The organism is Streptomyces sp. 15-116A, from assembly GCF_025290915.1.
Classification (GTDB): Bacteria; Actinomycetota; Actinomycetes; order Streptomycetales; family Streptomycetaceae; genus Streptomyces.
In genome coordinates this window covers 1-43,358 of the sequence record NZ_JAOCQE010000026.1, presented here as the reverse complement: position 1 = coordinate 43,358, position 43,358 = coordinate 1, and the positions used below count along the sequence as shown (strand labels likewise).

The following is a 43,358-nucleotide window of genomic DNA, read 5'->3' as shown; positions in this document are numbered from 1 at the left end:
TGGCGCTGAGCGCCTCGGCACGCGCGCGCGTGGAGGGCACCTCACGGGCACGCGCGCGCAGCGCCTCCTGCGCGGCGTGCCGGTCGCGGCCGGCGAACAGGGCCCGGGACAGGGCGAGGGCGGTGCGGCGCTCCTCGGGCGAGAGGTAGCGGTTGCGGCTGGACAGGGCCAGGCCGTCCTCCTCGCGCACGGTGGGGACGGCGACGATCTCCACGCCGAAGTTCAGATCGCGCACCATGCGGCGGATCAGGGCGAGCTGCTGAGCGTCCTTCTGGCCGAAGAACGCCGCATCTGGGCGGGTCAGATGGAGCAGTTTGGCGACGACGGTGAGCATCCCGTCGAAGTGCCCGGGACGGGCGGCGCCCTCCAGGCGCTCTCCCATGGCCCCGGCGCGCAGGGTGATCTGCGGCTTGCCGTCCGGGTACATCTCCTCGACGGACGGCGCGAAGACGATGTCCGCGCCCGCCTGCTCGGCGATCCTCAGGTCGGCGTCCAGGGTGCGCGGGTAGCGGTCCAGGTCCTCGCCGGCGCCGAACTGGAGCGGATTCACGAACACGGTGACCACCACGTAGCCCTCGCGGCCGACGTGCTCCCGCGCGGCGCGGATCAGTGTGGCATGGCCCTCGTGCAGCGCCCCCATGGTCATCACCACGGCGGTACGGCCGGGAACAGAGAAGTGGTCGAGGACGTAGTCGAGGTCCTCCACGGTGGGAACGAGTTCAAAGGCTCGGCTCATCGGTCTTCCCCGTTCTTGGGCGGCGCCGCTCCGTCCGCGAGTACCCCGAGGAGGTCCTCGGCGAGTTCGGGCTTGAGCAGGCCGTGGGCGAGGGCGCGGTCGGCGGTGGCGCGGGCCATCGCCAGGTAACCGGCGACGGTTCCCGGGGCGTGCCGGCGCAGCTCGCCGATGTGCGCGGCCACCGTGCCGGCGTCGCCGCGCGCGACGGGGCCGGTGAGCGCCGCGTCACCGGAACGCAGGGCGTTGTCCAGGGCGGCGCCGAGCAGCGGGCCCAGCATGCGGTCGGGGGCCCCGACACCGGCACTGCGCAGCAGCTCCATGGACTGGGCGACGAGGGTGACCAGGTGGTTGGCGCCGAGCGCGAGGGCCGCGTGATACAGCGGGCGGTTCTCCTCGGCGATCCACTCCGGTTCGCCGCCCATCTCGATGACGAGGGCCTCGGCGGCCAGCCGCAGCTCCTCGGGCGCGGTCACACCGAAGGAGCATCCGGCGAGCCGCTGCACGTCGACGGGGGTGCCGGTGAACGTCATCGCCGGGTGCAGGGCGAGCGGCAGCGCACCGGCCCTCAGGGCGGGGTCCAGCACCTTCGCGCCGTACCGCCCGGAGGTGTGCACCAGCAGCTGCCCCGGCCGCACGGCGCCGGTGCCGGCGAGCCCGGAGACCAGCTCGGGCAGCGCGTCGTCGGGGACCGTCAGCAGGACCAGTTCGGCCCGCTGCAGGACGTCGGCGGGCGGGACCACCGGCACGTCGGGGAGCATCTGCTCGGCGCGCCTGCGGGAGGTGTCGGACACGGCGGACACGGCCACCGGGCGGTGTCCGGCGAGCTGAAGGGACGCGGCCAGGGCGGGACCCACGCGTCCGGCGCCTACGACGCCGACGGTGAGCCGCGCGGGGCGGTCCCTGGGATCCGGCTGTGGGGTTGTGTTCACGCGACGGCGGCCTTCCCGTTCCAGTCCGCTCGGGGTACCGGACGATTTCTCGTCATGTTAACGCGATCGGTTACCGGGGTGTCCGGCTGTCCACAGGCTGTGGGTTTCCGTGCGGGTGCGGGGCACGGGTGCGTGCGGGAATGGTGGGGCACGCGCGCGTGCGCGGAATATGCGGGTGCTTACGTGGAGCGGTGCGCGGGATGATCGCGGGCATGAGCGATACGGCGGAACAGACGGAACCGGACCGGGACGAGGCGTCGCCGGAGGAGCCGCGGGCGCGGCTGCGGGAGCGGCTGCGGGAGCGGCGGCTCGCGGCCCACCGGGGTGCGCGGCGTGTCCTCTCCCGTCCGGGGTTCACCGCGTCTCTGCGGGAGCGGCTCGCCCTGCTGGACGACGTGGGCGACCTGTACGACCTCGACGAGCCGTCCGACCTCTACGGCAACGGCGTCGTGGAGGCTCTGGAGGAGAAGGTCGCCGGTCTGCTCGGGCTGGAGGCCGCCGCGTTCTTCCCGACCGGCACGATGGCCCAGCAGGTGGCTCTGCGCTGCTGGGCAGGCCGTACCGGCAGCCCGGTCGTCGCCCTGCACGCGCTCAGCCACCCCGAGATGCATGAGCGGCAGGCCTTCAGCCAGGTCAGCGGGCTGCGCCCGGTGCGGGTGACCGGTGCGCCCCGGCTGCCCACCGCCGAGGAGGTACGGGACCTGGACGAGCCGTTCGGCACGCTGATGCTGGAGTTGCCCCTGCGGGAGGCCGGTTTCGTGCTGCCCACCTGGGAGGAGCTGACGGAGGTCGTGGAGGCCGCGCGGGAGCGTGACGCGGTGGTCCACTTCGACGGGGCCCGCATCTGGGAGTCCACCGTCCACTTCGGCCGCCCGCTGGACGAGATCGCCGGCCTCGCGGACAGCGTGTACGTGTCGTTCTACAAGTCCCTGAAGGGGTACGGAGGCGCCGCGCTCGCCGGGCCGCGCACGCTCGTGGACGAGGCGAAGGCCTGGCGGCACCGGTACGGCGGCCTGGTGTTCCAGCAGTTCCCGACCGCCCTGTCGGCGCTGGCCGGGCTGGAGCGGGAGTTGCCCCGGCTCCCGGAGTACGTGCGCCACGCGCGCGTGGTGGCCGCCGCGCTGCGTGAGGGCTTCGCCTCGGCGGGGGTGCCGTGGGCGCGGGTGCAGCCCGAAGTGCCGCACACCCACGAGTTCCAGGTCTGGCTGGCCCACGACGCGGACGCCGCCACCGAGGCGGCCGTCCGTCAGGCCGAGGAGACGGGCGTACTCCTGTTCTCCCGCGCGTGGGAGGCCCCGGGCCCCGGCCTCGCCCTCACCGAGGTCTCGGTGGAGGCGGCGGGGCTGAAGTGGACGGCGAACGACGTACGGGAGGCGGTCGCCGGTTTCGCGGCCCGGCTCAACGAAGGCGGGGGCCGCCGGTAGGCCACGGGCGGGGGCCGATGTCCTGCGGGCGGGAGCCGGGGTCGCGCGGGCGGAAGCCGGGGTCGCGCGGGCGGGGGCTGGTGTTCCGCCGCCGCGGGTGGAGCCACCGGCCCAGGGCATGGCGTATCCGCCCTCGGGCCGGACGGCCGGCGAGCACCGCGCGGAAACGGCGGTGGTCGCAAAGGGCCCGCAGGACCCGGAGGTCGTGCGTGCCCGGCGCGGGCGGGACCGGCCGGCCGTGCTGCAGGGCGCAGTGGACGTCGAGGAGGTACTGCTCGGTCGGGCTCATGACGGATCGCCTTCTCGGGTCGGTGGATCACGTTCCCGGGGGCGGGGCCGGGTTGCCCAGCGTGCGCCCGGCCTCGCCAGGACGTCCTCTCGGTTGACGGGCTGCGTCAAACGGCGGCGGGGTTGTCAGTGGTGGGGTGCACCATGTGGGCATGGGCGTGTACATCGACATCGCGGGGCTGCGGCCGGAGAGGGTCGTCGCCGTGCCCTCCCCGCTGGCCGAGCTCGGCATGGCGCTGCACGCGCTGTCCGAGCCGGGGCACCATCCGGGCCTGCAGGGCTGGGTCACGGGCGTGACCGCGCGGCTCGACCCGCATCTGGCCGACCGGATGTGCGAGGCCGACTTCCTGTGGCGGACGACGTTCTCGGACCTGTTCCTGCCCTGTGCGGGCATCCCGGACGGCGCCGCGCTGCCGGGCGCCACGCTCGCCGAGGAACTGGACCTGCTGGACAAGCTGTCGGACGAACAGTTCGTGGACGCCGCCCTGGAGTTCACCTGCGCCCTGCCGTACAGCGTGCCGGGTCCCGGCCCGCTCGGGGACGCCGCCCTGCGCCGCCGCGCGCTGGAGCTGGCCGCCGCGCGGGGGCCGCAGCAGCTGCGGTTCAGTGAGCGGCTGCTGGCCGATCCGCCCCGGATCCGGGGCTGGTTCCGGCAGTTCCTCCAGGACTGCGACGAGGCGTTCTTCGCCGAGGCGTGGTCCCGGCTGCGCCACCAGCTCGCGGCCGACACCCGCCACAAGACGGACCTGCTCAGACGCAAGGGGCTCGCGGAGGCCCTGTCGGCGGTGTCCCCGGCGGTCACGCTCGACGAGAGGGCCCAGCGGATCACGGTCGACAAGCTGGGCGACGGCCGTACGGTCACCGGCGAGGGCGGTCTGCTGCTGGTCCCGACCAGCCTCGGCTGGCCGCACCTGATGGTCCTGCACCGCTACGCCTGGCAGCCGGTGCTGCACTATCCGGTCGGCTCCGCCGAACTGGCCACACCTCCCACGGTCGAGCAGCTGACCCTGCGGCTGACCGCGCTGTCCCACCCGGTCCGTATGCGCATCTGCCGCCATCTCGCCCGCAGCGCGTACACCACGAGCGAGCTGGCGCAGGTGCACGGCATGACGGCACCGGAGATATCCCGGCACCTGGGCGTGCTGAAGAAGGCGGGCCTGGTGACCACGCGCCGCCGCGGGCGGTACGTCCTGCACCAGCTGGACGTGACGGTCGTGGCGCGGCTCGGCAGCGACTTCCTGGAGGGCATCCTGCGCTGACACCGAGCGTCGGTGCGTGGCTGCGCCGGGGCGCGGCTCAGTCGAAGCGGATGTGCCGGAGCCCGACGCCCGCCTGCCGCAGCCTGGTGCGCAATGGTCCTTCGTGGTGGGGGCGCAGGGTCAGTCCGGCCAGGACGGCGATGCGGTCCGCCGTCTTCGGCACGGTCGTACGGTCCGTCCACAGGTGCTCGGCGAACTCCGGCCGGACGAGCCGCTCCAGGCAGTGGTCGAGCTGCTGGACGGCCCAGCTCTCCCGGCGCAGGCCCGCGTTCTTCCCGGCGACGAACCGCAGGACCTGCCCGAGGCCACGCTCGCGCAGCCGTCGCAGGACGGTCTCGCGCTCGGCGAGGAGGGTGAAGTGGCGGACGTCGTGGCCGAGTTCGCGCAGCCGGCCGACGGTCTCCGCGAAGTAGCCGGAGTCGGTGACGGTCATGGGCGCGATCACCACGCCGTCGTGCCGGGCGAGGGCGAGGTCGAGCACCTCGACGACGCCCTGCCGCCAGGACACCAAGTCCTGGAAATCACCCCGCAGTTCGGGCGGCAGCATCCGGCGCAGCCCGAATCCGGCGTGCTCCGGGTCGCAGACGACGCTGCCGGGCAGGCGGCGGTGTATCTCGTACGCGGTCTGTGTCTTGCCCCCGCCGAAGGGGCCATTGATCCACAGCAGCATGCGCGGCACCCTAGGCCCTGTCGTCAAATCCCCGTCTGCCTGGCGACGCCATGCACGCACTCTCGCCGCACCGGGCGCCGACCACGTACAACCGGTACGCCGGTCGACGCCCGGCACGCCGAGAGCACGCACCTGACGCCGCCAGGCCCGCCCTTCGGGCGGACGACGGGGATTTGACGACAGGGCCTAGCGACGCGAAGCGCCGGCGGGTGGCCGTTCAGCCGTGTCCGCCCGCCCGCACGAGGCCCGTCTCGTAGGCGAGGACCACCACCTGCACGCGGTCGCGCAGTCCCAGCTTGGTCAGGATGCGGCCCACATGAGTCTTCACGGTCGCCTCGGACAGCACCAGCCGGGCCGCGATCTCACCGTTGGACAGGCCCTGCGCGACGAGGATCATGACCTCGCGTTCCCGCTCGGTGAGCCGTCCCAGCTCCTTGTGCTCGGGCTGCTTGGCGCCGCCCGGCAGCATCGGCGCGAAGCGGTCCAGGAGCCGGCGGGTGGTGGACGGGGCCACCACGGCGTCGCCGCTGTGCACCGCGCGGATCGCGGCGAGCAGCTCGCCCGGCGGCACGTCCTTGAGCATGAAGCCGGACGCGCCCGCCTTCAGTCCGGAGAAGGCGTATTCGTCGAGGTCGAAGGTGGTGAGGATCAGCACCTTCGGCGGGTCGGTGTCCGCGCAGATCCGGCGGGTGGTCTCTACCCCGTCGAGCTTCGGCATACGGACGTCCATCAGCACGACGTCGACGGCGGTGGACCGCAGCACCTCGAGCGCCTCGACGCCGTCGCCCGCCTCCGCCACGACCTCCATGTCCGGCTGGGCGGCGAGCACCATCCGGAACCCGGTGCGCAGCAGCACCTGGTCGTCGACGAGCATCACACGGATCGTCATCGGGGCCTCTTCCGTCGTTGCGCGCGGCAACTGTTACAGGTGTCAACAAAGGGCATGGGCAGGCGTCAGTGCGCGGGTTTGAGGGGCAGCAGGGCGCTGATGCGGAATCCTCCGCCCGGGCGGGGACCCGCGTCCAGGGTGCCGCCGACCATGCCGACCCGCTCGCGCATGCCGATCAGGCCGTGGCCCTGGCCGTCGAAGCCGCCCTCCTCGTACAGCTCGTGCGGGGCGCCCTTGCCGTCGTCCTCGACGAGCAGTCCGAGCCCGTCGTCGAAGTAGACCAGCCGCACGCTGGCGCCCGCGTTGGGCCCGCCGTGCTTGCGGGTGTTGGTCAGCGCCTCCTGCACGATGCGGTACGCGGTGAGCTCGACGCCGCTGGGCAGGGGGCGCGGGGTGCCCTCGACCTTGAAGTCCACGGGCAGCCCCGACTCCCGGCACTGCTCGACGAGGTCCTCGATCTGCTGCACATCGGGCTGCGGGACGTACTCCCCGGCCTCCTGGTGCTCGCCGGTGCGCAGCACGCCGAGCAGGCGGCGCATCTCGGCCAGGGCCTGTCGGCCGGTGGAAGAGATGGTCTCCAGGGCCTTCTTGGCCTGGTCGGGGGCGGTGTCCAGGACGTACGCGGCACCGTCGGCCTGCACCACCATCACCGACACGTTGTGCGCGACGACGTCGTGCAGCTCGCGCGCGATACGGGCGCGTTCGGCGGCGACCGCGACCTTCGCCTGCGCCTCGCGCTCCTTCTCCAGCCGGGCCGCGCGCTCCTCCAGCTGGGCGAAGTAGGCGCGCCGGGTGCGGATGGAGTCGCCCAGCACCCAGGCGAGGGCGAACGGCACAGCCTGGAAGATCATTATGGCGATGTTGCCCGCCGTGCTCGTCTGCTCGTTGGGCCAGCGCAGCTGCGCCAGGGGCGCCGCGCACAGGCCCGCTGTGAGCGCGAAGCGGGAGGCCCAGCGGGCGCCGATCGCCGCGACCGTATAGACGATCACCAGCATGGCGAAGTTCGCGGGCAGCGTCGCCACGTCGGCGACCAGCTGCACCACGCCGACCGCCGCCGCGAGGATCAGCATGCGCTCCGGCATCCGGCGGCGCAGCGCGACGACCAGGGACAGCAGCAGCATCACCGGCACGGTGAGCGCCGGGAGATCGGTGCCCTGGTCGGCCTCCGTGGACGCTCCGCCCAGCACCGAGATCCCGAACAGGACCACGGCCCAGAAGCCGTCGACCCATGCCGGGTGCCTGCGGAGGAAGTCATAGAGGCGTTGCACGTAACCCAGCGTAGGGAAGCGAAATGCGTGCAGGGGTCAACCGGAGGGCCGATCCCCGGTCGGCACGTGTACTCCGCAAGGTGGAGGCCTGGCATATCCGTGCGCTTAATCTGGGCCGGTGACAGGAGAGACGGCGGACGGCGAGTGGCGCGGGTGGCGGGACGCGGCCCGGGACGCGCTGTACGGGCCCGTTGGCTTCTATCGCAGGCCCGAAGGACCGGCCGGGCACTTCCGTACGTCGGTGCACGCCTCGCCGCTGTTCGCCGGGGCCGTGGCGCGGCTGCTGTGCCGGGTCGACGAGGCGCTGGGCCGGCCCCCGGTGCTCGACTTCGTGGACATGGCGGCCGGGCGGGGCGAACTGATCACCGGGGTCCTCGCCGCGCTGCCCGCCGACGTGGCCGCACGCACGCGTGCGTACGCCGTCGAACTCGCCGACCGGCCCGGCGGGCTCGATCACCGGATCGAGTGGCGCGCGGAGCCGCCGGAGCGGATCACGGGGCTGCTGTTCGCCAACGAGTGGCTGGACAACGTGCCCGTGAACGTCGTGGAGGTGGACTCGGCGGGGGTGCCCCGGCTGGTGCTCGTGCGGGCGGACGGGGCGGAACGGCTCGGGGAGCCGGTCGCGGGCGCGGAGGCGGAGTGGCTGGCGCGGTGGTGGCCGCTGGCCTCCGAGGAGGGGCTGCGGGCGGAGATCGGGCTGGACCGGGACCGGGCGTGGGCGTCGGCTGTGCGGGCGGTGGAGCGGGGTCTGGCCGTCGCCGTGGACTACGGGCACACGGCGGACGCACGACCACCGTTCGGGACGCTCACGGGTTTCCGCGAGGGCCGCGAAACGCTGCCCGTGCCGGACGGTTCGTGCGACATCACCGCACATGTCGCACTGGACGCCTGCGCCAGGGCGGGCGCGCGTGCCGACGGGCGCCTGGCGGGGAACGACGCGCCTCCCGACGGGCCCCCGGCTGGGAGCGACGCGCCGCCCGACGGGCGCCAGGCAGAGCCCGGCGGATCTCTCGGCGTACGCCCGGCAGAACGCGACGCGCCTCCCGACGGGCGCGAGGCAGAGCCCGGCGCGCATTCCGGCGTACGCCCGGCAGAGACCAGCGCGCTTCCCGGCGTGCGCCTGGTGTCGCAACGGGACGCTCTGCGTGTTCTTGGTGTGACCGGCGCGCGCCCCCCGCTTGCGCTGGCGTCGGCGGATCCGGCCGCGTACGTTCGCGCGCTCGCGGGGGCCGGGGAGGCCGCTGAGCTCACCGCGGTGGGTGGGCTCGGGGACTTCGGGTGGGTCGTGCAGTCGCTCGGGGTTCCGGACGTTCTCGGGGAGTGAGCGGTCCCTACTTGTCGATGTCCCCCACCACGAAGAACATCGAGCCCAGGATCGCCACCATGTCCGCCACCAGCGTCCCCGGCAGCAGCTCGGTCAGTGCCTGGATGTTGTTGTACGACGCCGAGCGCAGCTTCAGCCGGTACGGGGTCTTCTCGCCCTTGCTGACCAGGTAGTAGCCGTTGATGCCGAGGGGGTTCTCGGTCCAGGCGTAGGTGTGGCCCTCGGGCGCCTTGAGGACCTTGGGCAGGCGCTGGTTGACCGGGCCGGGCGGCAGCTCGGCCAGCCGGTCCAGGCAGGCGTCGGCGAGGTCGAGGGCGTTGTGGGTCTGCTCAAGCAGGCACTCGAAGCGGGCGAGACAGTCACCCTCCTCGCGGGTCACCACCTTCAGGACGTCGCCCAGCTCGCCGTACGCCAGATACGGCTCGTCGCGCCGCAGGTCGAAGTCGACGCCGGAGGCCCGCGCGATGGGCCCGCTCACCCCGTACGCCCGCACCGTCTCGGGGGTGAGAACGCCCACCCCGCGCGTGCGCCCGCGGAAGATCTCGTTGCCGAGCACCAGGTCGTCGAAGCGGTCCATCCGGGAGCGCACATCGGCGACGGCTGCACGCGCGCGTGCAGTCCAGCCCGCCGGGAGGTCCTCCTTGAGGCCGCCCACGCGGTTGAACATGTAGTGCATGCGCCCGCCGGACACCTCCTCCATGACGTGCTGGAGCTCCTCGCGCTCCCGGAACGCGTAGAAGATCGGGGTGATGCCGCCGAGCTCCAGTGGATAGGAGCCGAGGAACATCAGGTGATTGAGCACCCGGTTCAGCTCGGCGAGCAGCGTGCGCAGCCACACCGCGCGCTCGGGCACCTCCATGCCGAGCATCCGCTCCACGCCGAGGACGACGCCGAGTTCGTTGGAGAACGCCGACAGCCAGTCGTGGCGGTTGGCCAGCATGATGATCTGGCGGTAGTCGCGCGCCTCGAACAGCTTCTCCGCGCCCCGGTGCATATAGCCGATCACCGGCTCCGCACGGGAGATGCGCTCGCCGTCCAGGACGAGCTTCAGGCGCAGCACGCCGTGCGTGGAGGGGTGCTGCGGGCCGATGTTGAGCACCATGTCGGTGCTCTCCGCCGCGCCGCCGATACCGACCATGGTCTCCGTCGTAGGAGTCATGCACACAGTCTCTCCTACGTACGCTGGCCTCATGGAAACGGGGAGCCAGGACGTCATGACCGAGGAAGAGCCGGAGCGCGAGCCCGAGTGGATCGCGTTGCCGCCCGGGCTGCTGAAGATGCGGCGGCTGTTGCTGGTGGTGTGGCTGGGGTTGCTGACGCTGGCCACCGGTCTGGTCCCGGGGCTGCTCGCCGGGCCCGGGTGGGCCGCCTTCGCGGTGCTGCCGCTGGCGCTGATGATCTGGGGCTGGTGGCTGCTGGAGCGCAACTGGCGCTCCTGGCGGTACGCCGAGCGCGCCGACGACCTGCTGATCAGCCGGGGGGTGCTGTGGCGTGAGCAGACGGTCGTGCCGTACGGGCGGATGCAGCTGGTGGAGGTGACGTCGGGGCCGGTCGAGCGGCACTTCGGGCTGTCCAGCGTGCAGTTGCACACCGCCGCCGCGGCGACCGACGCGACCATCCCGGGCCTCGATCCGGCCGAGGCGGAACGGCTGCGCGACCGGCTCACCGAGCTGGGCGAGGCCCGATCGGCGGGGCTGTGACGGCCCCGGACGACGTCCGCGAGGACGTGGGCGAGGGGCGCCGTCCCGTGATCGAGCGGCGTCTGCATCCGGTCACTCCGCTGCGGCGGGCGTGGGCGCCGGTGGCCGTGCTGATCGGCTGGGCGGTGCACGATCCCGACCAGGCGCAGCGGCAGCTGACGCGGTTGACGACGACCACGTTGCTGATCGCGCTGGCTGTGCTGATTCCGGCTGCCGCGCTGTACGGGTTTCTGAGCTGGTGGTTCACGCATTTCGCGGTGACCGAGAGCGAGTTGCGGGTGCGGACGGGGCTGGTGTTCCGGCGCACCGCGCACATCCGGCTTGAGCGGATCCAGGCGATCGATGTCACCCAGCCGTTGCTCGCGCGGGTCGCGGGGGTGGCGAAGCTGAAGCTGGATGTGATCGGGACCGACAAGAAGGACGAGCTGGCGTTTCTCGGGGCCGATGAGGCGCGGGCGTTGCGGGCGGAATTGCTGGCGCGGGCGGCCGGGTTCGCGCCGGAGACCGCGCACGAGGTGGGGGAGGCACCGTCGCGGGAGCTGCTGCGGGTGCCGCCGGGGGTGCTCGCGGTGTCGCTGGTGCTGACGGGGGCGACGTGGGGGTGGCTGGTCGTCGCGTCGGTGGCGGTTCCGCTGCTGTGGGTCGCCACGCACAGCCTGTGGACGGTGCTGGCGGCGGCCGTGCCGATGCTGGGGGCGGCGGGGGCGAGCAGTGTGGGGCGGTTCGTCACCGAGTACGACTGGACGGTCGGGGAGTCGCCGGACGGGCTGCGGATCGATCACGGGTTGCTGAACCGGGCGCACGAGACGGTGCCGCCGGGGCGGGTGCAGACGGTGCGGATCGTGGAGCCGTTGTTGTGGCGGCGTCGGGGGTGGGTGCGGGTCGAGCTGGATGTGGCCGGGTCGTCGAACTCGCTGCTGGTGCCGGTCGCTCCGCGGGAGATCGCCGAGGTGGTGGTGGGGCGGGTGCTGCCGGGGGTGCGGGTGCCTGCGGCGGCGGAGCTGTCGGGGGTGCCGCGGCGGGCGCGGTGGTGCGTGCCGGTGTGGTGGCGGGGGTATGGGCTGGCGGTCACCGATGCGGTGTTCGCGGCGCGGGCAGGGTTGCTGCGGCGGACTCTGGCGCTGGTGCCGCATGCGAAGGTGCAGAGCGTGCGGTTGTCTCAGGGGCCGTGGGAGCGGGCTCGGGGGGTTGCGGATGTGCATGTGGACAACGGCGCGAACAAGTCGGTGACGGCGCGGTTGCGGGACGCGGAGGAGGCGGCGCGGTTGCTGCGGGCGCAGGCGGAGAGGTCGCGTACAGGGCGGAGGGGGGCGCGGCCGGATCGGTGGATGACGTAGCGGGGCGCCGGCCGGTGGGGGTGCGCGTGGGGTGCGGTGCCTGCGGCGCGGCTGCGGCTCCGGTGGGGGTGCGCGTGGGGATGCCTGCGGCGCCACCGTCCGTCCGGTGGGGGCGGGTGTAGCGCCTACGGGTGGTGGGTGAGTCGGGGCCGGGTCGGTGGTGTCCGTCCTCGGTCTGGCGCGAAATAGGTCGACACAGAAAGCGGGTCGGCGCGGACGCGCCAGCCGCTGCGGGCAGACACCACCGCCCCGACCCCTCCCCGCCGCGTGCGCCTGCGGCACGCCCACGGTGCGTGGAACGTGGCCGCCGTGCGCGTCTACCTGCTGAGCTGCGGGCAGTCGTGCCGCTGGGGCGATGGGAGTCCCCCCGCTCGAGCGAAGCCGAGAGTGGGGGAGGGTGGGCGCAGCGGCACCCCGCCAGCGCGGGTAAGCGACACCCACCCCCGGCCAGCAGCAGCGCCGTTCAGGACACCGCGCTGCGCAGATCCTGTACGTCGATCTGTTCCGTCTCGTCGTGGGCCGTCAGGTCGATGACCTGGCTCACGGCGCGGGACTCCTCGTCGGCCGGCTTGAACTGGGCCTCCGCCTCCGCCTTGTGCAGGGCGAGGGCCTCCTGGCCCACGACGTCGGCGAGGTCCTCGTTCTGGACCGCCTCCAGGGCCGAGCGCTCCGCGCCCTTCTTCGTGCCGAAGAAGTCGAAGCCCCCCTCGGGCACCTGGCGGCGCACAGGGGCCGTCGGCGGGACGACCGCGACCGCGGTCGGCACGGTGTAGTGGCCGGAGGTCCGGCCGGCCTGCTGGGCCGGGACCGCCGCGTCGGCAGGGGTGGCGGTCGCGCGGTCATGGTCGGCGACCGCCTCGGGCTTCCCCTCCGCCTCGTCCTCCTGCGGCTCGCCCTTCTTCGTGGGCTCAGGGCCGTCGTCCTCGGGGCTGCCGTCGCCCTTGGCTTCCTCGTCGGCCTTCTCGAAGCGGGCCAGGGCCGCGCCCGCGCGGAGGAAGAGCTTGGATCCCTCCGGGGAGAAGACGGCCGGCGTCTCCTCGGTCTCCGCGGGCGTCTCGTCCTCCGGCTCCGGCGGTGCCGCTTCGGCGCTGGTGCCCGCCGGCAGGGCGCGTGCGGGGGCCGCGGCCTCTATCTCCAGCATCCGGCGCTGTTCCAGGACGCTCGCCCGGTCCGCCTCGGCCGTGGCATAGCGCCGCAGGAGGGCCGCGTGCTCGTTGCGCAGGCCCGCCAGCTCGGCCCGCTTGGCGCGCAGCCGCTGCTCCAGCTTCATGCGCAGCTCGCGCGACTCGTCGAGGTCGGCCTCCAGTTCGGCGACCCGCTCCTCGAAACGCCACTCGTCGCTCGCCCGCGCGCGCGTGAGGTCGGCGACGCGTTTGCCCGCCTGCGTGTCCCAGCGCCGCATGACGACCGCGCCGGTGACCGCCGTGGCGGCCGCGGCCGCGGACAGGAGGCGTAGCACCGTCGGTTGCGTGAACACCCAGGGCCCCAGGGCACAGACGAGGGACACGCCTGCGATCGCCGACGGGGGCAGCATCCTGTGCAGAGGCGGGGAATGGCGGTGACGTCCACGTGGCATGGCCAGAAACTTACCGCGCGTAGGCGAATGATGGACCCCCGCCCCGTAAAAACAAAGCCGTACCGGCGCTTTCACAGCGCATCAGGGAACACAGGGCGAGCGTGAATAGAGTTCAAGATCATTTCTGCTGGGTGAGGCGCTTGTCGAGCCACTCCAGAGTCGCCGGAATCTCTCGTCGCCAGGTGTTGAAGTTGTGGCCGCCGCTTTCCAGGATGATCGACGAGATGCGGGTACGGCCGGTGGCCTTGACCTGCTCGATGAAGGCGAGGGTGTCCTTGTAGTTGGTCTCGCCCTTCTTGCTGCTGCTGACGAGGAGTGAAGTCGCGGGCGCTTCCCTGTGCTTGAGGAACCAGCGCAGGTCGGCCTCGTTCTCGCGTTTCTCGTCGCCCTGGAAGAGATCGCCGGTGGTGGGGTCGATCGGCGCCTTGTAGTACGCGGAGAGTCCGGCTCCGGCGCCGAAGACGTCGGGGTGGTGCATCGCGAGCTTCAGGGCGCAGTAACCGCCCGTCGAGTTGCCGGCCACTCCCCAGGCTCCGCGTCCGCCGGCCACCCTGTAGTGGCCGCCGATCGCCTCGGGCAGATCCTCGGCGAAGAAGGTCTCGGTCTGCGGTCCGCGAGGGACGTCCACGCACTCGGTGTCCCTCGGGGGCGCCACCGTCGGGCGCAGCATCACCAGGATCATCGGCCGCATTCTGCCGTCCCGTGCTGATTCGAGGGCCGTACGCGGATAGCGCAGCTTGTCGACGAGCGCCCGCGCGGTGCCCGGATAACCGGTGAGGACGATCGACGCCGGGAAGTCGCGGGTGCGGTGCTCGGCCTGGAAGTACTCCGGCGGCAGGTACACGTAGGCGGGCGAGGCGATGCGGCTCGTACGGCCCATGATGCGCACCTCGTCGATGCGGCCCCCTTCTTCGGGGCGGGCGCCCGTCGCCCCGGGCACGCGGCCGGTGCCCACGACCCGGAGTCCGGGGCCGTCCGCGTGGTCGACGACGACTCCCTGGTCCTTCTCCCGGCCGAACAGGTCGGCCCAGCCCGCGTAGAAGCCGAACGCCTGGTTGGCCGCGAGGCCCACCGCGGTGAAGATCATGACCTGGGTGGCGAGCAGCAGGGCCACCCGGCCGCAGACCGCCCGCCAGCCGCGCCGGGCCAGCCGCGGCCACAGCCACACCGTGCCCGTGAACAGCAGGGCGGCGGCGAGGGCCGCCGACCACAGCAGCTTGTCGCTCGTGAGACCCATGGGTGGTACCTGCCTGCGCTTTCCGCCCTGCGCGCACCGCCCCTGCTCCGTCACAAGGGCGGCGCCGGGCTGTCGTTGGCCTGTCCGGCGGCTTTGGCGGGCGGAGTGAACCTCTCCCCCCGAGACACCGTCCTAGAGGGCGCAATGTCGCCGGATGCCCGATCGGCACCGGATCCAAGGTCTCTCGCAGAACTACAGGATTGCGATGTCTGTCAGGACAGATGAGGAAATGTCGGGCCGGGTTCCGCCGCCCACGGCCCGTACGCGGGAGCGCGCGCGGGACAGCGCCGCGCTGCGTCGCGTACGCCGGCTGCTGCGCGGGCCGCGCCCCGAGGCCGTCCCTCTTCTGGTCGGCCGGGCCTGCGCCCTGGTGGGCCTGCTGGACATCGCCGCCGGTGTGTTCCCGCGCTTCCGGCACAGCCGTATGCACGCCCTCGCGGAGGTACTGCCGGGCGCCCTGGGGTCGTTCGCGGCGGCGCTCTCGCTCAGCGCCGGTGTGCTGTTGCTGCTCCTCGCGCACGGGCTCAAGCGCGGCAAGCGGCGGGCCTGGCGGGCCGCGGTCGCCCTGCTCCCGGTGGGAGCGGTGGCCCAGTTCAGCTACCGGCACTCGCTGCTGGGCGTTCTGATCCCGCTCGTGCTGCTCGCCCTGCTGCTGCGCCACCGCGACCAGTTCGCCGCGCTGCCCGACCCGCGCAGCCGGTGGAAGGCCCTCGCCAACTTCGTGCTCATGGGCGCCGGTTCGCTGCTGCTGGGCCTGGTGATCGTCAACGCCCAGCCGGGGCGCCTGGTCGGCGATCCGAGCCTGGCCGACCGGCTCACCCACGTCCTGTACGGCCTGTTCGGCTTCGAAGGGCCGGTCGACTACCGGGGCGACACCTCCTGGACCGTCGCCTTCTGTCTCGGCGCCCTCGGCTGGCTGACCGCCGTCACCACCGTCTACCTGGCCTTCCGGCCCGAACACCCCGCCGCCCGGCTCACCGAGGACGACGAGACACGGCTGCGCGCGCTGCTCGCGGAGCACGGCGGGCGCGACTCCCTCGGCCACTTCGCGCTGCGCCGCGACAAGGCCGTGGTGTTCTCCCCCAGCGGCAAGGCCGCGGTGACCTACCGCGTGGTGTCCGGCGTGATGCTCGCCAGCGGTGACCCCATCGGCGACGTCGAGGCCTGGCCCGGGGCCATCGAGCGCTTCATGGACGAGGCCAGGGCGCACTCCTGGACGCCCGCCGTGATGGGCTGCTCGGAGACCGGCGGCCAGGTGTGGACCCGGGAGACCGGGCTCGACGCCCTCGAACTCGGCGACGAGGCGGTGGTGGACGTCAAGGATTTCTCCCTCGCCGGCCGCGCGATGCGCAACGTGCGCCAGATGGTCAAGCGCATCGAGCGCGCCGGTTACGAGACCCGGGTACGACGTGTCCGTGACCTCGGCGAGGCCGAGCTGGACCGCATCCGCCGCGCCGCCGACGACTGGCGGGGCACCGACACCGAGCGCGGCTTCTCCATGGCGCTGGGCCGCGTCGGGGATCCGGCCGACGGCGACTGTCTCGTGGCCACCGCGCACAAGGCCGAGGCGGAGCCGGGAGAGTACGGCGACCTGAAGGCGATCCTGCACTTCGTGCCGTGGGGCGGCGACGGCGTCTCCCTCGACCTGATGCGCCGGGACCGCTCGGCCGACCCGGGCATGAACGAGCTGCTCATCGTGGCCGCGCTGCAGGCCGCGCCCGCCCTGGGCATCGAGCGGGTCTCGCTCAACTTCGCCATGTTCCGCTCGGCCCTGGCGCGCGGCGAGAAGATCGGCGCGGGCCCGGTGCTGCGGGCGTGGCGGGGGCTGCTGCTGTTCCTGTCGCGCTGGTTCCAGATCGAGTCGCTGTACAAGTTCAACGCCAAGTTCCGCCCCCGCTGGGAGCCCCGCTTCGTCGTCTACCGCGCCTCGGCGGACCTGCCCCGCATCGGCTTCGCGGCCATGCAGGCGGAAGGTTTCCTCGATATGCCGCTGCCGCGTTTCCTCCGCCGCCGAGCCCCACGCCCCTGCGCCCACCGCACCATCCTGGACCACACACCCGCCTCGCCGGAGAGCACAGTCCACGCGGCCTGACCGTCCCGAAGACGCCCGAGCGAAGTCCCTCGCTTCCCCGTCCCGGGGCTTCCGAACGGGCTGCGGTGTGGTGGGGGGGGCGTGGTGGAGGCAGGGGCGCGGTCGGGAGCGGGGCCCGGTGGGAGGTCGATCGCACCCCGGGAGCGGGGAGGGGGCGAGGACTAGACGCGGTCCCGAGCGGGCGAGGGGGCGCGTTCCAAGGCCGGGCACCACGGTCCAAGCCGGGTGCAGCCGAGGGCTGGGCGCCCCGGGAGCCGGGCGCGATCGAGGGCCGGGCACGCCCCGCGGCCGCGGAGCCGTCAGCGCCGCCGCCCGGACAGGTCGCGGGCGCTGCGGGATGCGGGCAGGGGCCGGGCGGTCCAGGGCAGGGCACCCATCGCGGGCTGCCGCTCCCCCCGACCCGAGCCGACGCATCGTCCGGCAGTCCCCTGGGCCTACGCTGAACATATGAGCAATCGCAGCGGACGTCCTCACGTCGCGGGTCTTCCTCACTGGGAGCGGTGCGCGGTCATGGGGGTCGTGAACGTGACCCCCGACTCCTTCTCCGACGGCGGCCGCTGGTTCGACACGACGAACGCCGTCAAGCACGGCCTCGACCTGGTCGCGCAGGGCGCGGATCTCGTCGACGTCGGCGGTGAGTCCACCCGGCCCGGCGCCACCCGCGTCGACGAGGCCGAGGAGCTCAAGCGCGTCATCCCCGTGGTCCGCGGCCTCGCCTCCGAGGGCGTCACGATCTCCGTCGACACGATGCGCGCCTCCGTCGCCGAACAGGCCCTCGCGGCCGGCGCCGCCCTCGTCAACGACGTCAGCGGCGGCCTCGCCGACCCCGCCATGATCCGCGTCGTCGCCGACGCCGGCGCCCCCTTCGTCGTCATGCACTGGCGCGGCTTCCTCCAGGGCGGCAACGTCCAGGGGATCTACGAGGACGTCGTCGGCGAAGTCGTCGACGAACTCCACGCACGTGTGGAGGCCGTTCTGGAGGGCGGCATCGCACAGGACCGGCTGATCGTCGATCCCGGTCTCGGCTTCTCCAAGGACGCCGAGCACGACCTCGCCCTCCTCGCCCGCCTCGACCGCCTCCTGACCCTCGGCCACCCGCTGCTCGTCGCCGCCTCCCGCAAGCGCTTCCTCGGCCGCGTCCTGGCCGGACCGGACGGCGCACCGCCCCCCGCCCGCGAGCGCGACGCCGCCACCGCCGCCGTCTCCGCCCTCGCCGCCCAGGCCGGCGCCTGGGCCGTCCGCGTGCACGAGGTCCGCGCGACCGCCGACGCCGTACGCGTCGCACACGCCGTCGAAGAGGCCCGCACGGCGTCCCCGGCGCGCCCCACGCCCGGCGCGCACGGCGCAGAAGGAGCCCGGTGAGCGCGCCCCACACCGACGTCGAGCAGGTCGAGGCCGCCAACACCGCCTACTACGAGGCACTGGAACGCGGCGACTTCGAAGAGGTCGCCTCGCTCTGGCTCACCCCGGCCGACCTCGGCGTCGACGAGAGCTACCACGACCCCGCGGACACCGGCGTGGTCTCCTGCGTACACCCCGGCTGGCCGGTGCTCACCGGCCGCGGCGAGGTCCTCCGGTCGTACGCCGTGATCATGGCGAACACGGACTACATCCAGTTCTTCCTCACCGATGTGCATGTCTCCGTCACCGGCGACACCGCCCTGGTGACCTGCACGGAGAACATCCTCAGCGGCGGCCCCGCCCCCGAGGAGGGCGAGGAGCTCGGCCCGCTGGTCGGTCAGCTCGTCGTCGCCAGCAATGTGTTCCGCCGCACACCCGCGGGCTGGAAGCTCTGGTCCCACCACGCCTCCCCGGTGCTCGCCGAGACCGACGAGGACGACGAGGACCAGGACACGCCACCCGACGACGCGCCCGCCGACGACACCCCCGCGTGAGCCCTCCCCCGCCCGCGCGTGAGCCCTCCCCCGCCCGCGCGGACCAACAAGTGGTGGGAATCACCACCGCGCGGGTAGGGGCCGCTACCGACCCGTGAGCCCCTGGCCTCCCCAGGGAGAACGCAGGGTGAAACCTCCCGGCACCGGCCCCGGCCCGCACCCCCGGCGGCCCGGCGCTGTCGGTGCCCGCAGGTAGATTCGACTGCAGGCCGGTGTGCCGCCCGCACGCGGCACCGACCGGCCGGACCGACGACTGCAGGAGTGATTCGCGTGGATCGTGTCGCGCTGCGCGGCCTGAGGGCCCGCGGGCACCACGGTGTGTTCCCGAAGGAACGCGAGGAGGGCCAGACCTTCATCGTGGACCTGGTTCTCGGCCTGGACACCCGCCCGGCCGCCGCCGACGACGACCTGACGAAGACCGTGCACTACGGCATCGTGGCCGAGGAGGTCGTGGCCGTCGTCCAGGGCGAGCCCGTCAACCTCATCGAGACGCTCGCCGAGCGCATCGCCCAGGTCTGTCTGAAGCACGACGGGGTGCGGGAGGTCGAGGTGTGCGTCCACAAACCGGACGCCCCGATCACCGTGCCGTTCGACGACGTGACCGTCACCATCACCCGGAGCCGCGTATGACCAGGCCGTTCACCCAGGGCGCCACCGACCCGACCGTCCAGCCCGTGCCGGCCTCCGTGGTCGAGCAGGTCGACGCCGCCGACGCTACCCTGCAGAACCCCAAGCGCGCCGTGGTCTCCCTCGGCGCCAACCTGGGCAACCGCCTGGAGACGCTCCAGGGCGCCATCGACGCCCTGGAGGACACCCCGGGCATCCGCGTGAAGGCGGTGTCGCCCGTGTACGAGACGGAGCCGTGGGGCGTCGAGCCCGGCAGCCAGCCCTCGTACTTCAACGCGGTCGTCGTCCTGAAGACCACCCTGCCCCCGTCCTCCCTGCTGGAGCGGGCGCACGCGGTCGAGGAGGCCTTCCACCGGGTCCGTGACGAGCGCTGGGGCCCGCGCACCCTGGACGTGGACATCGTCACCTACGCAGACCGGCTCTCCGACGACCCGCAGCTCACCCTCCCCCACCCCCGCGCCCACGAACGCGCCTTCGTCCTCGCCCCCTGGCACGACGTCGACCCGGACGCCGAGCTCCCCGGCCGCGGCCCGGTCACACAGCTGCTGGACACGATCACCCGCCAGGGCGTCACACAGCGCGCCGACCTGGAACTCCGGCTGCCCGAATAGCCGTTAAGGTCGACACGACCTAGTGCCGGGGAAGGGACACCGTGAGAGAGCTGCGCATCAGGGTGCTGGCAGGCGTTTTCGTCGTCGCCGGGATCCTGTCCTGGGCCGGCGCCCGCCTGTGGAACTCCTTCGGGACCCTCCCGAGCGTGCCCGTGGCCGCGCCCATCGTCCTCGCCCTGATCGCCGTGGTCCTCGCGGCCACGGCGCTGTCCCTGCGCGCCCGCCTCAAGGCCCAGCGCGAGCGCCGCCCCGAGGCGAAGGGCGTCGACCCGCTGATGGCGGCGCGCGCGGTGGTGTTCGGCCAGGCCAGCGCCCTGGTCGCCGCCCTCGTCGCCGGCATGTACGGCGGTGTGGGCGTTTTCCTCCTGGAGTCCCTGGACATCCCCGCCCGCCGCGACCAGGCCATCTACGCCGGCTTCTCGGTCCTCGCCGGCCTCGGCGTCATAGCGGCCGCCCTCTTCCTGGAACGCGTCTGCAAACTCCCGGACGACGAGGACAACGACACCCCGGGAGCGGCCCCGGCGGCGTGACGGGCGCGCCCCGGCGTCAGTGAGCGGTGCAGAGCGACGTAGGGCTCAGTGCGCCATGATCAGGCTCATCGCCTCGTTGCGCGTGGCCGCGTCCCGCAGCTGGCCGCGCACCGCCGAGGTGATGGTCTTCGCACCGGGCTTGCGGATCCCCCGCATTGACATGCACATGTGCTCGCACTCCACGACCACGATCACTCCGCGCGGCTCCAGGATCTCCATCAGGGAGTCGGCGATCTGCGTGGTGAGCCGCTCCTGCACCTGCGGGCGCCGGGCGTAGACGTCCACGAGCCGCGCCAGCTTGGACAGCCCGGTGATCTTGCCGCTGGTCGAGGGGATGTAGCCGACGTGCGCCACGCCCCTGAACGGCACCAGATGGTGCTCACAGGTGCTGTACACCTCGATGTCCTTCACCAGCACCATCTCGTCGTGCCCGATGTCGAACGTCGTCGTCAGCACGTCCTCGGGCTTCTGCCACAGGCCGGCGAATATCTCCTTGTACGCCCGAGCCACCCGTGCCGGTGTCTCCTGAAGGCCCTCGCGGTCCGGGTCCTCGCCGACCGCGAGCAGGAGTTCGCGTACGGCGTTCTCGGCCCGCTTCTCGTCGAACTCGCCGAGCGGGGCCTGGCCGTCCAGCGTCACGGGGTCGGTCATGTGGTGCCTCGTTCCTGTGTGCCTGCGCGTGTGCCGGGCACGCGTCTCAACTGCGGGTACGCAAAATGCCGCGCCCCCCAGGCTAGAACCAGGGGGGCGCGGCATCCATTCCGGGCCGGAGGGGGCCTGTGGGGAGCCGGTCAGCTCTCCGGACGGTCCTCCGGGGTCCGCTCGGGCGCCGGGGCGGGTTCCGCTGCGGTGCTCTTCGCGGTGGTGATCGCCGGCGGCGTCGCGCCGTTCGCCCCGTTCGTCAGGGCCAGCTCCTTGGGGGAGAGGACCGGCGGGCGGGTGGACGGCGTACGGCGGGAGGAGCCGGTCCAGGCGGGCCTGGGCGGGCGCTTGACGATGGGGGCGAAGATCTCGGCGATCTCCTCCTTGCCCAGCGTCTCCTTCTCCAGGAGGGCGAGCACGAGGTTGTCGAGGACGTCGCGGTTCTCGACGAGGATCTCCCACGCCTCGTTGTGCGCGGTCTCGATGAGCTTCTTGACCTCTTCGTCGACCAGCGCGGCGACCTCTTCCGAGTAGTCGCGCTGGTGAGCCATCTCACGGCCGAGGAACGGCTCGGTGTTGTCGCCGCCGAACTTGATCGCGCCGAGACGCTCGGTCATGCCGTACTGGGTGACCATCGCGCGGGCCAGGTTGGTGGCCTTCTCGATGTCGTTGGCGGCACCCGTGGTCGGGTCGTGGAAGACCAGTTCCTCGGCCGCGCGGCCGCCCAGCATGTAGGCGAGCTGGTCGAGCATCTCGTTGCGCGTGGTCGAGTACTTGTCCTCGTCCGGCAGGACCATCGTGTAGCCGAGGGCACGGCCTCTGGAGAGGATCGTGATCTTGTGGACCGGGTCGGAGTTCGGGGAGGCCGCCGCGACCAGGGCGTGTCCGCCCTCGTGGTACGCGGTGATCTTCTTCTCCTTGTCCGACATGATCCGGGTCCGCTTCTGCGGGCCCGCGACCACGCGGTCGATCGCCTCGTCGAGCATCTTGTTGTCGATGAGCTTCTGGTCGCTGCGGGCGGTCAGAAGCGCGGCCTCGTTCAGCACGTTGGCCAGGTCCGCACCGGTCATGCCGGGGGTGCGGCGGGCGACGGCCGACAGGTCGACGTCCGGGGCGACCGGCTTGCCCTTCTGGTGGACCTTGAGGATCTCCAGACGGCCCTGCATGTCCGGGCGGTCGACGGCGATCTGCCGGTCGAAGCGGCCGGGGCGCAGGAGGGCCGGGTCGAGGATGTCGGGCCGGTTCGTCGCGGCGATGAGGATGACGCCGCCCTTGACGTCGAAGCCGTCCATCTCGACGAGCAGCTGGTTCAGCGTCTGCTCGCGCTCGTCGTGACCGCCGCCGAGGCCGGCGCCGCGGTGGCGGCCGACCGCGTCGATCTCGTCGACGAAGACGATCGCGGGGGCGTTGGCCTTGGCCTGCTCGAACAGGTCACGGACCCGGGAGGCACCGACACCGACGAACATCTCGACGAAGTCGGAACCGGAGATCGAGTAGAAGGGGACACCGGCCTCGCCCGCGACGGCACGCGCGAGCAGGGTCTTGCCGGTGCCGGGCGGGCCGTAGAGCAGCACGCCCTTGGGGATCTTGGCGCCGACGGCCTGGAACTTGGCCGGTTCCTGGAGGAACTCCTTGATCTCGTGGAGTTCCTCGACGGCCTCGTCCGAGCCCGCGACGTCGGCGAACGTCGTCTTCGGGGTGTCCTTGGTGATGAGCTTCGCCTTGGACTTCCCGAAGTTCATGACACGGGAGCCGCCGCCCTGCATCTGGTTCATCAGGAACAGGAAGACGACCACGATCAGGACGAAGGGGAGCAGCGAGAGCAGAATGCTCACGAACGGGTTCTGCTTGGACGGCGAGACCGTGTAGCCGTCCGCGATCTGATCGTTCTCGAACTTGTTCTGCAGCGTGCTGGCGATGGTGACGCCCTGGTCACCGATGTAGCTCGCCTGGATCTTCGAGCTGCCCTCGACCTTTTCGCCGTCCTTGAGCGAGACCTTGATGATCTGCTCGTCGCCGGTGGTCAGCTTGGCCGACTCGACCTTGTTCTCATTGATCGCCTGGACGACCTGGCCCGTGTCCACCGTCTTGTAGCCGCCGGACGAGCCGACGACCTGCATCAACACGACCACGGCAAGGACGGCCAGCACGATCCACATGACCGGCCCACGGAAGTATCGCTTCACGTCCATCCATACGGAGCGGTGCCGCCCCGTCCCTCCTGCCATAGTGAGTTTGATAAAGGCTGTTCTTCGGACGGTACCCCAGCATTGTCCCCCGAAGCTGCGCGGGACGACTGGCATTCGCGTCTACGCATGCTCCAACGGCGCGGAGCCCGCCGGGGTTCCCGATCACCGTCCGGCGAATGGGCCCTTCGGGCTCAGCCGCCGTAGACGTGGGGCGCGAGCGTACCGACGAACGGGAGGTTGCGGTACTTCTCGGCGTAGTCGAGGCCGTAGCCGACGACGAACTCGTTGGGGATGTCGAAGCCGACCCATTCCACGTCGATGGCGACCTTGGCGGCCTCGGGCTTGCGCAGCAGCGTGCACACCTTGAGGGAGGCGGGCTCGCGCGAGCCGAGGTTGGAGATCAGCCAGGACAGGGTCAGGCCGGAGTCGATGATGTCCTCGACGATGAGGACGTGCTTGCCCTTGATGTCGGTGTCGAGGTCCTTGAGGATCCGCACCACACCGGAGGACTGGGTGCCCGCCCCGTACGAGGATACGGCCATCCAGTCCATGGTGACGGGGGTGGACAGCGCCCGGGCGAGGTCGGCCATGACCATCACCGCGCCCTTGAGCACGCCGACGATCAGCAGGTCCTTGCCCGCGTACTCCGCGTCGATCTTCGCGGCCAGCTCGGCCAGCTTCGCGTCGATCTCTTCCTTGGTGATGAGCACCTTCTCGAGGTCGGCACCCATGTCTTTCGCGTCCACCCGCATCACTTTCGGTCGTCCCACCGGCTGTCCGGCCCCGCCCGCTCGGTCGCCGAGGGGGTACGGATTCAGCCTTGCCGAATCACCAGTCTGCCACCCTGCCGCCGGGCGACGACTTTGCCGGGGAGGTTGATGGCTCTCTGGCCGCGCCAGCCGGTGATCAGCCGGTCGACCTCCTCGATGTGCCGGGCGAACAGCGAACCGGCCGGTGCACCCGCCTCGATGGCGGCGCGGCGCAGGATGCGGCGGCGCACGGCGGGCGGCAGGGCGTAGAGCCCGGCGCACTCCAGGCCGCCGTCGGCGTCGCGGACGCCTGCCTCGGCGCGGGAGGCCCAGGCGTCGAGGGCGTCGGCGTCGTCGCGGGAGAGCTGGGCGGTGCGGGCGAGGGCCTCGACGACGCCCTTGCCGAGGGCCTTCTCCAGGGCGGGCAGGCCCTCGTGGCGCAGCCGGGAGCGGGTGTAGGCCGGGTCGGTGTTGTGAGGATCGTCCCAGACGGGCAGCGACTGGACCATGCAGGCCTTGCGGGCGGTCTGCCGGTCGAGGCCGAGGAAGGGACGCCGGTAACGGCCGCCGGCCCCCGAGACCGCGGCCATGCCGGACAGGGAGCGGATGCCGGAGCCGCGGGCGAGGCCCAGCAGGACGGTCTCGGCCTGGTCGTCGCGGGTGTGTCCGAGCAGGACGGCGGCGGCGCCGTGCCGTTCGGCGGCGGCGTCGAGGGCGGCGTAGCGGGCGTCGCGGGCCGCGGCCTCGGGGCCGCCTTCGCGGCCGACGGACACGGCGACGGACTCGGCGGGGTCGAGGCCGAGTTCTGTCAAGCGCAGGACGACTTCCGCGGCGCGCAGGTCGGAGCCGGCCTGGAGTCCGTGGTCGACGGTGATGCCGCCGGCGCGGACGCCGAGCCGGGGGGCTTCGAAGGCGAGGGCGGAGGCGAGGGCCATGGAGTCGGCGCCGCCGGAGCAGGCCACGAGCACGAGGGGGGAGGGGGGACGCTCGTGCGGGGTGGTCGCCGGGGCCCGGGACGGGGTCCGGCTGTGCTCGCTGAGGTGCTGTTCGTGGTGTTCGCTGAGCTGGTGTTCGTCGAGGATGTCGTGGAGGACGCGGCGGACCGCCAGGCGTATCGCCGCGACCGCAGGATGGGGACCCATGTCCGGTTCCCTTCATGAAGTTGTCGGGGGGTGAACCCGAGGTCTGGTCACGCAGAGTGTGTAGATGGTGACAGAACCGGGCCGTTCCCCGAGCATTGCACGCCTACCCATGGCTCACGGTCCCTCGGACGGGTGATTGGAGGGGACTCCGCGTGCCGTGGTGCGGAGCTTATGCCTCCGGTTTGCGGTGCACCCGTGTGATCCAGTCCGCCGGTTTGGAGATCTCCGACTTGGTGGGGAGGGTGTTGGGCGAGGTCCACACGCGGTTGAAGCCGTCCATGCCGACCTCGTCGACGACCGCGCGGACGAAGCGTTCGCCGTCGCGGTACTGGCGCAGCTTGGCGTCCAGGCCGAGCAGTTTGCGCAGGGCGAGGTCGAGGCGGGAGGCACCCTTGGCGCGGCGCTGCTGGAACTTCTCGCGGATCTCGGCGACGCTCGGCACGACGTCGGGGCCGACGCCGTCCATCACGAAGTCGGCGTGGCCCTCGAGCAGGGACATCACGGCGGTGAGGCGGCCGAGGATCTCGCGCTGGGCGGGGGTCTGGACGATCTCGACGAGGGAGCGTCCGCCGTCGTCCTCCTCGCCCTCGGGGCGGCCGCCGGCGAGGGACTGGGCGGCGTCGCGGATGCGCTCCAGGACGGTCATGGGGTCGACGTCGGTCTCCCCCAGGAACTGCTGGATCTCGCCCTCGAGGTGGTCGCGCAGCCAGGGCACGGCGGAGAACTGGGTGCGGTGGGTCTCCTCGTGCAGGCACACCCACAGCCGGAAGTCGTGCGGGTCGACGTCGAGTTCGCGCTCGACGTGGACGACGTTGGGGGCGACGAGCAGCAGCCGGCCGCCGCCGTTCGCTCCGGCGGGAAGGTCGCGGGTGGCGGGGGCGAAGGTCTCGTACTGGCCGAGGACGCGGGAGGCCAGGAAGGACAGCAGCATGCCCAGTTCCACGCCGGTGACCTTGCCGCCGACGGCGCCGAGGACGGCGTTGCCGGGGCCGCTGCCGCGCCGTTCCTGCATCTTGTCGAGGAGCGGTTTGAGGAGTTCGCGGAAGCCGGCGACGTTGGCGCGCACCCAGCCGGGCCGGTCGACGACCAGCACGGGGGTGTCGTGCGTCTCCTCCGTCCCCAGACGAGTGAAGCCCCGGACGTGACCCTCCGAGGCTTTCGCGTGCCGGCGCAGCTCCGCGACGACGGCCCTGGCCTCGTCACGGCTCACCTCTGGGCCCGGCCGCATGAGCCGCGTCGCGGTCGCGACCGCGAGATTCCAGTCGACCATCCCGGAAGAAGCAGCACCACCGATGCTCGTCATGCGTCAACCGTACGTGAGTGCCGCGATCGGGGGCAGGGCAGCGAGCGGCCGACGCCGCCCGCCGGGCCGTGTCGCCGGGGGCGCCGACACGCTGCGCCTCAGCACTCCCCCGCCCCCGCCGGCCTCAGCGGCAGCCGCATGTCGACAGGGCCGTCGCTGCCTTGTCGAGGGCGGTCTGGGCTGCGGTGGCGTTCGGGCCGGAGGCGAGGAAGGCGAAGGCCAGGAGGCGGCCGTCCTTGTCGACGACCGTGCCGGCGAGGGTGTTGACGCCGGTGAGGGTGCCGGTCTTGGCGCGGACGACGCCGGCCGCGCCGTCGGCGTAGCGGCCGCTCAGGGTGCCGGTGAACCCGGCGACGGGCAGGCCGGTGAGGGCGGGGCGCAGCTCGGGGTGGGCGGGGTCGGCGGCCCTGACGAGCAGGGCGGTGAGGAGGTCCGCGGTGAGCCGGTCGCGCCGGTCCAGGCCGCTGCCGTCACGGAAGACGGCGCCCTTGAGGGGGATCTTCAGCTTCTGCAGCTGGGCGCGCACGGCGGCGCCCGCGCCCGCGAAGTCGGCCCGCTTGCCCGTGGCGATGGCGGTGTGGCGGGCGAGAGCCTCGGCGAGGTCGTTGTCGCTGTTGGTCAGCATCCGCTCGACGAGGGCGGCGAGCGGGGGCGAGGAGACGGCGGCGAGGGTGGACGCGCGCGTGCTGGACTTCGACGGACCGGGAGGCGTGGTCTTGATGCCGTGCTTCTTCAGCAGGTCGCCGAACGTGCGGGTGGCGTCAGCGGCCGGGTCGGGCACGCGCGTGGCGGTGCCGCTGCTGGAGCCGTCGGTGCGGGCCTCGTCGGCCATCAGGGGGCTGATCTCGGCGATGTTGGGGTTCTCGCCGATCGGGTGCCGCTTGTCCCCGGCGTACAGGGTCGTGTCGTAGGAGAGCGTCACCTCGCGCAGGCCGCGCTTGGCGAGGGCGGCGGCGGTCCGCTCCGCGAGGTCGCGCAGGCTCGCCAGTCCGGGGGCGGGCTTCTCGCGGGCGGTGAGCGTGGGGTCGCCGCCGCCGACCAGGACGACCTCCTTGGTGTCGGGTTCGAAGACGGCGCGGGTGGTGAGCCGGTGGTCGGGTCCCATCGCCGACAGCGCGGCGACCGCGGTGGCGATCTTGATCGTGGAGGCGGGGGTGAGCGCGTCGCCGGAGCCGGTGCCGTAGAGGCGCCGGCCAGTGGCCACGTCGACGACCGCGGCGGAGCGGCGGCCGAGCGCCGGGTCCTTCAGCAGCGGGTCGAGGACGGCCGCGAGGGCCTTCCCGCCGGGCGCCGACTTCACGGTGGTCGCGGTGCCGCCGAGGCCGGTGAGCACGGAGGGGGCGCTGGGGGGCGTACGGGGGTCGCGGGGCGGCGTGCCCGCGTTGCCGCGTGTGCTGCCGTGATCTGTGCCACGCGCGGCTTCCAGGGCCACGGCCCGGTCCCGCTCGGCCGTACGCTGACCGGAGGAGTCCCAGGGCCCGGCGGCGGTCACCACACCGGCGGCCAGCGCCAGACCGGCGGTGGCGGCGGTCGCGGTGAACTGCCAGGTCTTCGGCCGGGAAACCCGCCTGACCAGCGGCGATCCGGGGCCGGCCGGCCGTCGCGCGAGGGTGCCCACGCGTGCGAGAGACGGTCGTACGGCGTCCGCGATCCGCACGACGTGCGGTCTCGCGGCCCGCCAAGGCCTCAGCTCTGGCACGACCACCAGCCCCTTTCGCGATCACACACCTGCGTGAGGGACACTTAACCACCAGAACTATGTGCTGATCATGGAGGAGCGTCCGGTGGAGTTCGACGTCACGATCGAGATCCCGAAGGGTTCGCGGAACAAGTACGAGGTGGACCACGAGACGGGTCGGATCCGCCTGGACCGTCGGCTCTTCACCTCGACCGCCTACCCGACCGACTACGGCTTCGTCGAGAACACCCTCGGTGAGGACGGCGACCCGCTGGACGCGCTGGTCATCCTGGACGAGCCGACGTTCCCGGGCTGCCTCATCAAGTGCCGCGCGATCGGCATGTTCCGTATGACGGACGAGGCCGGTGGCGACGACAAGCTGCTGTGCGTCCCGGCGACGGACCCGCGCGTGGAGCACCTGCGGGACATCCACCACGTGTCGGAGTTCGACCGTCTGGAGATCCAGCACTTCTTCGAGGTCTACAAGGACCTGGAGCCCGGCAAGTCGGTCGAGGGCGCCAACTGGGTGGGCCGTGTCGACGCCGAGGCCGAGATCGAGCGGTCCTACAAGCGTTTCAAGGAGCAGGGCGGCCACCACTGAGGTGTCCCCTCGGCGGCGTGAGCCGCGGAACGGGCCGTACGCGTGCGCGTGCGGCCCGTTCCGCTGTGCGTGCGCATACTGAGCTTGTACGGGGCAGGGGCCTGTACGGAGCAGGCAGACCGACCGGTGTCGTACAGGGAGCGCTACGCAGGTGACGGACGCGGAGGACCGCAAGCCGCAGTCGGACGAGGCGAGGAGTGCGTTCACGCCTCCGGCGGGCGTGCCGTCCCCTTGGGAGAGCGAATCCGAGATCACCTCGGAGTTCGCGATCCCCGAGGGGCTGGCCGTCCCCAGGACGGGGCCCGGCGGCGAGTCCGAGACCACCTCCGAGTTCGCGATCCCGGACGGGCTCGACGTGACCCCGGCGCCGCCCGCCGAGGCGGAGGGCTCCGCGTTCAGCACGCCCAGGACGTACAGCGCGAAGCAGCCGCCGCCCGCCTTCACCCCGGCCGGCGGCGTGCCGTTGGTCAGTCTGACCAAGGACGTGCCCTGGCAGGACCGGATGCGCACGATGCTGCGCATGCCGGTGGCCGAGCGTCCGGCGCCGGAGAAGGCCACGCCGAAGCCGGAGGAGGGCGGCCCGGCCGTCCCGCGCGTGCTCGACCTGACGCTGCGTATCGGGGAGCTGCTGCTCGCGGGCGGTGAGGGCGCGGAGGACGTGGAGGCGGCGATGTTCGCCGTGTGCCGCTCCTACGGCCTGGACCGCTGCGAACCGAACGTCACCTTCACCCTGCTGTCGATCTCGTACCAGCCGTCCCTGGTGGACGACCCGGTGACCGCCTCCCGTACGGTGCGCCGCCGGGGCACCGACTACACGCGTCTGGCGGCCGTGTACCGGCTGGTGGACGACCTGAGCGACGACGAGACGCACATCTCCCTGGAGGAGGCCTACCGGCGGCTCGCGGAGATCCGCCGCAACCGGCACCCGTATCCCGGCTGGGTGCTGACGGTGGCGAGCGGGCTGCTGGCGGGCGCGGCCTCGGTGCTGGTGGGCGGTGGGCCGCTGGTGTTCGTGGCCGCCGCGGTCGGCGCGATGCTCGGCGACCGGCTGGCGTGGCTGTGCGCGGGGCGGGGGCTGCCGGAGTTCTACCAGTTCACGGTGGCCGCGATGCCGCCGGCGGCGATCGGGGTGACGCTGACGCTGGCCCACGCGGACGTGACCGCCTCCGCGGTGATCACCGGTGGGCTGTTCGCGCTGCTGCCCGGGCGGGCGCTGGTGGCGGGCGTGCAGGACGGGCTGACCGGCTTCTACATCACCGCGTCGGCGCGGCTGCTGGAGGTCCTGTACTTCTTCGTGGGCATCGTGGCCGGGGTGCTGGTGGTGCTGTACTTCGGCGTGCAGCTGGGCGCCGAGCTCAACCCGGACGCGGCGCTGGCGATCTCCGAGCGTCCGGTGTGGCAGATCCTCGCGTCGATGCTGCTGTCGCTGACGTTCGCCGTGCTGTTGCAGCAGGAGCGGCACACCGTGCTGATGGTGACCCTCAACGGTGGGGTCGCGTGGGTGGTGTACGGCGCGATGCACTACGCCGGTGAAATCTCGCCGGTCGCCTCTACGGCGGCTGCTGCGGGGGTCGTCGGGCTGTTCGGGCAGTTGCTGTCGCGGTACCGGTTCGCGTCGGCGTTGCCGTACACGACGGCGGCGATCGGGCCCCTGCTGCCGGGTTCCGCGACGTACTTCGGACTGCTGGCGATCGCGCAGAACGAGGTCGATGCGGGGTTGGTGTTCCTCACGCAGGCGGTGGCTCTGGCGATGGCCATCGCGATCGGGGTGAATCTCGGGTCGGAGATCTCGCGGATGTTCTTGCGGATCGGCTCCGCCGAGAAGCGGCGGGCGGCCAAGCGGACGCGGGGATTCTGAGAAGGGTGCCTACGAGCTCGGGGGGCGCGGTTCGTTCGCGGGTGCGGGTGCGTCGTGGCTGGTCGCGCAGTTCCCCGCGCCCCTTGGGTTGGCTTCAGTAGCGCCGGTCGTAAGGCTGCTGCGGGTCGATGCGCCGCAGTTGGGTCGTCGGCTCGTCCATCACCGGGTACGGGGGCTGCTGCTGAGGTGCCGGAGGCTGGTTCGCCGCCGCTCGCTTCTTCTTGCCGCGCTCCCGGACGTACTCGATGATGATCGGGACCACGGACAGGAAGACGATCAGGACCAGAATCGCCTCGACGTTCGTCTTGATGAACTCGATCTGGCCGAGCCAGTAGCCGGCGCAGGTGACGCCCGAGCCCCAGGCGATGCCGCCGATCACGTTGTACGTGAAGAACGTGCGGTACTTCATGCGGCCGGCGCCGGCCACGATGGGGGCGAAGGTGCGCACGATGGGGACGAAGCGGGCCAGGACGATCGCCTTCGGGCCGTACTTCTCCATGAACTCGTGGGCCTTCTCCAGGTTCTCCTGCTTGAAGAGCCTGGAGTTGGGGCGGTTGAAGATTCTCGGGCCGAAGAACTTGCCGATCATGTAGCCGACCTGGTCGCCGACGACCGCGGCGATCACGATCAGCGTGCAGACCAGCCACAGCGGCTGGCTGATGTAGTTGCCCTCGGCCACGAAGAGGCCCGCCGTGAACAGCAGGGAGTCGCCGGGCAGAAAAGCGAAGAGTCCGGACTCGGCGAAGACGATCAGCAGGATGCCGGGGAGGCTGAACGTCTCGATCAGGTAGTCCGGGCTCAGCCACTCGGGGCCGAGCGCAAGGGTGGTCACGGGGCTGTGGCTCCTGCTGCTTGGGGGGATGGGCAAGGGCTGGCTGCCCAAATTATCAACGCAGCCGCCGCGGCCCAGGTTCCATGGGCGTACCCAGGATGCACTGTGCCCCGCCCTGGGCAAACCTGTGGACCATGGGCATCGAAGAATACGGCGGTGGACAGGGCCCCGAACCGGACGTCCTGGTGGTCACGACGAACGACGTCCCCGGCTACCGGGTGCAGGCAATCATCGGCGAGGTCTTCGGACTGACCGTGCGCTCGCGCCACGTCGGCAGCCAGATCGGCGCCGGGCTGAAGTCGCTGGTCGGCGGGGAGCTCAAGGGGCTCACCAAGACGCTGGTGGAGACCCGCAACCAGGCGATGGCGCGGCTCGTGGAGCAGGCACGCGCGCGGGGCGCGAACGGGGTGCTGGCGTTCCGCTTCGACGTGACGGACGCGGCGGACGTCGGCACCGAGGTGTGCGCGTACGGAACGGCGGTGGTCCTGGCCCGGGAGTGACCCCGGGCCAGGAATCACGCGGTGTGCCGGACGGCGTTGGCGAGGATCGCGTCCCGCATGTAGGCGGCGAGACCGGGCTTCGCCTGGTCGATGTTGCGCGTGAAGCGTTCGTCGTTGACGTACATCTCGCCCAGGCAGGTGTGCATCTCGTAACCGCAGTCGTAGTGGTTGCGGGAGATGCCCTGCCGGTGATCCTCGGCGACGTCCATGGCCGCCTCGGACTCGGCGGGCTCACCGGCCTCCATCAGGGCGACGAAGCGCCGGGTGAGCTCGTCGGCCTCGCGCTGGATGCGCTGCCAGTCCTCCTTGGTGTAGGAGGCGGCCCGCTGCTGCGACTGACGGTAGGCGTCGGTGTCGCCCCAGCGCTGCTGGACCTCCTCCTCGTACTGGTCGGGGTCGAAGTCACCGAAGACCTCGAACTTCTCCTCGGGCGTGAGGTTGATGCCCATCGTGCGTGCCTCCATGGCGTGCTCCACGGCCGCCGCCATCTTCTGCAGCTTCTCGATCCGGGCGGTCAGCAGCTCGTGCTGGCGGCGCAGATGCGCGCGCGGGTCCGCGGCCGGGTCGTCGAGCAGGGCGGCGACCTCCTCGAGCGGGAAGCCGAGCTCCCGGTAGAACAGGATCTGCTGCAGCCGGTCGAGGTCGGCGTCGCTGTAGCGCCGGTGCCCCGCGTTGCTGCGCTCGCTCGGGACGAGCAGGCCGATGTCGTCGTAGTGGTGCAGGGTGCGCACCGTGACTCCGGCGAAGCCGGCCACCTGTCCGACGGAGTAGCTCACTTCCGCTCCCTTCTCGGTACGCACGTCACGATGAGTCCTCACGTGACGTGAGGTGCAAGCCCGTTTTCCCCGCGGTGGTCGCGCGGGCCGATGTCGCGCCGGGTATGTCCGCTTGATCCGCTTATCGTGTGCGAGTGGTCCAGCACAGCGAGCAGGCGGCGCCCTCCGCCACCCCGGCGACCCCGGCGCGCTCGCTGCTGCCCACCATCGTCCCGGCTCTGCTCGTCGGCATCCTCGCGAGCCTGCTCCTGGTGGGGGTCGAGGTCGCGGCCGAGGAACTGGAGCACGTGCTGTGGCAGGGCCTGCCGGACGCGCTGGGGGTCGGCCGGTACTCCGTGCTGTGGATGTTCGTGGTACTGGTGGCCACCGGGATCGCGGTCGGTCTGGTGGTGTGGCTGACGCCGGGGCACGCCGGTCCGGACCCGGCGACGACGGGGCTCGACGCGCCCGTGCTGCCGCCGGTGGTGCTGCCGGGGCTGGTTCTGGTCACCGGTCTGATGCTGGCGGGCGGGCCGAGCCTCGGCCCGGAGAACCCGATCATCGCCGTGAACGTCTCCCTGGCGGTCTGGCTGGGTGTCAAAGCCTTCCCGAAGTCCCCGCGGCACGGCTGGGTGGCGCTCGCGGAGGCGGCCACGATCGGCGCGCTGTTCGGCACGCCCGTGGCCGCCGCGCTGATCCTCTCCGAGGTGCTGACCGGGCAGCCGGCCAAGGGACTGCTCTGGGACAAGCTGTTCGCGCCGCTGATGGCCGCGGGGGCCGGTGCGCTCACCGTCACCCTGGTGTCGGCCCCCAGCTTCGATCTGGACCTGCCGTCGTTCGGCCACCCCGGATGGGCCGATCTGCTGTCGGCCGTCACCGTCGCCGTGGTGGGGGCGCTGCTCGGCATGAGCGCCGTGTACGCCTTCCCGTACGTCCACGGCGCGTTCCGGCGGCTGCGGCACCCGATGCTGATGCTCCCGGCCGGCGGGGCCGTGCTGGGCGCTCTGGCGGCGCTGGGCGGGCATCTGACGCTGTTCAAGGGGCTCGACGAGATGGCGGAACTGGCCTCCGACCCCGGGGGCTGGTCGGCGGGCGAGTTCGCCACGATGACGGTGGTGAAGCTGGCGGCGCTGCTCGTCGCCGCGTCCTGCGGTTTCCGGGGCGGGCGGATCTTTCCGGCGGTGTTCGTCGGGGCCGCGCTCGGGCTGTGCGCGCACGCGCTCGTCCCCGGGGTGCATCCGGCGGTGGGCGTGGCGGCGGGGGTGCTGGGGATCCTGCTGGCGATCACCCGGCAGGGGTGGGTGAGCCTGTTCGTCGCGTCCGTGCTCGTCATCTCACCGGGCATCGTCGCGCTGCTGTGCATCGCCTCGCTGCCGGCGTGGCTGCTGGTGACCGGACGCCCGCAGATGCAGCTCCGGCCGGACGGCAAGGCGGTGCGCTGACCGCCGTACGCCTTTCCACGTTCCCGCACCCGGACACCCCGCCCTGTGTCGACCTACGCCCCCTCACAACCCGCCCCAGACCCCGGCACCCCGGAGGGAATCCATGCCGCTCCACGAAGGCCCGAGCACCGACGAACGCCCCCTGTCCGTCAACCCCTTCCTCGGGGCGGCGAACCCCGTCGGCGACATGACCGGGTCACCGCCCAAGCACCGGCTGCCCGAGACACCCATGGCGCCCTCGACGGCGTATCAGCTGGTGCACGACGAGCTGATGCTGGACGGCAACGCACGGCTGAACCTCGCCACCTTCGTCACCACCTGGATGGAGCCGCAGGCCGGGGTGCTGATGGCGGATTGCCGGGACAAGAACATGATCGACAAGGACGAGTACCCGCGCACCGCCGAGCTGGAGCGGCGCTGCGTGGCGATGCTCGCCGATCTGTGGCACGCGCCCGATCCGTCGGCCGCCGTGGGCTGTTCGACGACCGGTTCGAGCGAGGCGTGCATGCTCGCCGGGATGGCGCTGAAGCGGCGCTGGGCGCTGCGCAACGCCGACCGGTATCCGTCGAAGGACGCCCGGCCGAACCTCGTCATGGGCATCAACGTGCAGGTCTGCTGGGAGAAGTTCTGCGCCTTCTGGGAGGTGGAGGCCCGTCAGGTGCCCATGGAGGGCGAGCGCTTCCATCTGGACCCCGAGGCCGCCGCGGCGCTGTGCGACGAGAACACCATCGGGGTCGTCGGCATCCTGGGCTCCACCTTCGACGGCTCCTACGAGCCGATCGCGGACCTGTGCGCGGCGCTGGACGCGCTCCAGGAGCGGACCGGTCTCGACATCCCGGTGCACGTCGACGGGGCGTCCGGCGCGATGATCGCGCCGTTCCTCGACGAGGACCTGGTGTGGGACTTCCGGCTCCCGCGCGTGGCGTCGATCAACACCTCGGGGCACAAGTACGGCCTGGTCTATCCGGGCGTCGGCTGGGCGCTGTGGCGGGACGCGGCGGCGCTGCCCGAGGAGCTGGTGTTCCGGGTGAACTACCTGGGCGGCGACATGCCGACCTTCGCGCTGAACTTCTCCCGGCCGGGCGCCCAGGTCGCGGCGCAGTACTACACGTTCCTCAGGCTCGGCCGGGAGGGCTACCGGGCGGTGCAGCAGGCGTCCCGGGACGTGGCGCGCTCGCTCGCCGAACGGATCGAGGCGCTCGGCGACTTCCGGCTGCTGACCCGAGGCGACCAGTTGCCGGTGCTCGCGTTCACCACGGCGGCCGACGTGACGGCGTACGACGTCTTCGACGTGGCCCGGCGGCTGCGCGAGCACGGCTGGCTGGTACCGGCGTACACCTTCCCGGCGAACCGTCAGGACCTGTCCGTGCTGCGTGTGGTGTGCCGCAACGGCTTCTCCGAGGACCTGGCCGACCTGCTGGAGGACGACCTCGTACGCCTCCTGCCGGACCTGCGCCGGCAGCCGCGCCCCCTCACCGAGGACAGGGGCGCGGCGACCGGCTTCCATCACTAGTGCCGCGGCACTAGAGGGCCTAACGGCTCAGGCGCCCGAACCGCCGTACCGCCAGCGGGAAGAACACCGCGAGCAGCGCGAGGGACCAGGCGACGGCCGGCCACACGTGTCCGGGCTCGCCACCGGGGCTGCCGAACAGGTCACGGACGGCCGTGGCGACCTGGGACATGGGGTTCCACTGGACGACCGTGCCCAGCCAGTCGGGCATGGACTCGGGTGCGGCGAAGGCGTTGGACACGAAGCCGACCGGCCAGACCAGGATCTGCACCGCCTGCACCATCTCCGGCTTGCCTGCCACCAGCGCCAGATGAATGCCGATCCACAGCATGGCGAAGCGGAACAGCAGAAGCAGCCCCACGGCCCCGAGGAAGCCCGCTAGGCCGCCGTTCGCGCGCCAGCCGAGCGCCGCGGCGACGGCGAGCAGCACCGCGAGACCGAGCACGGACTGGAGCATGTCGGCGGCCGACCGGCCCACCAGGACGGCGCCGTCGGCCATCGGCATGGAGCGGAAGCGGTCGATGACGCCCTTGCCCAGGTCCTGGGTGACGTTGACCATCGTGCCCTCCAGGCCGAAGGCCATGGTGAGCGCCAGCATGCCGGGGACGAGGAAGTCGAGATACTCGCCGCTCACGCCCCGCCCGCCGCCGATCAGGTAGCCGAACATCAGCAGGAGCATCACCGGGAAGACCAGGTTCACCACCACCGCGACCGGCTGCCGTCCCCAGCGGGCGAGTTCGCGGCGGGTCATGGTCCAGGAGTCGGTCAGTGCGTAGGCGGTCACGCGGCCTCCTTCACTCGGTCGTCGTGCCCGGTCAGCCGCAGGAACACCTCGTCGAGCGTGGGCCTGCGCAGGGCGATGTCCTCGGCCTCGATGCCCGCGTCCTCGAGCGCGCGGACGACCCCGGCCAGCGCCGCCATGCGGTCGGTGACGGGGGCGCTCAGCAGCCGCCGGTCGGTGTCCACCGTCACCTCGTCCTTCGCCACCGGCAGCAGGGCGACGGCCGCGCCCAGCTGTCCGGCGTCGCGCAGCACGACGTCGATGCGGTCGCCGCCGATGGCCGCCTTCAGCTCGTCGGCGGTGCCGTCCGCGATGACGCGGCCGGTGTCCACGAGCGAGATGCGGTCGGCGAGCTGGTCGGCCTCCTCCAGGTACTGGGTGGTGAGCAGGACCGTCGTGCCGCCCCCGACCAGGGAGCGGACCGACGCCCACACCTCGGCGCGGCCGCGCGGGTCGAGGCCGGTGGTGGGTTCGTCCAGGAAGAGCACCTCCGGTTCGGTGATCAGGGAGGCGGCGAGGTCGAGGCGGCGCCGCATGCCTCCGCTGTAGGCGCGCACCGGCTTGCGGCCGGTGGCGGTGAGCTCGAACCGCTCCAGCAGTTCGTCCGCACGCGCGCGTGCCCGCCGCGTGCCCAGGTGGTGCAGGCGGCCGAACAGCTCCAGGTTCTGCCGGCCGCCGAGTTCCTCGTCGAGCGCCGCGTGCTGGCCGAGCAGGCCGATGCGCAGGCGTACGGCGTACGCCTCGCGGACCACGTCGTGCCCCGCCACCTCGACCCGGCCCGCGTCAGGCCGCAGCAGGGTGGCCAGGATCCGGACCAGGGTGGTCTTCCCGGCGCCGTTGGGCCCCAGCACCCCGTGCACCGTGCCGCGCGCGACCGTGAGGTCGAGCCCGTCCAGCGCGGGCTTGCCGCGCTTGTCGTTTCCGTACGTCTTGCGTGCGCCCTCGACGATGATCGCCGCGTCGGCCACTGAGACTCCCTAACTAGTCAAGCTTGACTACTGACTCGAAGGTATCCCCGTCCGAAGCATTAGTCAAACTTGATTAACGGAGGTTCTGTCTCAGCGCTCGTCCCCGGGGTGCCGCTCCCCCGTCGCGAACGGGTTCTCCTCGCCCTCGGCCAGGACGGCGACGAACGGCTCGCCCTCACCTGCGAAGGTGTACGCGCCGCCCCGGACGCGCTCGATAAGACCGCGGGTCCACGCGGCGCCCGTGTCGGCCGAGTGGACCCAGAAGTCCATGATCTCCCCGATGTGCCCGAGCTGGCCGGGCCCGCCCTCGGGCGTGTAGTACTCGGTGACCGCCTCGCGCCAGGTCTCGATCGCCCGCACCCGCTCCTCCAGCAGGGCGACGGCCTCCGCCCGTTCGAGGTCGACGATGAAGCCGAGCGCCGCGGAGAACACGTCCGGCTTCTGGTCGTACGACGTCAGGGACGCCCGCAGCAGCCGGAAGTACTCCTCGGTGCCCTGGTCGGTGATCTCGTACTCGGTGCGCGGCGGACCGCCGGCCGTGGAGGGGGCGATCTCGTGCGCGTGCAGCAGCCCTTGCTTCGCCATCTGCTTCAGGGCGTGGTAGATCGAGCCCGGCTTGGCGTTGGACCACTCGTGCGCGCCCCAGAACTCCAGGTCGTTGCGCACCTGGTAGCCGTGGGCCCGCCCGTGCTGGCGCACCGCGCCGAGCACGAGAAGACGGATCACTGACATGCGCCCAGCGTAGGACCCCGGGGGTCAGCCCCACTCGGTGCCCTGCTCCATGGCCACCAGCTCGAAGGCGGTCTTGCCGTCCAGCGACTCGCGGATGATGTCGGCGTGACCGGCGTGGCGGGCGGTCTCGCGGATCAGGTGCAGACACAGCCAGCGCATCGATAGATGCTCCTCCTGCGGGTGCCAGGACGACTTCGGCAGCAGGAAGGTGTCGTCGAGGCTGGGCACGGCCCGGATGAACGCCTCCGTCTCGGCGGCCACCTTCTCCCAGTACGCCAGCTGCCCTTCGAGGGTCTCGTCGCCGGCCAGCCGGAAGCACTCGTCCCAGTTCGACTCGTCACGGGCGACGGCCGGCGCCTCGCCCTTGGCGCGGGCGATCCACCCCTGCTCGACCTCGGCGACATGCTTGACCAGCCCCGCGAGGGACAGCTCGCTCGCGGAGGGCCGGGAGGAGGCCTGCTCCTCGGTGAGCCCGAGCACCGCCCGGCGGATGCCGCCGCGCTGCTCCGTCAGGAACGCCAGCAGCGCTCCCCGCTCGTCACCGTGCGCCTCGGCGGGAACGTGAGTGACCATGACCGGCCGCCTTTCGTCGGAGGGGCTCACCGCCCCGGTTCTCTCTGACACCGACGACGCTACGGGCCCTTGCGGTCAGCTTCTGTCCGCAAGGGCCCGTTCGCAATTCCGCCAGAGGTGCGGCTCAGAACGGGAACCCGCTCCTGCCGTGCTGCACCGAGATCCACTTCAGGGTGGTGAAGGCGTCCAGCATGGTGTCGCCGTTCAGACGGCCGACGCCCGAGTGCTTCTCGCCGCCGAAGGGGACGATCGGCTCGTCGTGGACGGTGCCGTCGTTGACGTGGAACATCCCGGTGTCGATCCGCTTGGCGAAGGCGACGCCCCGCTCGACGTCCCCGGTGTGCACCGCGCCGCTCAGGCCGTACGGGGTGTCGTTGACGAGGCGGACGGCCTCCTCCTCGCCGTCGAACGGCACCAGGAACACGACCGGGCCGAAGACCTCCTGCCGGAGCAGGGCGGAGTCGGCGGGCAGGCCGGTGAGGACGGACGGCTCGACCAGGTTGTCCCGCCGGTCGCCGCGCACCAGGGCGGTCGCGCCCTCGGCGAGGGCCTGCTCGACGACGCCCGAGACCGCGTCCGCCTGCTGGGAGTTGATCACCGGGCCGATGACGGTCTCCGGGTCGCGCGGGTCACCGGCCTTGAGGGTGCGGACCTTGGCGGCGAACTTCTCGGTGAACTCGTCCGCGACCGACCGGTCGACCAGGACGCGGTTCGCGGCCATGCAGACCTGGCCCTGATGGACGTACCGGCTGAAGACCGCCGCGTCGACCGCGTAGTCGATGTCCGCGTCGTCGAGGACCACCAGGGCGCTGTTGCCGCCCAGTTCGAGCACCGTGCGCTTGAAGTGGCCGGCGCAGACGGTGGCGACATGGCGGCCGACCTTGTCGGAACCGGTGAACGAGATGACCTTCGGGACCGGGTGCTCGATGAAGGCGTCGCCGATCTCGGCGATGTCCGTGACGACGACGTTCAGCAGGCCGCCCGGCAGGCCCGCGTCCTCGAAGATCTTCGCGACCAGGGTGCCACCCACGATCGGCGTGTTCTGGTGCGGCTTGAGGACGACGGCGTTGCCGAGCGCGAGCGCCGGCGCGACCGACTTGACGGACAGCAGGAACGGGAAGTTGAAGGGGCTGATGACGCCCACGACGCCGACCGGGACGCGGTAGACGCGGTTCTCCTTGCCGTCCACCGGCGAGGGGATGATCCGGCCCTCGGGCGCCAGGGCCAGGTGGACCGCCTCGCGCAGGAACTCCTTGGCGAGGTGCAGCTCGAACGCGGCCTTCAGACGCGTGCCGCCGAGCTCGGCGACGATCGCCTCGGAGATCTCCTCCTCGCGCTCCTCGATCAGCCTGAGGGCCTTCTCGAAGACCGCGCGGCGGGCGTAGGGGTTGGTCGCCGCCCACTGCTCCTGCGCGCGGGCGGCGGCCCGGTACGCCTGATCGACCTCGTCGACCGTGGCTATGGTGATCGACGCGAGCTTCTCGTCGTCGTACGGGTTGAAGTCGATGATGTCCCAGGATCCGGTGCCCGGGCGCCACTCACCGTCGATGTACTGCTGCGCCAGGTCGGTGAAGTACGACGACATGCGATCCCTCAATCCCCTGCTGCCGAAGCAGAACCCAGATCAACTCACGGTCCGATCAACGCCTGATCAATATCTGATCACACGTCATCGTACTTGTGTTTCAGGAGAGTTGAAGGAGTCCCCGGAGAAGGTCCCGGCTCTCCGAAGGGCCCGGGCTGTCGTGCTGGAGCTCCTTGAGGGCCTTCTCGTACTGGGCGACGTCCTCGGCCTTGTCCAGGTACAGCGCGCTGGTCAGCTGCTCCAGATACACGACGTCGGACAGGTCGGACTCGGGGAAGCTCAGGATGGTGAACGCGCCGGACTCCCCGGAGTGCCCGCCGAGGCTGAACGGCATCACCTGGAGACGGACGTTGGGCCGCTCGGAGATCTCGATCAGATGCTGGAGCTGCCCGCGCATCACCTCGCGGTCGCCGTAGGGGCGGCGCAGGCCGGCCTCGTCGAGGACGACGTGGAACTCCGGGGCGTTCTCCGCCACCAGGTACTTCTGCCGCTCCAGCCGCAGCGCGACCCGGCGTTCGACGTCCGCCTCGCTCGCGCCCTTCATGCCGCGCCGCACCACCGCGCGGGCATAACTCTCGGTCTGCAGCAGGCCGTGCACGAACTGCACCTCGTACGCCCGGATCAGGGAGGCCGCGCCCTCCAGGCCGACGTACGTGGGGAACCAGCTCGGCAGGACGTCCGAGTAACTGTGCCACCAGCCCGCGACGTTGGCCTCGCGGGCGAGGGAGAGCAACGAGGTGCGCTCCTGCTCGTCCGTGATGCCGTACAGCGTCAGCAGGTCCTCCACGTCCCTGGTCTTGAAGCTCACCCGGCCCAACTCCATCCGGCTGATCTTCGACTCCGAGGCGCGGATCGAGTAACCCGCCGCCTCGCGCGTGATCCCCCGCGCCTCACGCAGTCGCCTGAGTTGTGATCCGAGCAGCATGCGCCGCACCACCGATCCCGGCTCTCCCGCGCTCACGTTCGCCAGCCTCCCCAACATCCGCAGGGCCCGCAGTCTGCCACTAAAACACTCCGAGCAGTACTCGTCCGGTTACGGAAACGGAATCCGGCCAAGGAAACCGGTCGGAAACGGGCAAGGAGAGGGCAAGGGCCCGGCCAGAAGAGGAGGTGAAGATGACGGAAAAATTGGCCAACAAGCGGTACGGGCAGGTCCATTTCGGTCAGCTGCACGTGCATCTGCCCTTGCATCTGCTGTTCGGTTCCGAAACCATGGTCCCCGCACCACCGCCGCCTCGCCAGCAAGCGAACTCCCGGGAGTGCCTCGCATGGGGACGAATGGATCGACCATGCTCGAGCCGTTACGGCAGGGCCTTCCGCCGCTGGACCCCGCGGCCGTGTCCGACGCCGCCTCCTGCGCCCTCCCCGCCCGGTACGAAGCGGTGGGCGACGCCCGGCGGTTCACCCGCAGAACCCTCGACCAGTGGGACCTGGGCGAGCGGTTCGACGACGTGTGTCTGGTCGTCTCCGAGCTGGTCACCAACGCGCTGCGGCACGGCCTGCCGCTTCCCCGCCGCCACCCTTCCAACGAGGCCCTGCGGGCCGCTCCGCTTGATCCGGCGAACACCCCCCGGCTGACCGAGCAGGAACCGCCGGTGCGGCTGCATCTGATGCGGTGGACCGAGCGCCTGGTGTGCGCGGTGCGCGACCCCAGCCGGGAGAGCCCCGTCACCCGGGACTCCGACGACTTCTCCGCCGAGTCGGGCCGCGGCCTGTTCCTCGTCGACTCCTTCAGCGACGGCTGGGGCTGGCACCCGATGGCGGGCGCCCTCGGCGGGAAGGTGGTGTGGGCACTGTTCCGGCTCCAGCACGCGGGCGAGCGTCAGAGTCCCTCCGACTGACGTACCGCGGCGCCTCACCGCGCCGCGGTTCTACGCGCGTCACATTCCGGTCGGTATCCGGCATCCCGCCGGACCGGCGATCAGCCGGCAACCAGGTGATCGAACTCGCCGTCCTTCACACCGAGCAGCATCGCCTCGATCTCCGCGCGCGTGTAGACGAGCGCGGGGCCGTCCGGGAAGCGGGAGTTGCGCACGGCCACGTCCCCGCCGGGCAGGCGCGCGAACTCCACGCAGGAGCCCTGGGAGTTGCTGTGCCGGCTCTTCTGCCAGGCCACGCCGTTCAGCCTGGTGGCCGCCATGCCGTTGTACACGCCGGACGCGTCGGCACCGTCGTACACGTCACCGTCGTACACGTCGTGGTCCACAGGTCGCTCCCCGGTGTGCACTGGCTGGTGTGGCTGCTGATGCCAAGGTCAACTGACCCGGATCATAGCTGCGTTCCTGTGCAGATGCATGGGCAGATGCACGTGCACGCGGGGTTATCCTGCGGTTACAGCGTCACCGGACGCCGGACGGCCCCCCGCTGTAGATGAGACGCAGCCGGGGGCTTTTGTGTTCCCTTGAACTTTCCCCCTAGCGGCTCGCGTACGGCAGCAGGGCCATCTCGCGGGCGTTCTTCACGGCCCTGGCCAGCTGCCGCTGCTGCTGGGCGGTGACCCGGGTGACGCGGCGGCTGCGGATCTTGCCGCGGTCGGAGAGGAACTTCCGCAGCAGATCGGTGTCCTTGTAGTCGATGTAGGTGATCCCGGCCTGGTCCAGCGGATTGGGGCGGGCCTTGGCGGGCTTGCGGTCGGTCCTGCGGGGCATGGGGGTTCAGACCTCCAGGAGGGTGTCGAAGGCGTGCGGCAGCCGCTGCCAGGCGTCGGGGCCCGCGGCGTACTCGGTGTCGGTCAGCAGGCAGGAGTCCAGGACCCGGTGCAGCCCCTCGCGGTCGAGCGCGGGCGAGGTGAAGACCAGGTGCTGGCAGCGGTCCCCGTGCTCGGGGTGCCAGTCCAGTGCGGCGGCGGCCCGGCGCACCGGCGGCACCATGTCCCAGGCGGCGTCCGGCAGCGAGGCCAGCCACGGCCCCGCGCTCTCCACGCACAGAGCGCCGCCCGCCGCGTCCCAGTGGAACAGCGTGTCCGGCTTGTCGGCGAGCCAGAACCGGCCCCGGCTGCGCACGGCGGCGCAGGTGAGGTCCTCCAGGGCGGCGTAGAGCCGCTCCGGGTGGAAGGGGCGGTGCCGGCGCCAGACGAGGGTGGAGACGCCGTGCGCGTCGGCCTCGGCGGGCAGCAGCGCGCACGCC

General features: G+C 71.8%; 43 protein-coding genes. 17 read left to right on the top strand and 26 right to left on the bottom strand.

Annotated elements, in window-relative coordinates:
• The coding region (panC, locus tag N4P33_RS07775) for a pantoate--beta-alanine ligase (RefSeq protein ID WP_260825566.1) at positions 1 to 736 on the bottom strand (736 nt) is incomplete at its 3' end.
• Positions 733 to 1,665, bottom strand: coding sequence for a Rossmann-like and DUF2520 domain-containing protein (locus N4P33_RS07770; RefSeq protein ID WP_260825565.1), 933 nt, complete (start codon positions 1,663 to 1,665; stop codon positions 733 to 735). The genes N4P33_RS07770 and panC, both read right to left, overlap by 4 nt.
• A gap of 212 nt (positions 1,666 to 1,877) precedes the next feature.
• On the opposite strand from N4P33_RS07770, the gene N4P33_RS07765 reads away from it, so the two are divergent.
• On the top strand, positions 1,878 to 3,089 hold the full coding sequence (locus N4P33_RS07765; RefSeq protein ID WP_260825564.1) for a low specificity L-threonine aldolase: 1,212 nt from the start codon (positions 1,878 to 1,880) through the stop codon (positions 3,087 to 3,089).
• Here the strand turns inward: N4P33_RS07765 and N4P33_RS35540 are convergent.
• Complete coding sequence (locus N4P33_RS35540) at positions 3,064 to 3,378, bottom strand: hypothetical protein (RefSeq protein ID WP_313904466.1); 315 nt, start codon at positions 3,376 to 3,378, stop codon at positions 3,064 to 3,066. The genes N4P33_RS07765 and N4P33_RS35540 overlap by 26 nt on opposite strands.
• 151 nt (positions 3,379 to 3,529) lie before the next feature.
• Here N4P33_RS35540 and N4P33_RS07755 point away from each other — a divergent pair, with 151 nt between their 5' ends.
• The gene (locus N4P33_RS07755) at positions 3,530 to 4,636 is read left to right on the top strand and encodes a DUF5937 family protein (RefSeq protein WP_260825563.1); all 1,107 of its coding nucleotides are present in this window, start codon (positions 3,530 to 3,532) and stop codon (positions 4,634 to 4,636) included.
• A 37-nt stretch (positions 4,637 to 4,673) separates the two neighbouring features.
• Here N4P33_RS07755 and N4P33_RS07750 read toward each other — a convergent pair whose 3' ends face one another.
• The 3 genes from N4P33_RS07750 to N4P33_RS07740 all read right to left on the bottom strand — a co-directional run bounded on the left by N4P33_RS07750 (position 4,674) and on the right by N4P33_RS07740 (position 7,463).
• Positions 4,674 to 5,306, bottom strand: a complete 633-nt coding sequence (locus N4P33_RS07750; RefSeq protein ID WP_260825562.1) for an AAA family ATPase — start codon at positions 5,304 to 5,306, stop codon at positions 4,674 to 4,676.
• Positions 5,307 to 5,523: 217 nt separating this feature from the next.
• Positions 5,524 to 6,195, bottom strand: coding sequence for a response regulator transcription factor (locus N4P33_RS07745; protein ID WP_260825561.1), 672 nt, complete (start codon positions 6,193 to 6,195; stop codon positions 5,524 to 5,526).
• A gap of 65 nt (positions 6,196 to 6,260) precedes the next feature.
• Positions 6,261 to 7,463 (bottom strand): sensor histidine kinase, encoded by a 1,203-nt coding sequence (locus tag N4P33_RS07740; RefSeq protein WP_260825560.1) that lies wholly within the window; start codon positions 7,461 to 7,463, stop codon positions 6,261 to 6,263.
• Positions 7,464 to 7,581: 118 nt separating this feature from the next.
• Here N4P33_RS07740 and N4P33_RS07735 point away from each other — a divergent pair, with 118 nt between their 5' ends.
• Positions 7,582 to 8,787 (top strand): SAM-dependent methyltransferase, encoded by a 1,206-nt coding sequence (locus N4P33_RS07735; protein ID WP_260825559.1) that lies wholly within the window; start codon positions 7,582 to 7,584, stop codon positions 8,785 to 8,787.
• A gap of 7 nt (positions 8,788 to 8,794) precedes the next feature.
• On the opposite strand, the gene N4P33_RS07730 is transcribed toward N4P33_RS07735, so the two are convergent.
• Positions 8,795 to 9,946, bottom strand: a complete 1,152-nt coding sequence (locus N4P33_RS07730) for an NADH-quinone oxidoreductase subunit D (protein WP_260825558.1) — start codon at positions 9,944 to 9,946, stop codon at positions 8,795 to 8,797.
• A 31-nt stretch (positions 9,947 to 9,977) separates the two neighbouring features.
• On the opposite strand from N4P33_RS07730, the gene N4P33_RS07725 reads away from it, so the two are divergent.
• Both N4P33_RS07725 and N4P33_RS07720 read left to right on the top strand, forming a co-directional pair.
• Positions 9,978 to 10,487, top strand: coding sequence for a PH domain-containing protein (locus N4P33_RS07725; RefSeq protein WP_260825557.1), 510 nt, complete (start codon positions 9,978 to 9,980; stop codon positions 10,485 to 10,487).
• On the top strand, positions 10,484 to 11,824 hold the full coding sequence (locus N4P33_RS07720; RefSeq protein ID WP_260825556.1) for a PH domain-containing protein: 1,341 nt from the start codon (positions 10,484 to 10,486) through the stop codon (positions 11,822 to 11,824). Before N4P33_RS07725 ends, N4P33_RS07720 begins: the two co-directional genes overlap by 4 nt.
• A 463-nt stretch (positions 11,825 to 12,287) precedes the next feature.
• On the opposite strand, the gene N4P33_RS07715 is transcribed toward N4P33_RS07720, so the two are convergent.
• The gene (locus tag N4P33_RS07715; protein WP_260825554.1) at positions 12,288 to 13,400 is read right to left on the bottom strand and encodes a hypothetical protein; all 1,113 of its coding nucleotides are present in this window, start codon (positions 13,398 to 13,400) and stop codon (positions 12,288 to 12,290) included.
• A gap of 118 nt (positions 13,401 to 13,518) precedes the next feature.
• Positions 13,519 to 14,637 (bottom strand): esterase family protein, encoded by a 1,119-nt coding sequence (locus N4P33_RS07710; RefSeq protein WP_260825552.1) that lies wholly within the window; start codon positions 14,635 to 14,637, stop codon positions 13,519 to 13,521.
• 229 nt (positions 14,638 to 14,866) lie between these two features.
• Between N4P33_RS07710 and N4P33_RS07705 the strand changes: the two genes are divergently transcribed.
• The 6 genes from N4P33_RS07705 (at position 14,867) to N4P33_RS07680 (ending at position 20,392) form a co-directional block, all read left to right on the top strand.
• Positions 14,867 to 16,729: a phosphatidylglycerol lysyltransferase domain-containing protein gene (locus N4P33_RS07705; protein ID WP_399028942.1), complete on the top strand. Its 1,863-nt coding sequence runs from the start codon at positions 14,867 to 14,869 to the stop codon at positions 16,727 to 16,729.
• Positions 16,730 to 17,176: 447 nt separating this feature from the next.
• Complete coding sequence (gene folP / locus N4P33_RS07700) at positions 17,177 to 18,091, top strand: dihydropteroate synthase (protein ID WP_260825550.1); 915 nt, start codon at positions 17,177 to 17,179, stop codon at positions 18,089 to 18,091.
• Positions 18,088 to 18,624 (top strand): nuclear transport factor 2 family protein, encoded by a 537-nt coding sequence (locus tag N4P33_RS07695; protein ID WP_260825549.1) that lies wholly within the window; start codon positions 18,088 to 18,090, stop codon positions 18,622 to 18,624. The genes folP and N4P33_RS07695 overlap by 4 nt, the downstream gene beginning before the upstream one ends.
• Before the next feature lie 270 nt (positions 18,625 to 18,894).
• On the top strand, positions 18,895 to 19,254 hold the full coding sequence (folB, locus tag N4P33_RS07690) for a dihydroneopterin aldolase (RefSeq protein WP_260825548.1): 360 nt from the start codon (positions 18,895 to 18,897) through the stop codon (positions 19,252 to 19,254).
• Positions 19,251 to 19,862: a 2-amino-4-hydroxy-6-hydroxymethyldihydropteridine diphosphokinase gene (folK, locus tag N4P33_RS07685; RefSeq protein ID WP_260825547.1), complete on the top strand. Its 612-nt coding sequence runs from the start codon at positions 19,251 to 19,253 to the stop codon at positions 19,860 to 19,862. The genes folB and folK overlap by 4 nt, the downstream gene beginning before the upstream one ends.
• A 41-nt stretch (positions 19,863 to 19,903) precedes the next feature.
• On the top strand, positions 19,904 to 20,392 hold the full coding sequence (locus tag N4P33_RS07680) for a DUF3180 domain-containing protein (protein WP_260825546.1): 489 nt from the start codon (positions 19,904 to 19,906) through the stop codon (positions 20,390 to 20,392).
• Between the two features lie 45 nt (positions 20,393 to 20,437).
• Here N4P33_RS07680 and folE read toward each other — a convergent pair whose 3' ends face one another.
• The 6 genes from folE to dacB all read right to left on the bottom strand — a co-directional run bounded on the left by folE (position 20,438) and on the right by dacB (position 28,122).
• Entirely contained in the window at positions 20,438 to 21,043 is a 606-nt protein-coding gene (folE, locus tag N4P33_RS07675) for a GTP cyclohydrolase I FolE (RefSeq protein WP_260825545.1), read from the bottom strand.
• Positions 21,044 to 21,183: 140 nt separating this feature from the next.
• Positions 21,184 to 23,226 carry an ATP-dependent zinc metalloprotease FtsH gene (ftsH, locus tag N4P33_RS07670; protein WP_260825544.1) on the bottom strand — a complete coding sequence of 681 codons (2,043 nt, stop codon included), beginning with the start codon at positions 23,224 to 23,226 and terminating at the stop codon, positions 21,184 to 21,186.
• Positions 23,227 to 23,414: 188 nt separating this feature from the next.
• Positions 23,415 to 23,975 (bottom strand): hypoxanthine phosphoribosyltransferase, encoded by a 561-nt coding sequence (hpt, locus tag N4P33_RS07665; RefSeq protein ID WP_260825569.1) that lies wholly within the window; start codon positions 23,973 to 23,975, stop codon positions 23,415 to 23,417.
• A gap of 62 nt (positions 23,976 to 24,037) precedes the next feature.
• Complete coding sequence (gene tilS, locus N4P33_RS07660) at positions 24,038 to 25,114, bottom strand: tRNA lysidine(34) synthetase TilS (protein ID WP_260825543.1); 1,077 nt, start codon at positions 25,112 to 25,114, stop codon at positions 24,038 to 24,040.
• 169 nt (positions 25,115 to 25,283) lie between these two features.
• Positions 25,284 to 26,417: a zinc-dependent metalloprotease gene (locus N4P33_RS07655; protein ID WP_260825542.1), complete on the bottom strand. Its 1,134-nt coding sequence runs from the start codon at positions 26,415 to 26,417 to the stop codon at positions 25,284 to 25,286.
• 124 nt (positions 26,418 to 26,541) lie between these two features.
• Positions 26,542 to 28,122, bottom strand: coding sequence for a D-alanyl-D-alanine carboxypeptidase/D-alanyl-D-alanine-endopeptidase (gene dacB / locus N4P33_RS07650; protein ID WP_260825541.1), 1,581 nt, complete (start codon positions 28,120 to 28,122; stop codon positions 26,542 to 26,544).
• 79 nt (positions 28,123 to 28,201) lie between these two features.
• Between dacB and N4P33_RS07645 the strand changes: the two genes are divergently transcribed.
• Both N4P33_RS07645 and N4P33_RS07640 read left to right on the top strand, forming a co-directional pair.
• Positions 28,202 to 28,696 carry an inorganic diphosphatase gene (locus N4P33_RS07645; RefSeq protein WP_260825568.1) on the top strand — a complete coding sequence of 165 codons (495 nt, stop codon included), beginning with the start codon at positions 28,202 to 28,204 and terminating at the stop codon, positions 28,694 to 28,696.
• Positions 28,697 to 28,847: 151 nt separating this feature from the next.
• Entirely contained in the window at positions 28,848 to 30,554 is a 1,707-nt protein-coding gene (locus N4P33_RS07640; protein ID WP_260825540.1) for a threonine/serine exporter ThrE family protein, read from the top strand.
• Between the two features lie 94 nt (positions 30,555 to 30,648).
• Here the strand turns inward: N4P33_RS07640 and N4P33_RS07635 are convergent, their stop codons facing one another.
• Positions 30,649 to 31,386: a DedA family protein gene (locus N4P33_RS07635; protein ID WP_399028933.1), complete on the bottom strand. Its 738-nt coding sequence runs from the start codon at positions 31,384 to 31,386 to the stop codon at positions 30,649 to 30,651.
• Between the two features lie 134 nt (positions 31,387 to 31,520).
• Between N4P33_RS07635 and N4P33_RS07630 the strand changes: the two genes are divergently transcribed.
• On the top strand, positions 31,521 to 31,886 hold the full coding sequence (locus N4P33_RS07630; RefSeq protein WP_260825539.1) for a YbjQ family protein: 366 nt from the start codon (positions 31,521 to 31,523) through the stop codon (positions 31,884 to 31,886).
• A 14-nt stretch (positions 31,887 to 31,900) separates the two neighbouring features.
• Here N4P33_RS07630 and N4P33_RS07625 read toward each other — a convergent pair whose 3' ends face one another.
• Positions 31,901 to 32,662 carry a MerR family transcriptional regulator gene (locus N4P33_RS07625; protein WP_260825538.1) on the bottom strand — a complete coding sequence of 254 codons (762 nt, stop codon included), beginning with the start codon at positions 32,660 to 32,662 and terminating at the stop codon, positions 31,901 to 31,903.
• A gap of 134 nt (positions 32,663 to 32,796) precedes the next feature.
• Here N4P33_RS07625 and N4P33_RS07620 point away from each other — a divergent pair, with 134 nt between their 5' ends.
• On the top strand, positions 32,797 to 34,083 hold the full coding sequence (locus N4P33_RS07620; RefSeq protein WP_260825537.1) for an ion channel protein: 1,287 nt from the start codon (positions 32,797 to 32,799) through the stop codon (positions 34,081 to 34,083).
• A gap of 103 nt (positions 34,084 to 34,186) precedes the next feature.
• Positions 34,187 to 35,596: a glutamate decarboxylase gene (locus N4P33_RS07615; RefSeq protein WP_260825536.1), complete on the top strand. Its 1,410-nt coding sequence runs from the start codon at positions 34,187 to 34,189 to the stop codon at positions 35,594 to 35,596.
• Positions 35,597 to 35,615: 19 nt separating this feature from the next.
• Here N4P33_RS07615 and N4P33_RS07610 read toward each other — a convergent pair whose 3' ends face one another.
• The 6 genes from N4P33_RS07610 to N4P33_RS07585 form a co-directional block, all read right to left on the bottom strand.
• Positions 35,616 to 36,377, bottom strand: coding sequence for an ABC transporter permease (locus tag N4P33_RS07610; protein ID WP_260825535.1), 762 nt, complete (start codon positions 36,375 to 36,377; stop codon positions 35,616 to 35,618).
• Positions 36,374 to 37,342 carry an ATP-binding cassette domain-containing protein gene (locus N4P33_RS07605; protein ID WP_260825534.1) on the bottom strand — a complete coding sequence of 323 codons (969 nt, stop codon included), beginning with the start codon at positions 37,340 to 37,342 and terminating at the stop codon, positions 36,374 to 36,376. Before N4P33_RS07605 ends, N4P33_RS07610 begins: the two co-directional genes overlap by 4 nt.
• Positions 37,343 to 37,432: 90 nt before the next feature.
• Complete coding sequence (locus N4P33_RS07600) at positions 37,433 to 38,074, bottom strand: PadR family transcriptional regulator (RefSeq protein ID WP_260825533.1); 642 nt, start codon at positions 38,072 to 38,074, stop codon at positions 37,433 to 37,435.
• 24 nt (positions 38,075 to 38,098) lie between these two features.
• Positions 38,099 to 38,647 carry a DinB family protein gene (locus tag N4P33_RS07595; protein ID WP_260825532.1) on the bottom strand — a complete coding sequence of 183 codons (549 nt, stop codon included), beginning with the start codon at positions 38,645 to 38,647 and terminating at the stop codon, positions 38,099 to 38,101.
• Positions 38,648 to 38,771: 124 nt separating this feature from the next.
• A complete protein-coding gene (locus tag N4P33_RS07590) occupies positions 38,772 to 40,232 on the bottom strand; it encodes an aldehyde dehydrogenase family protein (RefSeq protein WP_260825531.1) in 1,461 nt (486 codons plus the stop codon).
• A gap of 100 nt (positions 40,233 to 40,332) precedes the next feature.
• A complete protein-coding gene (locus tag N4P33_RS07585; protein ID WP_260825567.1) occupies positions 40,333 to 41,157 on the bottom strand; it encodes a helix-turn-helix transcriptional regulator in 825 nt (274 codons plus the stop codon).
• Between the two features lie 364 nt (positions 41,158 to 41,521).
• Between N4P33_RS07585 and N4P33_RS07580 the strand changes: the two genes are divergently transcribed.
• Positions 41,522 to 42,073, top strand: coding sequence for an ATP-binding protein (locus tag N4P33_RS07580; protein ID WP_260825530.1), 552 nt, complete (start codon positions 41,522 to 41,524; stop codon positions 42,071 to 42,073).
• Between the two features lie 80 nt (positions 42,074 to 42,153).
• On the opposite strand, the gene N4P33_RS07575 is transcribed toward N4P33_RS07580, so the two are convergent.
• The 3 genes from N4P33_RS07575 to N4P33_RS07565 all read right to left on the bottom strand — a co-directional run.
• The gene (locus tag N4P33_RS07575; protein ID WP_260825529.1) at positions 42,154 to 42,438 is read right to left on the bottom strand and encodes a DUF397 domain-containing protein; all 285 of its coding nucleotides are present in this window, start codon (positions 42,436 to 42,438) and stop codon (positions 42,154 to 42,156) included.
• 208 nt (positions 42,439 to 42,646) lie between these two features.
• Positions 42,647 to 42,880: a 30S ribosomal protein S18 gene (rpsR, locus tag N4P33_RS07570; protein ID WP_260825528.1), complete on the bottom strand. Its 234-nt coding sequence runs from the start codon at positions 42,878 to 42,880 to the stop codon at positions 42,647 to 42,649.
• 6 nt (positions 42,881 to 42,886) lie between these two features.
• A partial coding sequence (locus N4P33_RS07565; protein WP_260825527.1) for a GTP-binding protein occupies positions 42,887 to 43,358 on the bottom strand: 472 nt, incomplete at its 5' end.

Coding starts and splice junctions, on each gene's coding strand:
- N4P33_RS07765 (WP_260825564.1), top strand. CDS start 1,878: ATGAGCGATACGGCGGAACAGACGGAACCGGACCGGGACGAGGCGTCG.
- N4P33_RS35540 (WP_313904466.1), bottom strand. CDS start 3,378: ATGAGCCCGACCGAGCAGTACCTCCTCGACGTCCACTGCGCCCTGCAG.
- N4P33_RS07755 (WP_260825563.1), top strand. CDS start 3,530: ATGGGCGTGTACATCGACATCGCGGGGCTGCGGCCGGAGAGGGTCGTC.
- N4P33_RS07750 (WP_260825562.1), bottom strand. CDS start 5,306: ATGCTGCTGTGGATCAATGGCCCCTTCGGCGGGGGCAAGACACAGACC.
- N4P33_RS07745 (WP_260825561.1), bottom strand. CDS start 6,195: ATGACGATCCGTGTGATGCTCGTCGACGACCAGGTGCTGCTGCGCACC.
- N4P33_RS07730 (WP_260825558.1), bottom strand. CDS start 9,946: ATGACTCCTACGACGGAGACCATGGTCGGTATCGGCGGCGCGGCGGAG.
- N4P33_RS07725 (WP_260825557.1), top strand. CDS start 9,978: ATGGAAACGGGGAGCCAGGACGTCATGACCGAGGAAGAGCCGGAGCGC.
- N4P33_RS07715 (WP_260825554.1), bottom strand. CDS start 13,400: ATGCCACGTGGACGTCACCGCCATTCCCCGCCTCTGCACAGGATGCTG.
- N4P33_RS07710 (WP_260825552.1), bottom strand. CDS start 14,637: ATGGGTCTCACGAGCGACAAGCTGCTGTGGTCGGCGGCCCTCGCCGCC.
- N4P33_RS07705 (WP_399028942.1), top strand. CDS start 14,867: ATGTCGGGCCGGGTTCCGCCGCCCACGGCCCGTACGCGGGAGCGCGCG.
- folP (WP_260825550.1), top strand. CDS start 17,177: ATGAGCAATCGCAGCGGACGTCCTCACGTCGCGGGTCTTCCTCACTGG.
- folK (WP_260825547.1), top strand. CDS start 19,251: ATGACCAGGCCGTTCACCCAGGGCGCCACCGACCCGACCGTCCAGCCC.
- folE (WP_260825545.1), bottom strand. CDS start 21,043: ATGACCGACCCCGTGACGCTGGACGGCCAGGCCCCGCTCGGCGAGTTC.
- ftsH (WP_260825544.1), bottom strand. CDS start 23,226: ATGGACGTGAAGCGATACTTCCGTGGGCCGGTCATGTGGATCGTGCTG.
- hpt (WP_260825569.1), bottom strand. CDS start 23,975: ATGCGGGTGGACGCGAAAGACATGGGTGCCGACCTCGAGAAGGTGCTC.
- tilS (WP_260825543.1), bottom strand. CDS start 25,114: ATGGGTCCCCATCCTGCGGTCGCGGCGATACGCCTGGCGGTCCGCCGC.
- N4P33_RS07655 (WP_260825542.1), bottom strand. CDS start 26,417: ATGACGAGCATCGGTGGTGCTGCTTCTTCCGGGATGGTCGACTGGAAT.
- N4P33_RS07630 (WP_260825539.1), top strand. CDS start 31,521: ATGGGCATCGAAGAATACGGCGGTGGACAGGGCCCCGAACCGGACGTC.
- N4P33_RS07615 (WP_260825536.1), top strand. CDS start 34,187: ATGCCGCTCCACGAAGGCCCGAGCACCGACGAACGCCCCCTGTCCGTC.
- N4P33_RS07600 (WP_260825533.1), bottom strand. CDS start 38,074: ATGTCAGTGATCCGTCTTCTCGTGCTCGGCGCGGTGCGCCAGCACGGG.
- N4P33_RS07595 (WP_260825532.1), bottom strand. CDS start 38,647: ATGGTCACTCACGTTCCCGCCGAGGCGCACGGTGACGAGCGGGGAGCG.
- N4P33_RS07590 (WP_260825531.1), bottom strand. CDS start 40,232: ATGTCGTCGTACTTCACCGACCTGGCGCAGCAGTACATCGACGGTGAG.
- N4P33_RS07585 (WP_260825567.1), bottom strand. CDS start 41,157: ATGCTGCTCGGATCACAACTCAGGCGACTGCGTGAGGCGCGGGGGATC.
- N4P33_RS07580 (WP_260825530.1), top strand. CDS start 41,522: ATGCTCGAGCCGTTACGGCAGGGCCTTCCGCCGCTGGACCCCGCGGCC.
- rpsR (WP_260825528.1), bottom strand. CDS start 42,880: ATGCCCCGCAGGACCGACCGCAAGCCCGCCAAGGCCCGCCCCAATCCG.